This is a genomic window from Rhodococcus phenolicus, from assembly GCF_001646785.1.
GTDB lineage: Bacteria > Actinomycetota > Actinomycetes > Mycobacteriales > Mycobacteriaceae > Rhodococcus > Rhodococcus phenolicus.
Genome location: NZ_LRRH01000052.1, coordinates 57,672 through 110,441, shown reverse-complemented (window position 1 = coordinate 110,441; position 52,770 = coordinate 57,672). Strand labels below are relative to the sequence as shown.

Sequence of the window (52,770 nt, the reverse complement as noted above, 5' to 3'; positions counted from 1 at the left end):
AACACGGGCGACGGCCTGCGGATGGCCATGCGGGTCGGTGCCCGCCTCGGCAACATGCGCGAAGCGTGGTGGTCGCCGATGGTGCCGTGTCCGGGTACCCGGCGCGACGGGGTGCCGGCGGCGCTGCTGTCCTCTCGTGAACGTGCGCTCCCCGGGTCGATCATGGTCAACCGCTACGGCCGGCGCTTCGCCAACGAGGCGGCGAACTACAACGCGTTCGGAGGCGCCTTCCACCATCTCGACGAGTCGAAACTCGACTACCCGAATCTCCCGGCGTACATGATCTTCGACCAGTCCACGGTCGATCGGTTCGGCGTGTTCGGCGGCAGTCCCGGGGCTCCGGTCCCCGACTGGGTCGAAAGCGCACCCACGCCGGCAGCGCTCGCCGCTGCTCTGGGTCTGCCGGTCGACGCGGTGACGGATACGGTCGAACGCTTCAACGAGTACGCGGCGCGAGGTGTGGACCCGGACTTCTCTCGGGGAAGCAGTGCGTTCGATCGTTTCCCCGGTGGGCGGATGAGCGATCCCGATTCCCCCCACGCGACACTCGGTCCGATCCGTACGGGACCGTTCTACGCGGTCGAGGTCGTGAGCTCTGCGCTGGGCACGAAGGGTGGGCCCCGCACGGACGTCGAGGGACGGGTTCTCGACGTCGACGGGTCCGTCATCGCGGGGTTGTACGCCGCAGGCAATGTCATGGCCAACCCCAGCGGGATGGTCTACGGCGGTGCCGGTGCCACTCTCGCGGTCGCAGGGATATGGGGGATGAGAGCGGGGCGGGCGGCGGTCGCCGATCACCGCCCGATGCCCGAAACCGCGGTGGTGGCGCAGGCGAAGAACGAATAGTCGATCGAATCGGCCTGCAATCGGTCTGGATCGGATCATATGATCTAGCAAGGACTTTCGTGTCCACTTCCATCGGAAGGACGGCCCATGGCGAACCGGCGGTACCTCCATTTCAACCTCGTCGGCAACGACATCAACCTCCATTTCGGAGCCCCCGCGTACGAACAGCGGCACCACGCCGACACGGCGCTCACCGACCCGTTCGAACGGCTCATGGCCTACGGCCGACTCGGCGACGAGGGTCTCTTCACCGCCGTCTTCCTCGGCGACGTGCCCGGCATGCCGAACTCCCCGGCCTTCGACGGGGGGCCTGCCGAGCCGATCACCGCGCTGAGCGCGATGGCCCGTGAGACCACGAACGTCGGACTCATAGCAACAGCGTCGACGACGTTCTACGACCCGTACACCCTCGCTCGCCTGATCGCGTCGCTCGACCAGGCGTCCGACGGCCGTGCCGGGCTGAACGCGGTCACCACCGTCGGCGACGCACTTGCGTTGAACTACAGCCGCGACAGTCACCCCGACCGGGAGACCAGATACCGCCGAGCCATGGAGTTTCTCGACGTGACCGCGGCGCTGTGGGCGAACCGTGAGGTGCGGCGCGATCCGGACGGTGTCGTGCGCTACTACGCCACGCCGATCGACCACCGGGGCGAATCCTTCGGTGTCCTCGGACCGTTGAATGTCGCGCCGAGCCGGCAGGGGCGACCGTTGGTCGCCCAGGCAGGCGGGTCGGGACCGGGGATCAAGGTCGCCGCCCGGCATGCGGACATGGTGTTCACGGCCGCAACCTCCCGGGAGCGTGCCGCGGCGTACCGGGAGGACCTGGACAAGGCGCTCGCGGACGCCGGACGTGCGGCCGGAAGTGTTCCGGCAGTCCCCGGCCTCATACCGTACATCGGGCGTACCGCCCGGGAGGCAGAGGAGAAGATGCGCGCCCTGGACGACTACGTCCCGTGGGAGAGTGTCGCGCCGAAAGCGCTGGCACAGTTCGGGTTGGAGGTTCCGTACGACAGCGTCGACGACCGATTCCCGTTCGGGTTGCTGCCGAAACCGGCCGACGTCGAGTCGACCGTCAAAAGCACCTTCGGGAACTACGTCGGACTCTACGACTGGATCGAGGCGCATCCCGGCGCAACCGTCCGCGATGTCGCAGCACAGTCGCTCGGCCGGGGCGGAGCCCAGCACCGCAAGTTCGTCGGCTCCTACGACGACATCGTCGACGACTTCGATCAGTGGTTCACCGACGGCAACGTCGGCGGGTTCAACCTCATGTTCCCCGTCGGCCCGGCGTCGGTCCGCGAGTTCATCGACGAGGTGGTTCCGCGACTGATCGACCGCGGGCTCCACCGGGGAACTCCCGACGACCGGCCGTTGCGCGAACGCTTCTCCAGCGGGCTGTGAGGGGCCTCCGAATTCCATCCGTGACGACCACTTCCAGTAGCGCGGAAACATGCCGAAACTCCGAAAGGAACCGACCATGCCGGACCCGTTGACGCCACCGGGACCTCAACCTGAGGGCTTCGACCCGGACTGGGTGCGCGCCAAGCACGCCTACGAGCGAGCCAAGCGACTCAGGCGCGACGGAGTCGAGCAGTACGTCGAGGTCACCGCGGAGTTCTCGCATTACGAGGACGACCCCTACGTCGACCGGATCGAGCGCGAGCCGGTGCAGGACGAGGTCGAGATCCTGATGATCGGCGCGGGCCTCGGCAGCCTGATCGCCGCGGCACGGATGCGTGAAGCCGGCCTCGACGGCATCCGGCTGATCGACCGGGCCGGCGGCGTCGGCGGAACCTGGTACTGGAACCGCTATCCGGGTGTGCAGTGCGACATCGAGTCCTACATCTACATGCCGCTGCTGGAGGAGATGAACTACGTCCCCACGCAGAAGTACGCCTACGGATCCGAGATCCGGGAGCACCTGTCGGCGATCGCGCACAAGTACGATCTGGTGCGCGACGCGCTCTTCCACACCACCGTCGAGGAGACGGTCTGGGACGAGGAGGCCGAGCGCTGGATCGTGAAGACCGATCGTGGTGACCGCATCCGAGCCCGGATCGTGGTCGTTTCACCGGGCTCGCTCACACGGCCCAAGCTGCCGGGCATCGTCGGCATCAACGAGTTCGAAGGTCACACATTCCACACCAGCCGATGGGACTACGGCTACACCGGGGGAGACGAGACCGGGAACCTGACCGGGCTGCAGGACAAATCCGTGGGCGTCATCGGTACGGGCGCCACCGGTCTGCAGGTGGTGCCCCATCTCGGCCGGTGGGCCGGGAAACTCTATGTGTTCCAACGGACTCCGAACGCCGTCGACGAGCGCGGCAACAAGCCGACGGACCCGCAATGGGCAGCCGGCCTCGAACCCGGATGGCAGCGTGAGCGGATGGAGAACTTCACCCGCTACACAGCCGGGGTGGAGCATCACACCGACCTCGTCGACGACGGCTGGACCCGCGTGTCGGCCGAGGTCACCAGGACGGCGGTCCGGCAGGAGATCGAGCGTCGGGGTGCACCGATGACCGCGGAGGAGATCGCCGAGTTCCTGTTCGAGGCCGACTTCAACTCCATGGAACGGGTGCGCGCCCGGATCGACTCCATCGTGACCGACAGAGCCACCGCAGAAGCCCTCAAACCGTGGTACAAGCGTCTCTGCAAGCGCGTCGGGTTCCACGATGAGTTCCTCCCCACCTTCAACCGTGACAACGTCGAACTGGTCGACACGAACGGTCGCGGGATCCAGCGCCTGACGCGTGACGGGGTCGTCGTCGGAGACCGCGAGTACAAGGTCGACACGCTGATCTTCGCGACAGGTTACGACGTCAGCAGCAGCTACACCCGTCGCACGGGTTTCGACATCATCGGCCGGGACGGTGTTCACCTCAGCGACAAGTGGAAGAGCGGACCGCGCACCTTCCACGGCCTGCAGTCCCACGGTTTCCCCAACTGCTTCTTCCTCGGGTACACGCAGACCGGTATCGCGAACAACTACACCCACACCGCCGAGGAACGGGCCCGTCACCTGGTCTATCTGCTCGAGCAACGGGTGGTGCGCGGAGCCACCACGATCGAGGCCGACCTCCGGGCGGAAGACGGCTGGGTCGCCACCATGAACGAGCTCTCCGGCCCCGGTCGCGCCTTCTACGCGGACTGCACCCCCAGCTATCTCGACAACGAGGGTGACATCGGCAATCCGGACGGACTCGCGGCAGCCAACTACGGCGGCGGTCCGGTGCAGTTCTTCGAGCTGCTGGCCCGGTGGCGGGAAAGCGGAGATATGGACGGCGTCACGCTTCGGTGACGCCGCGTTGCCGAAGCGGGTACCCGTCGGCACCCGGAGCGGTGGGGGATCAGTCGCCGGGAGCCCGGTAGCTGGTGTCCCGGTGGACGGCCTCGTCGATCTGTTCGGGCGTGAGCAACAGAATCGGCTTCGACCGGGCCGCACCCGAACCGATGGTGCGTAGTTCCAGGGTGGCGGCGGCGATGTCGTCGGGTACCTCGCCGATCACGTACAGATCGTGCCCACCGAGAGCGAAATGCACGGATTCGACGCTGCCGCCGACACTCTCGACCATACTGACGATCGCGTCGCGTCGCGCGGTACCGCCCTCGTCGAGCAACCCTCTCGCGCCTTCGCTGGTGTAGGTGACCTGCCACAGAAATTTCGGCATGGGACGGTTCTCCTCGGGTCGGGGACCTCTCCATGGTCGGCCCGGAGACGGTGCCGCGGGGTGGTTTCGACGCGATCGGCTCACGCGTTCCGCCTAGGCTCGTGGAGACACCGGAAGATCTCACCGAAAGGGAGGGTTGCAGTGCCGAAGCCGCCGCTGCCCGACGCCGTGGCCGAATTCCTCGCCCGGCCCAACTACGCGACCATCAGCACCCTGCGGTCCGACGGCCAACCCGTGTCCGTGCCGACCTGGTACGGCTACGAGAACGGCCGCATCCTCGTGAACATGGACGAGGGCCGCACACGGCTCGGTCACCTGCGCAACGATCCGCGGGTGAGCCTGAGCGCGATCGACCCCGACGACTGGATCACCCACGTGAGCCTGCAGGGTCGGGTCGTCGAGATCGTCGACGACGAGGGCCTCGCCGACATCGATCGCATCGCGCGGCACTACACCGGCAGGCAGTACTACGTGCGCGACCGCAAGCGGGTCAGCGCGTGGATCGAGATCGACCGCTGGCACGCTTGGGGCCGCCTCAAGGACGCGTAATCCCCTGGGTGATGGGAACCGTCACCCGGTCAGACCGAATATTGGTTCCCATCACCCGGAGCGCGGGGGCGTCCGGGGCGGTGCGTCAGAGGACGCCGGCCTCTTTCGCGACCTTCCTGGCCTGGAATGCGACGGCGATGAGCAGGATGCCGAACAGGATCGCGTAGATACCCAGGAGCCAGATCAGACCGGTGATGCCGCCACCGGGGAAGATCAGCAGGACGATGCCGAACAGGATCGCGAGGATTCCCGCGACGAGCGACCACACCCACCCGGACTCGGGGACCTTCCGGAACCGCAATGCGCCGACGGCACCGGCGATTCCGAAGAAGATCGCATAGAACGCGATGATGTAGAGCAGCACGAGCGCGGTCGCGCCGGGCCACACCAGAGCCACGATGCCGGCGAGGACCGAGATGACGGCCGTCGCGAGCCACCAGCCCCAGCCGTCCAGGGTCCTGCGGTCGCGGACCGCGTGGTAACCGAGCACGATGCCGTCGATGATCGCGTAGATGCCGAAGACGACGACGAGGGCCCACACGGTGATGCCAGGCCAGACGAGGGCGACGATGCCGAACAGTACGGCGAGGATGCCGCGGATCAGCACGATCCACCAGATCTGTTTGAAGAGGGAACGGAACGGATCATTCGGGGTGGCAGCGGTCTCGGACATGAGCACTCCTGATATTTGATCTTGGCTTCCGGCTCAGCGTAGGCCCGGTCACGGGTGCGTGCGCGGCGAATGAGCGCTCTCGGAAGTGCGATCCGCGGGGGTATCGTCGTGCGATGGTCCGCGCACGGGTCGGAATCTCGGGTTGGCGCTATCCCGGATGGCGCGGCGACTTCTATCCGGCGGGGTTGCCGCAGCGCCGCGAACTCGAGTACGCCGCCGAGCGGATGGGCACGATCGAGATCAACGGCACGTTCTACAGCCTGCAGCGGAAATCGAGCTTCGAGGCCTGGCGGGACAGCACTCCCGACGATTTCGTGTTCGCGGTCAAGGGCGGCCGGTTCGTCACCCACCTCAAACGTCTTCTCGACGTCGATGAGGCGCTCGCCAACTTCTTCGCGTCGGGTGTTCCCGTGCTCGGTCCCAAGCTCGGTCCGCTCCTGTGGCAACTCCCGCCCACCATGGCGTTCGAACCGGAGCGGATAGCCGGGTTCTGCGTGCAACTGCCGCGCACGACGGGCGAGGCTGCGGCGCTCGCCTCGCGCCGGACCGACAAGGTCCCGGACGATCGGGCATGGACCGAGCCGGACGCCGACCGCCCGATCCGCCACGCGATGGAAGTGCGGCATCCGACCTTCGCGACCGGGGAGGCCGCCGCACTGCTCCGCGAACACGACGTCGCACTCGTCGTCGCCGATACCGCGGGCCGGTATCCCTTCCTCACGGACGTCACCTCGGATTTCGTCTATGTGCGCATGCACGGCGACGCCGAGCTGTACGTCAGCGGCTACACGGACGCGGCGCTGGATCGGTGGGCCGAACGGATCGGCGCGTGGCTGGGCGACGGCCTCGACGTCTACGTGTACTTCGACAACGACGCGAAGGGATTCGCCCCGCACGACGCGCTCGAGCTGCAGCGACGACTGTGAGCGTGTCGGGGCCGGACGGCACACTGGGTGCGTGCCGCCGCCGAGGCGGACGAAGCAGCACCGACGAGGAGAACACTGTGTGGCCCACGCATTGGCCGACGATCGCGCGGGAGATCGCGCATGCCACCGAGACTGCGCTGGGCGCGGCCAGGGCGGGCGACGAACCGGCGTTCGCCGCCGCGGCCGCGGACCTCGTCGAGTTGCCGTACGAGCAGGTCACGGCCGTGCACGCGGGAATGATGCGCGAGCTGTTCGAGGAGTTGCATCCGGACGGCCTGGCCGGCGAGGACGTTCAGGCCGTGTTCGAGCGCTGTGCCCGCGGTCCGGTGCAGGCCTCGCCGGATGCACTGGTGGCGGTGCTCACCGGGGCGCTGGGGGTGACGGATCCGGAGGCGCCGAAGGCCCGGCCCGAGCAGTACCTCACCGCGGGGCTCGTGGTGCTCGCCGATCTGCTGGCAACCCGCGCGATCGAGCCGGGGCCGTATGTGCGCCGTGCGGTCGGGGAGATCGAACGAGCGGAGACCGTCGAGATGCCCTGACGTGCGTCGTCAGGGGCGGGTCTGCTGTTCGACGTTGAACACGACCCGCCGCAACAGGGATGTGAGGGTGTCGAGTTCGTCGTCGGACAGTCCGTCGAGCATGTGCAGCTCACGGGTGACGCGGCGCGGGTACTCGGCTTCGACGACGCGGCGTCCGGCGTCGGTGAGGTCGAGCAGTACGACGCGACCGTCGCGTTCGAGCCGTTTGCGTTCGAGCAATCCGAGTCCGACGAGGCGGTCGGCGTGCTTGGTGGTGGAGGCGCCCGACATCCCGGTGACGGAGGTGACCTCGCTGGCCCGCAGCGGATGGGGACTGCGGGCCAGCGCGCACAGCACCTCGAATTCCGTTCGGGTGACCCCGCTCCCGGTGAGTTCGTGGTCGAGCTGGTTCAGTGCGAGCGAGCTGACCCGGATGATGCGCCCGATGACGTCGATGGGGCGGGTGTCCAGCTCCGGGTAGGACTCGGCCCACGCGGTGCGCACACGATCGACGAAGTCGTCGGCGGGGATGGAGGCGTCGGGCATGGACTCAGTCTAGCGATCCGTTTCACAGACATTTCATAACTATTTTACTTGTGAAGCATTAGACTGGACCGGTGCTTGCCTCGCCCACCGACCCGACCTACCGCCGCCTGCGACACACCGGCGGCGCCCTCGCGCATTCGCTGTCCGCCGCCGCCTGGCGGGACTCGCTCGACGTGCGCCGCGCAGACGCGGTCGTCGCACCCTCGCTGCGGGTCGGGCTGGCGGTGCTCCTCGTCCTCGTCGGCGGTGGCCTGTTCGATCAGGTCCAGCTCGCCGGGTTCGCGGCGCTCGGCGCGCTGTCCTCGGCGTTCGGACGGCACGAACCGTATCGGCGGCTCGCCGGTAAGGCCGCGTGCGCCGGGGCCGGGGTCGTCGCGTACGTCGCGCTCGGGGCCGCCACCGGTGCGACAGGAATACCGATGTGGATCCAGACGGCGATGCTCGCCGCCGCGGCCGGGATCGCATTCTGGCTGCTTGCCGCGTTCCGCATCATCGGGCCGGGAGCCCTGATCCTCATCTTCGCCGCGGCCGGAGCCGCCGGATTCGCCGACACCGCTGCGGACATCGGCGCGGCCGTGACCGCTGCCGCGATCGGCGCGACCGTCGGCTGGGCGGTGGCGATGGCACCGGCGCTGTACCACCCGCACGGTCCCGCCCGCGTCGCGGTCGCCCGCGCGCTGGCAGCGGTGTCCGCGCTGGAAACGGATGGTGAGGAAGCGGTCGCACCGGCGCGCGCGGCGATCGCGCGGGGGCGGGAGGTCGTCGCACTCGGAGCCCGTCACCCGCACACCCACGAGCTGCTCGCCCTGCTGGACGCCGCCGAGGCGGTCGTCGACACCGGTTCGCACGACACGGTCCGCGCACGCCGGGACGACTTCGCGCGCCTGGAATCGGAACTGCGAAAGATTCGACGCGACATCGCGATTCCCCGCGTCGATGCCGCCGACTCGCGGTTGCCCGAACGACCCGAGAGCTTCCTGCGGACCGGTGTCCGGGACCTGCGCGACCGCGCGATCGTGGTCGGCGCCGGACGAGTGGTGGCCGGGGCGCTGCTCGCGGGCTGGATCGCACTCGCTGCCGGCCTGCAACACCCGCTGTGGGCGACGATGGGCGCGATGGCCGCGCTGCAGGGTGCCAACTACGGGCACACCGTGCAGCGTGCCATCCAGCGGTTGATCGGGAACGTCGCCGGTGCCTTGCTCGCCGCGGCCCTGCTCGCGGCGGCGCTCGGTTACTGGCCGCTCGTGGTCGTGATCGTCGTCCTGCAGACGACGGCGGAACTGTACGTCACCCGGAACTACGCGCTCGCGTCGATCGCGGTGACGGCGATGTCCCTGTTGCTCACCGGCCTCGGCGAACCGATCGGTCCGGACATCGCGATCAGCCGCGTCGGCGACACGCTCATCGGTGTCGTCGTCGGCGTGATCGTCGCCGCGCTCACCATCGCGCGCGGCGACCGCCACCACCTGCTCGCCCGGCCCTGACTACCGCTCCGACGATCTGCTCTTCGGGATGTCGCGGAACGCGATGTTCGGGTCGTGGCTGCGTTCGCGGGGCATCCCGAGCACCCGTTCGCTGATGGTGTTGCGGGCCATCTCGGTGGTGCCGCCGGCAATGCACCAGACCTGCTGCATCAGGTAGTCGTGTCCGACCTCCGCGACCGCGCCGTCGTCGTCGTCCCACGCGGCTCCGGTGGCGCCGGTGAACTCGTACATGATCGTGGTGAGCCGGGTCGCGACGGTCCCGGCCATCAATCGGACGATCCCGGCCGCCTGATCGGAGATCCTGCCGGTCGCGATACCCCGGCCGATACGACGCTGCAATGCCTCCTTCGCCAGTTCCAGGGTGCGGGCCTCGCCGACCAGGTCGCGGGCGATCGGGTCGTCGAGCCGGCCGGCGTCGCGCGCAACCGAGACGAGTTCCGCCATCCGCGACCCGCCGCGGGAACTGCCCGGTGGGCGGGTGGCGAACTGGGAACTCGACTGCATCCGTTCGTGGAACATCCAGCGGGTGCCGACGCTCCAGCCGTCGTCGACCTCACCGATACGGTCGCTGTCCGGAACCCGCACGTCGGTCAGGTACTCCTGACAGAACTCCTTGGAGCCACTGAGCATTTCGATGCGGTGGACCTCGACGCCCTCGCGCTTCAGCGGCAGCATGAAGACGGTGAGGCCGCGATGCTTGGGTACGTCCCAGTTGGTGCGCGCCAGGCACAGGGCCCAGTCCGACCACCATGCGCCCGTGGTCCAGATCTTCGATCCGTTGAGCACCCAGTCCTCACCGTCGCGCACGGCGGTGGTCACGGCGCTCGCGACATCGGAACCACCGCTCGGTTCGGAGAGGAACTGCATCCAGATCTCCTCGCCCTTGAGGATGGCGGGGATGTGACGCTGCTTCTGTTCTTCGGTACCGCATTCGAGAAGCACTGCGGCGCACGGCACGAACGTCGGTGACTGCAGTCGCGCCGGATATTCGAATCCGGCCAGTTCCTCGTCGAGCACCCGCTGGTGCGCGCGGGTCAGGCCCTGGCCGCCGTACTCCCGAGGGAAGCAGATCCCGGCGAGCCCGGCGTCGAAGAGCTTGCGCTGCAGTTCGCGTTCGTGCGCGACCGCGGCGAGTTCCTCCTCGTCGGAGCCTTCGGCGCGCAACACGCCGATGTGCGCGGTGGGATCGGCGGGCTCCAGGTTCGCGCGGATCCAGGTGCGCGCACGATCGCGGAAATCGTCGACGGTCTCGGTGTTCTCGGGTGCGGGGGTCACTGTGCGGCCTCCTGCTGCAGGGCGATGTCGGCGATGAGCTGTCGGTGTTCGGCGGGACTGCCGTGGCTCGCCCGGTTGGCGGTGGCCCGGCGCATGAACAGGTGCAGGTCGTGTTCGTAAGTGACACCGATACCGCCGTGGAGCTGCACACAGTCCTGGATCAGCAGGCCGCCGTAGTCGCCGATGTATGCCTTTGCGGCACTGGTGGATTCCGCCGCGCCGGGAACGCCCGCGGCGACGTCGGCGGCAGCGTCGTCGGCGAGGGCGTGGAACGCCTCGAGCCACGTCTTCATGTCTGCGAACCGGTGTTTGAGCGCTTGATACGAGGCGAGCGAGCGGCCGAACGAGTAACGGTCGAAGGCCCATTCGACGGTCAGGTCGAACACCGACTGGAGGGCGCCGACGGACTCGGCGCAACCGATCACGACGGCGAGCCGCCGGGTGTGCTCGACGTCGGCACGCGCACCGCCCGCGGTTCCGACCAGTGCCGTCGCGGGCAGACGCACCTCCTCGAACTCGACGGTCGCGTAGCGGCGGGTCACGTCGATCGATCGCAGCGGGGTGACGCGGACACCGGCGGTGTCGGCCGGAACGAGCACCTGGGACACGCCGTCGCCCGTGCGCCCGGTCACCAGCAGCAGGTCCGCGGTCGGGGCGGCTTCGACGGGCCGTTTGGTCCCGTGCACGACGACCTCGTCGCCCTCGACCCGGATCTCGACCGGAGATCCGGCGGGGCGGCTGCCGGGCAGCGGTTCGTCGACGCACCACGCGGCGGTCGACGTTCCGGCGATCAGCGCCGCGAGCGGTTTGTCGTGGGCATCCGTGTAGTGGGTGCTCAGCGCGGCCGCCACCAGGTTGCTCGGTGTCAGCGGGCCGGGTGCGGCGTGCCGGCCGAACTCGTGGGCGACGAGCGTGAGGTCGACGAGTCCGGCGCCGCTGAGGGAACCACCGCCGTGTTCTTCGGCGACGAGCAGGCTCGTCCAGCCCAGTTCCGCACCGCGCCGCCAGTAGCCGGCGTCGAACCCGGCCGGATCGTCGCGCATGCGGCGCAGTTCCCCTGGAGGCGCCTGGTCCTCGAGGAACCGCGCGGTCGTGTCTCGGAAGAACTCCTGGTCGGGAGTCGGTTCCCACAGCATGTGTCTTCGTCCCCTGCCGTCGCAGCCGGTGTGAACATATCGCTCTCGGTGTAGAGAACAATACTTGCAAGGATTGAAAATGCCACTCTTGAAGGTGTTGTGGCGAGCTGATAGGGGGACGGTCGCGCGGATACGATCGGCGGGTGCGCGTACGCCGGATCGTCGACCTGAGCCGTCTTGTGTCCGCGGAGACCCAGGTGTACCCGGGCGACCCCGCGACCGCATTGACCCCGCACGCGACCCTGCGCGCCGACGGCTACAACCTGCTGCGAATCGACATGGGGTCCCAGACCGGCACGCACGTCGACGCCCCGCGGCACATGCGGGAGACCGGCGAACCGGTCGACGGGCTGGACCCGCGGCTCTTCGTGGGGCGCGGCGTCGTCGTGGACGTGCGAGGGCTGACCGCGCGTACCCCGATCACCGCGGCAACCATCGGTGACGTGGCATGTGGACCCGGCGACATCGTCCTGCTGCACACCGGCTGGGACGCGCACTACGGAACCGACGCGTACTTCGATCACCCTTTCCTGGACGCGGACGCGTGCCGCCGGCTCCTCGACCGGGGTGTGCGCACGATCGGCATCGACGCTCCGAGCCTCGATACGACCGGTGCGAGCGAGTTCCCCGCGCACTGGCTCGTCGCCGATGCCGGCGGCGTCATCTGCGAGAACCTGTGCGGACTCGAGCGGATCGACTTCCCGGACCCGCTGATCAGTGTCCTGCCGATCCGGCTCGCGGGCGGCGACGGTGCCCCGGTGCGGGCCGTCGCGATGGACGTGGAGTGACGGCACCGGTGCCTTTTCCGGTGTGTCCACGCGCCGGAAAGGCGCACGGTCACAGCAGTTGCGTGACCACGATCCGGGCGGTCCCGTACACCGCCGTCCCGGCGGTCACCAGCCCGAACACCAGAATCCACAGGGCGGCCGGAATCCGGGTGAGCCACCGCAGCTGATCGGCATCCGAACCCCCGCCGCCCCCACGCCGATGGGTGCGGGCCAGCTCGACGACCGGCCGGGTCGCACCGAACAGCAGCACCCACGTCAGCAGATACGCCGCGGTGTAGCGGATCACCGGATCCCCGTAATAGGCAGCCGCCCCGACGGCGGCGCCGACCGCGAGGACGGACAGGAAACCGAACAGATTGCGGATCAGCAGGATCAGCAGCGCCAGCGCCGCGAGCACCGACCACAGCACCGCGGCCGGGCGGTCGAGCGTCAGCAACGTCGCCGCGAGGAACCCGAGCACCGCCGGACCCACGTACCCCGCGAACGCGGTCGCCATCATGCCCGGACCGCGCGGATTGCCGGACGAGACGGTCACCCCGGAGGTGTCGCTGTGCAACCGGATCCCGGACAGCCGCCGCCCGACCAGACGCGCGACGAGCGCATGCGACCCCTCGTGTGCCTGCGTGATCAGGTGCCGCGTCGCAAGCCACAACGGCCGCACGGTGACCAGCACGAGCGCGATCACAGCGGTGACGACGATCAGTGCGGGAGGGGCCGGCTCGCTCACAGCGGACACCGCGTCCCAGGCGGATCCCCGTGTGTCCGGGATCGAGGCGAGGGTCGAGGGCACAGGTCACCTTTCGTCGAAACGGAACGTGTCATCGTACGGCGGGACCCGTGCGGCATCGAGGTCCGGGGACGCCGCCGTCCGGGGGCACCGATAGATTGGGCCGTGTGTCCGACCGTCGCTCCACCGAGATCCGCGTCGGCATCGCCGACTCCTGGGCCGTCGGTCTCGGCCTGATCCCGCTGGGGCTGGCGTTCGGGGTGGTGCTGACCCAGGGCGGTTTCGACTGGTGGTGGGCACCGATCTTCTCCACCGTCATCTACGCCGGATCGATGGAGTTCCTCGCGGTCGGACTGATCGGGGCCGTCACCCCGTTCGCATCGCTCGCGGCGGCGACGCTGCTGATCAACTTCCGGCACGTGTTCTACGGCCTGAGCTTCCCGCTGCGGGTGATCCGCAGCCGTATCGGACGGGTTTACAGCGTGTACGCCCTCACCGACGAGTCGTACGCCATCGTCGCCCCGAAACCCCACGCCGAGCTGACCGGCACCCGGATCCTCACCGTGCAGGTGCTGTGCCAGGCGGTGTGGGTGGTCTCGGGAACCGTGGGGGCACTGATCGGCGCCGCGCTCCCCGCGGGCCTGTCGGGACTCGAGTTCGCGCTCACCGCGCTGTGCACGGTGCTCGCGATCGACGCCTTCCGCATCAACCGCGACCTTCCGGCACCCGCGATCGCGTTCGTGTGCGGATCGGTCGCCCTGGTGCTCGCGAAGGACGTCATGCTCCCGGTCGCACTCGGGTTGTTCGTGCTGGCGCTGATCGTCCGGTACATCTACCGCAACCGGGTGTCCCGTGCCTGAGTCGGTACCGGGCGCCGGCTACGTGCTGGCATCGCTGTTCGTGATGTTCGCGGTCACGGTCGGCCTGCGGGCGGCGCCGTTCGCGGCACTGGCGTTCCTCCGCGATTCGGCGCTGGTGAAGTTCCTCGGCACGACGATGCCGGCCGGAGTGATGCTGATCCTGGTGATGTACACGCTGCGGGACACCGGCGCGACGACGTGGCTGCCCGCACTGATCGGTCTCGGCGCGACCGTCGCGGTCCATCTGTGGCGACGCAACCCGGCGCTGAGCACCGTCGCCGGCACCGCCTCCTATGTGGTGGCCGCCGCGCTCTGGGGCTGACCCGCCTCTTCGGCGATGCGGGTGTCGAGAGCGGGCTTCCCGGCTTCACCGGGCTTCACGGCCTCGCGACGCGACCGCGCGGCGACGACCGCGGCGACCAGCAACACGATGCCGGTCAGGCACTGGGCGTTGCCCAGCAGTTCGAGGACGGCCTGCTCCACCCAGCCGTGCGAGGACGCGTCGACGAGCAGATAGTTCGGCCCGACGAGGAACACGAGCGCAGCGGGCAACAGTACGGGCCACCAGCGGCGGTACTGCGGCGCGATCGGAATCGCGATGAGCAGGACGCTGTACGCCCAGTGATGGGTGACGGCGATGGGGGCGGCGAGCAGCGTCGCGAGCGCGATCACGCCGAGGGCGATCACCGGCTCGTCCGAACGCAGGAAGCGATTCGCGGCCCACGCGGCCGCTGCGACGATGACGGCGGCGCCGACCACCCACAGGCCCTTGGTCACGGACTCGGAGAGGTCGAATCGGGCGATCAGGCCGGTCAGGGCCTGGTTCCGGAAGAACTCCTGATCCCCGGCGCGGTCGGTGGCCCACGCCTCGTGGGTCCAGAAGTAGACGGACGACTCGGGCCGCAGCCAGTAGCCGAAGGCGGCGATGCCGAGGAATCCACCGGCGGCGCGCGCCACCGACGGCAGGTCGCGTCGCAACAACAGCAGCAGTCCGAACGCAGCGGGGGTGATCTTGATGGCGGCTGCGAGGGCGATACCGACACCGCGGAACCGCTTCGGGATCACCCCGAGGCAGTCGGCGACGACCAGAGCCATGAGCACGATGTTGATCTGGCCGAACGCGAAGTTCGACCGCATCGGCTCGATGCACAGGGTCAGCCCGAGCGCCGCGGTGGCCAGCAGGCTCGCGCGCTCGACGTTCATGCGTTGCAGCGCGACCTTCAGCACCCACCAGACCAGCACGATCAGGCCGAGCGTCCACAGGAACTGCATGGTGGTGCTGCTGACCACCGTCAGCGCCGAGAACAGGAACGCCGCGACGGGCGGGTAGATGAACCGGAACCCGGAGCTGGTGTGGAAACCGTCGGTGTACAGCGGGGTGTGGCGGACGAACGCCTCGCCGGCGTCCCGGAACACGTCCAGATCCATCAGGTATTTCGTCAGCGAGTCGTGCAGATGCATCGTCACGACGATCGCCGAGAGGACCAGACCCAGAGCGACGAGCAAGGACTGCACCGGCCGGGTTCGGATTTCGGACGACAGCACGAGCGTGCACCCCCTGGGGTTCGTGACGGCGCGGACACCGACATGGCATTGAACGTCGGCCACGTTACACAATCGTTGTCATCGCGGCGTGGCGACGAGATTGCCGTCGACGGTTCCGTTGTGCTGCCGTCACGTCCCGCGGACGGCGAGTTCCCCGCTCGGCAACCGAGCCGGATCGACCTCGTCCATCGAGGTCACCACCAGGTCCGCATGTGCCGCTGCCAGGGCGGAGGCATCCCCGGCCCGGGCGACACCGAGCGCGGCCATACCTCCGGCTTTCGCCGCGAGAATTCCGCTGACCGCGTCCTCGACGACGAAACACGATCGGGGCGACACGCCGAGTTCCGCAGCGGCGGTCAGGAAGATCTCCGGGTCCGGCTTGCCGCGGGCGAAATCCCGCCCGGACAGGTTCGCGTCGAAGACATCGAGAAGGGTGGTACCGGCCGCCGAGCCGTCGATCTCGCCGAAGTCGCCGAGCGAGATCCCGCGCAGGAACCCGTCGGCGTTCTTCGACGACGACGCCGCGGCGATCGGGATGCCCTCGGCCCGCACGGCCAGCACGAACCGCACCGCGTCGGGGTACGCGACGAACGCCCGCGCATCGATCAGGTGCACCAGCAGTTGCTGCTTGCGCGCGGCATAGGTCGCCGTGCGCGACGCGGCCGCGGGGACGTGGAAGTACTCGAGCGCCGCCCGGGCGCCGCTCAGGCGCGGCTTCCCGGACAACACCTGCTGATAGACCTGCGGGGTGAAGGCATCCGGCGTCCACGTCGTCGAATCCCGGATGCCGGACCATTCGCCGTCCATCAGCTCGTGCAGGGCCCGCCGCCACGCCGATTCGTGAGGGGAGTCGACGAGGACACCGTCCACGTCGAAGATCGCGCCGCGAAAGCCCGCCGGGGTCACAGCGTCGTCCCGCGGGATTGCCGGGCGGTCGACGAGCGCTGCGCGGGAAGCGTGAAGACGCAACTGTCGCCGGGGCCGAGTTCGTGTTCCCGGCCGTCGAGCGCCACCCGGATCGGCACGTGGAATCCTTCGGCCTGCGCGAGCACGGTCAGTTCTCCTCCGGAGATGCGTACCCGAAGCGGTGTGCCGCGGAAGCGGATCGAGAAGGACACGCCGTCGAGCCGGTCGACGAGGCGCGGCCGGAACACCAGCACGCCGTCGTCGACGCGGGTCCCGACGTAGGTGCGTTGCAGCACGTCGAGAGTTCCGGCCATGACCCCCATGTGGATGCCCTCCTTCGTGGTGCCGCCCTGGAGGTCGCTGACGTCACTCTCGAGCGCCAGCATGAAACGGCTCCACGAGCCGGGCGGATCCAGGTCGGCGAGGACGGCCGCGAACGTCACGTGGCTCAACGTCGAACCGTGGGAGGTCCGCTCGTCGTAGTACTCGACGGTGCGATGCACGAGATCGCGATCGAAGGGGTAGCCGAGCCGCGCGAAGACCGGTTCGAGTTCCTCGTAGTCGAACAGGAAGAACAGCATCACCGTGTCGGCCTGTTTGGCCAGCTTGAACCGATCGGGATCCTCACCCTCGGCGCGCAGGATCCGATCCAGGCGGCCGATGTCGGGATAGCCGGCCCGGTAGCGCTCCCAGTCGAGTTCCTCGAGTTCGTCGTAACCCTCGAACTGGCTGATCACACCGAGATGGAACGGCACGAAGATCCGCCGGCTCATGTCGTCCCACAGATCCAGTTCCTCGTCGGTCACCGCGAGCCGGGACAGCAGCGCGGTGCGCCGGATGGCGGACAGTGATTCCAGGACCGACGGCACGGTCGCCATCACCCATGCCACCATGACGTTCGTGTACGCGTTGTTGCGCACTCCCGGTTCGTTCGAGCCGGGAGACCGTTCGTGGAACTCGTCCGGTCCCATCACCCCGTGGATCTCGTACCGTTCCCGTTCCGGGTTCCAGTGCGCGATCGATGCCCAGAACCGGGCGATCTCGAGCATGAGCTCGGCGCCGTAATCGGCGAGGAACTCCGAGTCGTCTGTGGTCTGGTGGTACCGCCACACGTTGTAGAAGATGGCCGCGTTGATGTGCCTCTGATTGCGGCTCAGATCCGGATCCCACTGGCCGGACAGGGGATTGAGATGCACCTCCTGCGTCTCCTCGGTTCCGTCGCTTCCGCTCTGCCACGGGAACATCGCCCCTCGGAACCCGGCTTGCGTTGCCGCCCAACGGGCTTCGGGCAACCGACGGTAACGGTAGAGGATCAGGCTTCGGGTCACCTCGGGCATCCGCAGGTTGAGGAACGGGTAGACGTACATCTCGTCCCAGAACACATGACCGCGGTATGCCTCACCGTTGAGTCCCCGCGCCGGGACGCCGGCGTCGTGCTGGCCGGTGTGGCGTGAACAGACCTGCAGCAGGTGCGCGACGTGCAGCCCGAGCAGCAGATGGGCGCGGGGCTCGCCGGGCAGCTGGACATCGCAGATGTCCCACAGTTCGTCCCACGCCGCCCAGTGCGCGGCATAGGCTGCGGCGAAATCGGGATAGCGCAGCACGTGCGCGCCCGCCGCGGCCAGCGGCTCGGTGATCGCGTCGTCGCGGGAGGTGAACAGCGACACCATCTTCTCCACGCGCACCGGAGCGTGACGTTCGAGATCGAAACCGAGCACCTGCTGGATGTAGTCCTCCATCTGGTACAGGTCGCGGTCCACCTCGCAGGGGTTGTCGTCGCCACCCCGGAACACCCGGGTGCGCGCCGCCTCGGCCACGTAGATGTCGGACTGGCGGGTCTGCACGCGCAACGCGATGGTCTCGTCGCCGAACGTGCGGGGTGAGACCGGGTCCAGGTGCCTGCCTTCGAGCAGCCGGTACCGCGCGACCACCCGGTTCGTGACGCGGCCGTCGAGTGCCGTGATCACTTCCACACGCCCCGACCAGTTCTCGGCGGTGAGCGTCCATTCGAGCGCGGCCTGATGACTGTCGGCCATGCTCACGAACCGGCGGCTGCGCAGCGTGGTTTCCCGCCCGTGACGGTCCCGGAACGTCAATTCGCGCAGTACCGTCGCCGATCGGATGTCGTAGGTGTGCCGATACGACAGAAGGTCGACGTTGTCGAGCCGGATCGCGTCCTCGCCCTCGATGCGCAGTTTGAGAACCAGCCAGTTCGACACGTTGACGAGGTCCTCGTTCAGCACCGGCCGCCCGCCCATGATCGTGGTCTCGCGGTTGTAGATGCCGTGGACGTAGGTGCCCGGGTAGTGGACCGGACCCATGTCCTCCCACTCGGCGGTGCCGCGCGTGCAGAAGTATCCGTTCCCCGTGGACGTCAGTGCTTCGCGCAAACCCTCTGCAGCACTGTCGAAACCATCATAGTCGAGTCCGAAATCCGGAGCCTGCACGGTGTTTCACCTCCGAGTCACATGACGTACCGGTGGATCAGGTCAGGGTGGCCAGGAAATCCTCCACGTCGTCGACGGATGCCAGGGCGAAATCGGCCGCCGTGGTCCGGCCGGCCATCTCGGGGTCGTCGGCGTCGCCGACGAGGATGCCGATCCCGCGGTCGTGCAACGCCCGGAATGCGTACTCGTCGGTGATGTCGTCGCCGAAGTAGAGCGGAACCACGTCGTCGCCGTCGAGTCCGAGCGCCTCGATGAGGTACAGGACGGCCTTGCCCTTGTTCCAGTCGACGTTCGGGCCGATCTCGTAGACCATCTTGCCGGGTGTGAGCTTCACCTTGCCGGAGTACGCATCCAGCACGGCCTGCACCGTCGCCGTGACGCGGTCGCGATCGGCGGGCTCGGCGAGGCGGTAGTGCACGGCGACCGACGCGCGTTTGGGCTCGACGTGGGTACCGGGGATTTCGCGGATTCCGTCGCGGAGCTTTTCGGTGACCTCCGCGACGAGATCGGTGTAGCGCGCGACGTGCGTGTCGGAGAGCGATCCCTGCGCCGGCGTCCAGATGTCGAAACCGTGACTGCCCGCGACCGCGAGGTTGTCCAGTCCCATCAACTGTTGCGCCACGACACGGTCGCGACCGGTGACGACGCACACCGGGACACGGGTGGCGAGGTCGCGGACCACGGTGCGCATGCTCTCCGACATCACCGCGTCCTCGGGTCGTTCCACGATCGGGCTGAGCACGCCGTCGTAGTCGAGGAACACCGCCGGCCGACGGCCGGCGAGCCTCCGGGTCAGTTCTGGATTTCCGAGCGCCGGGGGAACGTCGCGCACGGTCGTGTCCTGCATCGTCTGAGCACCTCCAGGTGTCCTGTCTCGGCGACCCGGCCCCCATCGTCGCACGGATCGGCGGATCGGCGCCGAGCCTCCCGGCGACGAGCGTTGCCGAAAACACCTCTGTATTCGGCTGTCTAGCGTAATGCCCAGACTCGGGCAGATACCCGAACGAAGGCGGAGCCGGTGATGCACCCCGTCGCCGCGGCGTGTCCTTCCCGGACCGCCCGGCTGCACGTGCCCGGGGGCTGTGACACGATCTCGTCCGTGATACGGGCGGTGCACCGGCGGTCGGGACGGAAGCGGCGGGGACTGCCGGTGGCGGTGACGCTGGCCGCTGTGGTCGTCGCCGCGCAACCGGTGAACGCGTCGGCGGACGAAGCGGCCGGAATCCCGGGGACCGGACCGTGCGCGACCGACGCGTGGCGCCACGAATCACTGGTGCCGACCGAGCTCGACATCCCGGTGCCGTACCCGGTGATCACGACGGTGCCCTATCCGGCGCCGGAGCCGGTTCCGGTGCGCGTCGAACCGGACCCGCTCCCGGCGGACCCGTGCGCCGATCCGTGCCCGGACCTGACCGACGAACCCGAGCGGACCCCGCCGTCGGTGCCGCGCATCGGCCTGAAGCCGAGTCCGTTCCATTTCGGCCTGCCCGTGCCCGGCTCCGAGCCGGAACCATCTGTCCCCGGACCCGGCGGCAGGAACGCGCCGATCGAACCCGCTCCGCTCGTTCCCGCACCCTCGGCCCCGAACGTCGTGGAGGTCACCACCGTCGCCAAGCAGACGGGCGCCGGCTCGATCAACCGGACCGACAAGCGCTGGCAGGTGTACGGAACCGATCTCGGGATCATGTGGGAGTCGGAGCCGGGCCGGATCGCCGTCGCGTTCGGCGACACGGTCGGCAAGGGCTTTCATCCACCGGGCGGGCAGGGGGAGGACTGGCGTAGCAACGTCCTCGCGTTCAGCACCGACCGGGATCTCGCGGACGGCATGACGTTCGATTCGATGGTGCAGGATTCGCGGTGTCACGCGGCCGAGATCCTGAGCAGCCGCAAGCTCGACAACGTCGAGATCACGGTGATTCCCACCTCGGGCTTCGCGGTCGGGCCGCGCCAGTACCTGACCTACATGTCGATCCGCACGTGGAACAGCATCCCCGCCACCTGGTGGACGAACCACGGTGGCATCGCCTACTCGGACGACGGCGGGTCGACGTGGACCAAGGATCCGAACACACGGTGGGACAACATCTTCGGGGTGACGAACTTCCAGGTGGCGGCGGCCGTGCCCGCCGAGGGCTACGTGTACCTCTTCGGGACCCCGAACACGCGGCTCGGCTCGGTCGCTCTGGCGCGGGTGCCCGAGGGCCGGGTGCTCGAACCGGATGCGTATCAGTACTGGCGCGACGGGAACTGGACGCACGAGGGTGGTTTCACCGCGGCGACAGCCGTCGTGCACGGACCTGCCGCGGAGCTGTCCGTGCGGTACGACGCCGCAGCGCGCCGGTGGCAGATGGCGTATCTGGACACCGCGAAGGCCGCGATCGTGCTGCGCGAGTCACACACCCCGCAGGGCGCGTGGTCCGAGAGCGCCCGTCTGGTCGGGGTGGAGGAACACGCCGAGCTGTACGGCGGGTTCCTCCACCCGTGGTCGACCGACGAGGACGTGTACTTCATGCTCTCGACGTGGTCCGACTACAACACCTTCCTGTTGCGCACCCGCATCGAACGGTGATCAGGTTCTGCTGATCTCGTTCGGGGTCTGCGGCAGGGTGCCGGTGGTGACGGCACCGGTGGCCAGGTCGACGGCGTGCAGCTCGTCGTCGGCGGGGTCGGTGACGAATGCGGTGCCGCCCCGCACGGCCAGTGCGGGCCGCGGCTGCTGCCACTCGTCCGGTTCGGTCCACGGATCGACGACGGCGATCTTCCGGATCACCTCTCCGCTGTGCTCGTCGACGACGTGCAGGTTACCGTCCGTGCCGAGCACCAGTGCCTCGCCGTCCGGTCCGCGACCGAGCGACCGGAAGGTGTAGCTGGTGCCGAGGTCGACCAGCCGCAGCTCCGCGGTGGCCGTGTTCACCAGCGCAATGCGTTCGGGCCGTTCGAGTTCGGCGTTCGGGTCCGTCTTGTAGTCGCCCAGCACGACCTCGGAGGTCGCCGAACCGGCCTGGTTGCCGAGACGCGCGTACGGGTCGGGAGCGGTGATCTTGGTGATGGTGCCGTTTCGATAGACGAGCATGCCGTCCTCGCAGCCGACGACGACGGTGTCGTCGCGTGCGGTCGCTTCCCCGTGGACACCCGGGCACTGCTCGTTGCGGGTGATCTCCGTACCCGAGGCGTCGAGTACCGCGATTCCGTTGCGGGAGTCGCTGTTTCCGAGGGTTACGAGCAGGCCGCCGTCGGCCAGGGGTACTGCGACGCCGTGATGCGCGTCGGGCAGCGCGACCGCCTCGATCTCCGGTGCGCCGTCCGCGAGGCCGGCGGGATCGAGCAGTTCGATGCGGCCGGTGCCGTCGTCGAACAGCGCCGTCCGTCCCGCATGAGCGACGACGTGTCCGGGTTTGTCGGCCGCGAACTCCGCGTCGGTCCAGGCAGGGTCGCCGGCGTAGTGGTGGGCGTGATCGCCGTGCGTTTCGGACCAGCTGCCGGTGTCCAGGGCCCGGAATCCGCCGGACGTCGTGACGAATACGTGGCGACCGTCGCCTGCGGGGTTGAGACGGTTGAAACCGTTCAGCGGCAGGTCCGCGACCACGGCGAGGTCGGTCGCGTCGACGACGAGGATTCCGCCGTCGTACGTGAGGGCCAATCGTGGCTGCGCGGCGGAGGTCTCGGCAGGTTCGGCCGGCACGGGGGTGTCGGAGGTGGTCGTCGACGAGCTCTCGGGGTCTGCCGATGAGCAGGCCGCGAGCAGGGTGACGGCGAGGCCCGCCGACAGCACGACACCGCCGGGGCGGAGAAGGGATTTCATGGGCGTAGATCTACCGTTAGTGGAAATGAATGTCAAAGTCGAGTATGCGTACGTCTGCATCGCTCCGGGCCCACCGATGCGTCCTCCGCCTCGGTGCCGAGCTCCGCGAATCACCGCCCGGATGAACACGGAATCGCGGGTCCCGGTCGCTACCATCGACCGATGGACCCGGTCCGCAACCCGTATGCCCCGGGCGCGGGACAGCGCCCGCCCGAACTCGCCGGCCGCGACAAGCAGCTCACGGCGTTCGAAGTGGTGCTCGAACGTATCGCGCGGGGCCGGCCGGAGCGGAGCGTCGTGCTCACCGGTCTGCGCGGCGTCGGCAAGACCGTCCTGCTCAACCACCTGCGCTCGGCCGCCATCGCCCGCAGCTGGGGGACCGGCAAGATCGAAGCGCGCCCCGACCAGGATCTGCGGCGGCCCCTGTCGTCTGCACTGCACATGGCGGTGCGAGAGATCGCGGCGGCGCATCCGGACCGAGAATCGGTCGACTACTTCCTCGGCGTACTCAAGTCGTTCGCACTCCGCGCGACCGCGGACAAGGGCATGCGCGAGCGCTGGCAGCCGGGGATCGACGCGCCGGCCGTCAAAGGCCGCGCCGACTCCGGCGATATCGAGATCGACCTGGTGGAACTGCTCGTCGACGCGTCGGGTCTGGCCCGCGACGTCGGGGTGGGCATCGCGCTGTTCATCGACGAGATGCAGGATCTCGGCGCCGCCGACGTGTCGGCGATCTGCGGCGCCTGTCACGAACTGAGCCAGGACACGGCTCCGCTCATCGTCGTCGGCGCGGGTCTGCCGCACCTGCCGGCCGTGCTGTCCGCGTCGAAGAGCTACTCGGAGCGGCTGTTCACCTACCACCGCATCGACCGGCTCGAACGTGCCGCCGCCGACCTGGCACTCATCGCCCCCGCCGAACGCGAGGACGTCGAATTCACGCAGGACGCGCTCGACGCGCTCTACGAGACGGCCGACGGATACCCGTACTTCGTGCAGGCCTACGGCAAAGCGACCTGGGACGTGGCGGCGGCGAGCCCGATCACCGCGGAGGACGTGCGGGTCGGGGCTCCGGCGGCCGAGGAGGAACTCGCCGTCGGGTTCTTCGGATCCCGGTACGAACGCGCGACGCCCGCCGAACGCGAGTACATGCGTGCGATGGCCGACCTGTCCGGTGACGACGGGCCAGTCGCCACGTCGAAGATCGCGGCGGAACTCGGCCGCAAACCGGCGTCACTGTCGCCGGCGCGCGACGGCCTCATCAAGAAGGGGCTGATCTACTCCGCCGAGCGCGGTTTCATCGGGTTCACCGTGCCACACTTCGGACGGTATCTTCGCGCTCAATCCGATTGAGTTGCAATCGGATACGACTCAACGCCCGGTGCTGGGCGATGCGGACCGCACCCGGTGTGGTGCCGAGCAGTGCGGCGGTCCGTTCGGTGCTGTAGCCCTGCATGACGCGCAGTTTCAGGACGAGCAGTTGCTGTTCGGGCAGGCCGGTCATGAGCTGCCGGGCAGCGGCGATCAGCTCGTCGTCCAGGACGGCCTCCTCGGGGCCGGGAACCGCCACCTCGTGTACGGTCGGCGCGGACCGGGCCGCCCCGCGGCGGGCGTCGGCTATCTTGCGGGTGGCGATACCGAAAGCGAAGCGCAGCACCGAGGTTCCCCGGTCCCGGTAGCGGGGGAGCGCGCGGGTCAGTGCGAGGCACACCTCCTGGGTGAGGTCCTCGACCGGCGTGTGGGCCCGGGTGTGCGCGTCCATCCGGGCGTCGCAGAAGCGCATCACGTGCGGATGGACCGAGCGCACCACCACACCCACGGCGTGCGGTTCACCGGCGATCGCGCGCGGTACCCAATTGCGGAGCAGTGCTTCGGTTTCGGTGTCGGTCACGGTGGTTCCTCTCGGCGCGGGAATTCGACACCTCGAGCCTGCGCCACCGGAACGTCACGAAACAGGACCCCTGGGGGTGGTCAGTCCTCCACCCACCGCACGACGTCCCCGACCTCGGCGCGGTCGGTGCGGCACGTGTTGGCGGGATGAGACTCGTCGGCATAGCCGAACGAGATCGCGCACACGATGTCGCGTTCGTCGGAGATGCCGAGTTCCCGGCGCAGGGCCGTTGCCGTCATCGCGACTGCGGCCTGCGGCACCGCGGCGATACCCAAGGACTGCGCGGCGAGCAGCAAGGTGGCGACGTAGCCGCCGCAGTCGACGGCGCCGTACGTGCCGAGCTGCTTGTCGCTGGTGACGATCGCGACGTGCGGGGCACCGAAGAACCGGTAGTTCTCCAGCATCTGCCGGGTGCGCGAGGCGTAGTCGTCACGGGCGATGCCCAGCGCGTTGTACAGAGCGAATCCTGCGCTGCGCCGACGCTCGGCGTATTCGCCCCGGTACTCGGCGGGGCCGGCGATGTCCGGGTCGAGGGCGCCGGAGGCGGCCTGTTCGTACGTCGCCTCCCGGAGCCGGTCGGTGGCACGTCCGCTGGTCACGTGAACCTGCCACGGTTGCGAGTTGCACCAGGGCGGGGTGCGCTGGGCCATCCGGAGCATGCGTTCGATGTCCTCGCGCGGCACCTGCTTGGACAGGAACGCGCGGCAGCTGTACCGGGTGTCGAGCAGCGTCGACAGCACGGTCGCGTCGGGTGCGGTCATGCGCCCACGATCCCACATCGGGAGAGTTAGCGCTCGTTCAGGCCAGCTATCCGGGTCTGCCCCGAGCCCGCCCCTCCCCGGGTGATGGGAACCAGTATTCGGTCTGTCCGGGTGACGGGAACCATCACCCGGGGGCGGGGCGGTAGTTCTCGAGGTGGAATCGGCGCATGCTGGAGGGAGCGAATCGACAGCGCCGCCCCGGCCGGCCCGCCGGAGCGCGGCGCGGGCTGGAGCCACCATGTCGGAGAACGTTGCGCGCAAGCTCATCGGTGCACATCTGGTGTCCGGGGAGATGGTCCCCGGCGAGGAGATCGCGATCCGGATCGATCAGACCCTCACCCAGGACGCGACCGGAACTCTGGTGATGCAGGAGCTCGAAGCGCTGCATCTCGATCGCGCGCGGACGGAGGTCAGCGTCCAGTACGTCGACCACAACCTGCTGCAGGCCGATGAGAAGAACGCCGAAGACCACGAGTACCTGCGCACCGCCTGTCTGCGGTACGGGCTCTGGTTCTCCAAACCGGGCAACGGAGTGTCGCACCCGACGCACATGCAGCGGTTCGGGATTCCGGGAAAGACGCTCGCCGGATCCGATTCGCACACACCCGCGGCCGGTTCGCTCGGCATGCTCGCGATCGGCGTCGGCGGCCTCGAGGTGGCACTGGCCATCGCCGGCGAGCCGCTCAACCTCCGGATGCCCGAGATCTGGGGTGTGGAACTGACCGGTGCGCTGCCACCGTGGTGCTCGGCGAAGGACGTGATCCTCGAGATGCTCCGTCGGCACGGGGTGAAAGGCGGGGTCGGCCGGATCCTCGAATATCACGGTCCGGGCCTGGACACGTTGACCGCGATGGACCGGCACGTGATCGCGAACATGGGCGCCGAACTGGGTGCCACGACCACGGTGTTCCCCGCGGACGACGCGGTACGCGAGTTCCTGGGGTCGGAGGACAGGGAGGGGGACTTCGTCGGCGTCGTCGCCGGCCCCGACGCGGATTACGACCTCGTCGAGCGCATCGACCTGTCCGCCGTCGAGCCCCTGATCGCGAAGCCGTCGTCACCGGGCAACGTGGTGCCCGTGCGGGAGGTCGCCGGAGAACCGGTCGCGCAGGTGGTCATCGGATCGTCGGCGAACCCGGGACTGCGCGATTTCGCGATCGCGGCGGCGATGGTCGCCGGACGGCAGACCCTCCCGGAGGTCAGTTTCGACATCAACCCGTCCTCACGGGAGATCTACTCCGACCTCACCCGCATGGGTGCCACGCTGGATCTGGTGACCGCGGGCGCCCGCATCCACCAGTCCGGGTGCATGGGCTGTATCGGTATGGGGCAGGCACCGGCAACGGGACGGAACTCGTTGCGCACCATGCCGAGAAACTTTCCCGGCCGCTCCGGGACCCGGGAGGACTCGGTGTGGTTGTGCTCGCCGGAAACCGCGGCGGCATCCGCACTGACCGGGCGCATCACCGATCCCCGCGACTGGGCCGCGCAGGCCGGGGTCGACTACCCGGCGCTGGAGTTGCCCGCGTCCGCGTCGGTGAACACCGCGATGCTCGTCGCACCGCTGCCCGAGGAGGAGGCACGCGCCGTCGAACCGGTGAAGGGGCCGAACATCTCGTCGCTGCCCGATTTCCCGCCCCTGCCGGACCGGATCGAGGCACCCGTTCTGTTGAAAGTCGCGGACAACATCTCCACCGACGAGATCTCGCCGGCGGGAGCCCAGGCGCTGCCGTTCCGGTCCAACATCCCCAAGCTCGCGCAGTTCACCTTCACCCGGATCGACGAGAGCTACCCCGAGCGGGCCGCGGAGACCGGGAAAGCCTCGGGGCACATCGTCGTCGGCGGGGAGAACTACGGCCAGGGTTCGTCACGCGAGCACGCCGCCATCACTCCCCGGTATCTCGGTCTCCGTGTCGTGCTCGCCAAGTCGTTCGCGCGGATCCATTGGCAGAACCTGGCGAACTTCGGAGTCCTCGCCCTCGAATTCGTGAACCCGGACGACTACGACACGATCCGGGAAGGCGACGTGCTCGTCCTCGACGGGCTGCGTGACGCGCTCACGACCGGATCGGAGCTGTCGGTGCACGTTCCGTCCCGCGACGCGGAAATTCCGGTCCGGCACCGGCTCTCGCCGCGCCAGCTTGAGGATGTCCTCGCAGGCGGGATCATCCCGAAACTGGCCCTACGCGGCCGGTGACACGGTGACGACCTCCGGCACGCGGTAGTTCTCGCGGTCGAACCGGCGGGTGCGCAGCCGGTAGCGCCACGCGGAATCCGGCCACAGTGAGCGGTTCACGCCCGTACGGTCGAGATACCAGCTGTCGCAACCGGATGTCCACGCGGTACCCGCCGATCTCCGGGCCATCTCGGCCCCGAACCGGGACGGCGCCCGCTCGGCGACCTCGAGTGCCTCCACGCCGTCCCGATCCGTGGCATCCATTGCTGCTGCGGCATACCGGAACTGGGATTCGAGCATCGTGAGGAGCGAAGTGTGGGCCACGCCCGTGTTGGGGCCACCCAGAACGAACGCGTTGGGGAAGCCCGACACGGTGATGCCCAGGTGCGCCTGCGCACCCTCACGTGCCCACCGTTCGAGGAGTACCGTCCCGCCCCGACCCGTCACCGGTACCGATGCGAGTGCACCCGAGATGTGAAAACCTGTGGCGTACACCAGAACATCGGCCGCATGTTCGCGACCGTCCGCGGTGACGACGGAATCGCCGGCGAGCCGTGCCACCGGCGACGGGACGAGTTCGACGTTCTCGCGGCCGAGGGCGGGGTAGTAGTCGTCGGAGAACAGCACCCGCTTGCATCCGATTCGGTATCGCGGTGTCAGGACTTCCCGCTGGGCAGGGTCGGTGATGTGCGCGTGCAGGTGCCGCAATGCACGGTTCTCGAGCCGTCCCGATGTGCCGGTGAGCGCGGGCAGTCGTGCCTCCGCACGCCAGTACTCGAGCGCGCGGCGGACCGGCCGCGGAAGCGGCAGCCGCGGGGTCGGGCGCGGCAGGATCCACGGCGCAGTCCGTTGGACGACGGTGACGCGCGCCGCGATCTCGGCGAGGTGGGGTACGAGTTGTATTGCGCTGGCGCCGGTTCCGACGACGGCGATGTTCCGGCCGGTGAGGTCGAGGGAGTGGTCCCAGCGGGCGGTGTGGACGGCGGGACCGTCGAACGTGCCGTCGAAGCGGGGGATGCGGGGGACGTTGAGCGCGCCCACCGCGAGGACGAGGAATCGTGACTCGTAGGTGGTTCCCCGGGCGGTGGTGGTGTGCCAGCGCCGGTTCTGCTCGTCCCAGCGGCATCCGGTTGCCGCGGTTCCGCACGCGATGCGCTCGCGCAGGCCGGGTTCGTCGGCGAGTCCGTTCAGGTGCGCGAGGATCTCCGGCTGCCCGGCCCGGCCTCGGGACCACCCGGCCTGCGGTGCGAAGGAGTACGCGTACAGCGCCGGTGGGATGTCGCATTCGCATCCCGGGTAGGTGTTGTCGCGCCATGTCCCGCCGAGGGTGTCGGCGCGTTCGAGAACCTGCACGTCCCGGCCGAGGCGGTGCAGGTGCACCGCGGCGCCGAGGCCCGCGAAACCGGCGCCGATGATGAGCACTTCTGTGGACGACAACACTTGAACAGTGTTCAAGTTGGGGTGTGAACAGTCAAATCGTCATATCTACCGATATCTAGCGATCGACCGAGAAAGTCGGATACTCCGCTGATCAGACGAGGTCCTCCTCATCCCCGGGCGCGCGCCGCCGCAGTCCGCGGTAGGCCTCGGTGGGGGTGTGCCGTCCCGCGACCACCGCCTCGACCTCCGCGGCGATCGGCATCTCGACCCCGTGCTCGCGGGCCAGTTCCATCACGGTCGGTGCGGTCTTCACGCCCTCGGCCACCTGTCCCAGCTCCGCGACCGCCTCCTCGACGGTCAGGCCCCGGGCGATGGCCTCACCGACCCGGCGGTTGCGCGAGGCCGGGCTCATGCACGTGGCGATCAGATCACCCATCCCGGTCAGGCCGGAGAAGGTACGCGGCTGCGCCCCCATCGCCACGCCGAGCCGGATCATCTCGGCGAGCCCCCGCGAGAGCACCATCGCGCGGGTGTTGTCGCCGACGCCGAGTCCTTCCGCCATGCCGGCCGCGATCGCGACGATGTTCTTGAGGACACCGCCGAGTTCGCAGCCGAGTACATCGGTGTTGCGGTAGACACGGAACACCTTCGACGCGAACAGCGGTTGCAGGGCGCTGGCGATCGATTCGTCCTGCATCGCCACCACCGACGCAGCGGCCAGCCCGTCGGCGATCTCGCTGGCGATGTTCGGTCCGGCGAGCAACCCCACCGGATGCCCCGGCAGACACTGGGAGATCACCTCGGTCGGCCGCAGTCGGGTGCCCGGCTCGAGGCCCTTCGCGAGCGAGACGATCGGCACCCACGCGCGTACCTCGTCGGCGATCTGCTCGAGAGTTCCCCGGACCGCGTGTGAGGGAACACCCACGACGAGCACGTCCGCCTCGCGCGCGGCCGCGATCAGGTCGTCCGTGGCTCGCAGGTCTGCGGGCAGTTCCCGGTCGCCGAGGTAGCGGCTGTTCCGGTGCTCGTCGTTGATCTCCGCCGCGGTCTCGGCGGTGCGGGACCACACCAGTGTCGGGGTGTTCTGTGCCGCGAGTCCCGCGACCGTGGTTCCCCACGATCCGGACCCGAGGACGACGACGCGAACCGGACGTGCCATCGGTGACCACCTCTGCCTGTCTGCGGACGAGTGCTACGGGTCCCCAGCGTGTCAGGTCACGGGGTGCGGCGGGGACGTTTCGGCCCGGTCAGGACCCGAGCAGCTCCGACACCGTGACGAACCGGTAACCCTGCGCGCGGAGCCCGGCGACGATCTCCGGGATCGCGTCGAGAGACGACTGACGCGCCGGATACATCGCGTGCAGCAGGATGATCGACCCCGGACGGGTCTGCGCGAGCGTCGTGTCGACCATCGTGGCCGGATCGGTCGCGGCCGAGTCCGGCTCCACGTCCCACATCACCGTGGTCCGGTCGTATGCGTCGAGATACCGGGGGAGAGCGACGAGTTTCTTGCCGTAGGGCGGACGGAACGTGATCTCGCCGTCGAACCCTGCCGCGCGGATCTGTGCGTCCGTGCTCTCGATCTCCTCGCGCACGGTGTCGCTGCCGACGAGGATCATCCGCCGGTGCGTGGAGGTGTGGTTGCCGAGTTCGTGCCCGGCGTCGACGATCGCGCGCCCCATCTCGGGGTGCGCGGCCATCTCGGTGCCGGTGACGTAGAACGTCGCGGGCACACCCGCTTCGGCGAGCACGCGCAGCACCTCGGGGGTGCGGTCGGACGGGCCGTCGTCGAGCGTCAACGCGACCACCTTCTCCTCGGTGTCGACGCGGTGCACGAGATCGCCGAACAGCTGGAAGGTGCGTGAATTGGAGAGCGTGTGGAGACCGAGCACGGCGGCGACGACGAGCAACACCGTCGCGGCGGCGGCGATCATGATGCGGGGGCGTCTCGGCATGGCTCCAGGATGCCCCACCCGGAAATTCGATTGCGCTGCGAGGCCGGGGGGTTCACCATCGGAAGCTGCCGAAGCGGGACACGCCCCCGCGCGTCACCATGAATTCAGGAGTCACCCGTGAACGCCGATGTCCTACCCGGAATCGAACCGCTGGCCGAGTACGGCTGGACCGCTCAGGTCGCAGAGCGATTCGCGGACAGCGATATTCACGGTACGCCGGGCCGGATCGTGCGTGTGGGCCGCGGTCACGGCGAGGCCGTCACATCCGCGGGACCGCTTCGGGTGCGGGTGTCCGGGCATCGGATCTGCACCGGCGACTGGGTGATCGTGCGCGAACCCGCCACCGACGGAGACACGGTCGGCGCGATCTGCGCGGTGCTGCCGCGTACCGGAGTGATCCGGCGGGCCGATGCGTCGGGACGCTCCGAGGAGCAGGTTCTCGCAGCCAACGTGGACACGGTCGTGGTGACAGTGGCAGCGGACACTCTCGATCCCGGCCGGGTGGAACGGCTGCTGGCCCTGGCCTGGGACAGCGGAGCCCAGCCGGTCGTCGCGCTGACGAAAGCCGACCTCGCGACCGCGCCGGTGTTCGACCGGGTCGCGGCGATCGCACCCGGAGCGGGCGTGGTCGAGGTGTGCGCCCCGGACGGATCCGGCCTCGGTGAGCTGCGCGACCGGATCCGCGGCACCGTGGTGCTGGTCGGGGCGTCGGGCGCCGGGAAGTCGACCCTGGTCAACGCCCTGTGCGGGCGCGACATCCAGGCGACCTCGCCGGTGCGGCAGGGCGACGGAAAAGGCCGCCACACCACCACCGACCGGGAGATGTTTCCGCTGGGTGACGGCCTGACCCTGGTCGACACTCCGGGGCTGCGCGGCGTCGGGATGTGGGAAGCCGGTGCGGGTATCGCTGCGGCGTTCCCCGAGATCGACGATCTCGCGCAGCAGTGCCGTTTCGCCGACTGCGTGCACGAGAGCGAGCCGGGATGCGCGGTCCGCGCCGCCGTCGAAGCCGGCGATCTCGACACACGACGGGTGAACAGCCACCGCAAGCTGCAACGCGAGAACGCATGGGTCGCGTCCCGGTCGGATGCGCGGTTGCGCCACGAGCGGACGCGGGAGGCCAAGGTGCTGAGCCGCTCGATCCGGGCGTTCTACCGCGACCGCTGAGGCAGCGGCGAGCTTCTCCAGTTCTCCCGTTCGAGCAACCACGAGACGACCACGCCCGCGACCAGACCCCAGAACGCGGCGCCGATGTTCCAGAACGTGACGTTCGATGTGGTGACCACGAACGCGACCAGCGCACCCATCGTGTGGGTGTGGCCGAACCCGGCGACGAACGCGCCCTGCAGCGCCCGCAGCATGGCCAGCCCGCCGAGCGTGGCGACGAATGCGACGGGCGCAGCGGTCATCCACCGCACGAACAGCGGCGCGAACGAACCGAAGACGACCGCCAGTGTGCCGCACGTGACCGCGGCGGTGTACTGGCGGTCGCGTTCGCCGGAGGACACCAGCAACGCGTTCGTCGGGCCGGTCAGACAGGTGGACACGGCTCCGACCGCGGCGGCCAGGAAGGACCACACCCCGCACGCGACCGTCGCCACGGTGATCGGCGGGTGGTGGCCGGCGCCGCGCAGCACCGCGACCCCCTGCCCGTTCTGCACGACGAGCACCGTGACGGCCAGTGGAACAACGAGTTCCAGGAGTGCCGGCCAACTGAACACCGGTGCGGTGAGCACCGGGGATGCGAGCACACCGGCGTCGTCGCTTACCGGATGGAACCGCCCGGACACCGCGACCGCGACCATCCCGGCCAGCAGTGCACCCAGGATCGGCGGCAGCCGGCGGCCGAGAGCCGGGACGGCGCCGAGGACGAGGAACACCACCACCATCGGCGCCGCGATCACCACGTCGGTGCCCAGCGCATGCACGAGATCGACTCCGAATTTCAGGAACACCCCGGCCACCATCGCCATCACGATCGGCATGGGCAGCGCCGACATCGCGCGCCGCACGAGACCCGAGAGTCCCAGCAGCAGAATCAGAGCGGATGTGACGACGTAGGCGCCGATCACCTCGGGCCAGCTCAGGTGCGTGAGCGATTCACCGACGACGACCGTGCCCGGGATGGTCCAGAAGAAGCCGAGCGGCTGACGGTACGCAAGGCTCATCGCGATCGTGAGGATTCCGTTGAGCACGAACACCCCGAAGATCCACGACGCGAGCTGCGATGGTGTCAGCCCTCCGGCAGCGCCGGCGGCGAGGATCACCGCGACGGGCCCGGTGCACGAGAAGATCAGCCCGAGCAGACCGTTGGCCGCATACGCGGGACCGATGTCGCGCCGGAACCGACGCAAGGTGGTGCGGGGTCGTGCGGCGCGTTCGAACAGATTGGTGCCGGTGCGGGTGTCCTCGTCGACTGCGGTCATCGCGAAACTGCTACTCCTGCTCTCGGAATCGGGCTGCGAGTTCACTCCGGGACCGGATGCCGAACTTCGCATACACCCGGGTCAGGTGGTACTGCACGGTCTTGACCGACAGGAACAGCTCGCCGGCCACTTCCTTGTTGGTGTGGCCGGCCGCCACGAGTGCCGCGACGGACTGTTCCTGCGGGGTGAGCGCGACGGCGTCGGGTGCGCGTTCCGCGCTCTTCTCGCCGGCCTTCAGTCCACCGGCCTTGAGTTCACGATCGCAGCGCTGCACGTAACTCGCCGCACCGAGCGTCGAATACAGCTCGCGCGCCGAACGCATCACCGCGTCGGCTTCACGCCGCCGTCCGGCGCGACGCAGCGTCTGGCCGTAGGCGTAGCTCACCCGGGCGCGGTCGTACGGCAACGGAAGTGGCGCGAGGTCCGCGAGCGCCGACTCGAAAGTGTCCCGTGCCGAGTCGATGTCGCCGCGTGAACCCTGGATGCGGCCGCGCACGTATCCGAGCCGGGCCGTCGCGGACCGGTGCCCGCGTGCGGTGGCGCGCTCCTCGAAGGGGTGGAGGAAGGTGTCGGCCTCGTCCACACGCCCGGTCATGACGAGCGCGTTGGCGTACAGGTCCGGCCACGGCCAGAACCCCGGTTCGTCGAGTCCGTCCCGGTGGTGCACGGCCACGAGCGGTTCGAGATGCCGCAGCACGTCGTCGTATTCGGCAGCGACCTCGGCGCACTGCGCTGCCGAGATCGCCGACGGTGCCAGCATCATCGGGTAGTCGTTGCTGCTCGCGCGACCCCGGAGCAGATGTTCGCGCGCGGTGACGCGGTTCCCGCGCAGCGCATGGATCTGCGCTCCCGTCCAATGAACCAGGGGCCGAAGCAGTTCCAGTCCGGTCCGGTCGAGTTGTGCCGAGGCACGATCGACGGTGCGGATCGCATCGTCCCACTCGCCGAGCGCGAACTGGGTGCGGGCCAGCCATGCCTGCGCCCACAACGAGATGCGCAGCGAACCCCCGCGGAACACGGTCGGTTCGGCGGATTCGAGCTCAGATCGGGCCCGGTAGGGGTCGTCGAGGGCCAGGGCAAGCCATCCTTCCGCCATGCGGACACGCTGGCTCTGCGCGCCGAGCCGCACGTGATCGGACAGTGTCGCGTACGACGAGACCGCCTCGTCGACGTGCCCGGTCATGGCGAGACCGAGGCCGCGGACCGCCGCGGATTCGACCGCTGCCGGGGTGTCGCCGGGCACGAGTGCGCCGGCGCGATCGGCCCATTCGACGAGTTCGTCGCCGCGCAGGAGGGCCAGCGAGTGCAGCACCATGCGCTGGCAGATCCGCGCGGCGAGCTGCGGGTTCGTCTCCGGCTCACCCATCGACGTCCAGGCGCGGGCGAGCAGCTGATGTGCCTCGGCGGCACGACCGCGCTGGACGGCGATGTACCCGAGCAGAACATCGCGCATCGGACCGCCCGGGGCACTTTCGATCTCGGGCAGGAACGTCTGCGCCTGCGGAAGGTCGGCGGCACCGGCGAGTGCGTCCACGCCCCGGATCAGGCGTTCGGTGCGCAACGCCCGGTCCGGGGTGATCCGGCTCGAGGTGATGAACGCTTCTGCGCTGTCGGACCACGCCCCGTCCGCAGCCCGGTCCTGTGCGTGCCGGTCGAGGCGGTCGGCGAGGTCGGCGTCGGCGCGGGGGGTCGCGGACACGAGATGGAACAGGGATGCTCCCTCGTCGTCGACGATCTCCGCGGCCCGGGCGTGCAGTTCCTGCCAGCGCGCCGGGCCGAGCTGGTCCGTGACGGCAGCGCGGGTCATCGGTTCCGGAAACGACAGCGTGACGACGCCCCGTTGCTCGCGCATCGTGAGCAGGCCGGCGGTATGGGCCTCGTCGAGGGCGGTCGTCGGGTCGTCCAGTCCGGCGAGCGCCGCGGCATGCGCGAGCGAGCAGTCGGTGCCCAGGATCGCGGCCGATTCCACGAGGGTGCGTGCTGGTGCCGGGCACCCGGCGAGCCTGCGCCGCACCGCTGCGGCGTGCTGCTTCGGTGCGGGGAAGCGGGCCTGCCAGCGATGCCACTGCGACCGCGGGATCTCGTCGATGATCTGCAGTGTCGGCAGCGGACTGCCGAGGGTGTGTTCGTGCAGGCGCCGCACAGTCCACGCGGACAGGTCGACGCCGATGCGCGCGAGCGCCAGTTGTGCGATGTCGGCCGGTTCGAGCGGACCGACGTGGACCGTGACGGTGCGGTGTGCGTCGAGGATGCGGGCGACTTCGTCGGTGACGGTCTCGGGGAGGACGTCGGGGATCAGCCACAGCATCAGCAGCGGAAGGCCGTGGGCGCGGCGGGTCAGCGAGGACAACGTCCGGAGCGATTCGGGATCAGACCGATGTGCGTCGTCGACGACGATCACCGTGGGGCCGGTCAGTTCCCCGAGCATTGCGTGGGCGACGTCGACCGGATCCGACGCCGTCACCGTCGCGTGCATCACTTGCTCGACAACGGCCCACCCGCGCTGCGACTCCCACTCGGCGCAGATGGCGCCGAGCACCGACCAGTCGGTCAACGAATCGACGAAAGTTCTTACCAGGGTGGTCTTTCCGATGCCCGGCGGACCCTCGACGAGGACGAGCCCGGGGGTGCCGGCTCGCGCCTCGTCGAGGATCCGTTCGAGCTCTGCGAGCTCGCGGGTACGTCCGACCGGCATGGATGATCCCGTCACGCATCCACCGTAGTCGCGACCGAGTGCTCCGGTTCGGACTTCGGGACGGCCGGCCGGGGCGGAACGAAGAAGGTGACAACCGCGCCGGCGAGCGCGATACCCGCGAAGATGTAGAAGTTCACGTTGTTGCTCAGACCCGCACCGATGAGCAGACCACCGATGATGGGTCCGACGATGCCGCCGAGGCGGCCGAACCCGGCGCACCACGCGACGCCCGCCGCCCGGGCCCGCGTCTCGTAGTAGTTGGAGACGAACCCGTAGACGAGCACCTGGGTGCCGATCGTGCCGACCCCGGCGACCGCGACCGCCGCGAGGAGCACCGGCAGCGGGAATCCGAAGGTGAGCAGGACCAGGGCGAGTGCGGCGAGACCGAACGTCGTGGCCACGACGGGCTGCGGTCCACGACCGTCGGCGATCCGGGAGGCGAACAGGCCGCCGATGATCGCACCGCCGTTGAGGACGAGCAGGAACGCCAGGGAGCCCTTCGCGTCGTACCCGGCGTCCGCCATGATCTTCGGAAGCCAGGTGTTCAATCCGTAGGTGAGCAACAGACCGGCGAAGCTCATCATGCCGAGAAGTGTTGTTCCCCAGGCGTAACGGCGGGTGGCGAGCGCGGCGAAACCGGCCTTCTCGAGGACGGGCGCCGACGGCGCGGGCATCGGGATCCCGAACCTCGAGCAGACCGCGGCGGCATCGTCGGTGCGGCCGCGGGAGACCAGCCACTGCGGCGACTCGGGGAGTTTCACGGCGGCGAGCGGAAGCAGGATCACGAGCGGCAGCGCCCCGATCAGGAACAGCCCACGCCAGCCGATCGCGTCGCGCAGCACGATCGCGAGCAGGGACGCCAGGACGCCGCCGGCGGGGACGCCGCTGTAGACGATCGCGTTGTAGAGATTGCGCTTGCCCGCCGGCGCGAACTCGGCGACGACGGCACCGGCGGTGGCGACGAGACCGCCGACGCCGATGCCGGTGAAGAATCGCAGGGCGCCGAACATCGCGAGGTTCGTCGACAGCGCCGCGGCGGCCATCCCGACGGAGAACCAGACGATATGGAGCAGCATCATCTTCCGGCGGCCGACCCGGTCGCCGAATGCGCCGGTGACCAGCGCGCCGACCATGACACCGATCAGCGCGTACGAACCGAGCGCCCCGCCCTGTTCGGCCGAGATGTGCCCGAGCTGCCCGGGGTCGGCCATCAGCGTGGGCAGGATGGTGCCGTATACGACCAGGTCGTAGCCGTCGAAGATGATCGCGAGCGTCGCGAGGGCGACGATCCATAGGACTGAACGGCGGTGCTGAGCACTCGCCCATTCGGTGGGCTGGGTCATGGTCTCTCCAGTCGGTGAGGTGGGTCACAGTACGATCGAGGGAGAAAAATGGGCCTCACCGTCGGGGCCGGATGCGGCCCTTACGGTGAGGCCCGGGCGGTGGGTCAGCCCAGATCGCCGCCGGCGACGGGGAGAACCGTGCCGGTTATGTACGAGGCTTCCTCGGATGCCAGGAACGTGATCGCGGCGGCCTGCTCGTCGAGCGAGCCGTACCGCTTGAGCAGCGACGAGTCGACGGTCTGGTCGACGATCTGCCGATACCAGGTCTTCTCCTGCTCGGTCTGCGCCGACGGCCCGCGGGCGACCCGGCGTGGGGGCGCGTCGGTGCCGCCGGGCGCGGTCGCGACCACCCGGATCCCGTACTGCGCGACCTCCAGCGCCAGCGCCGCGGTGATCGCGTTCACCCCACCCTTCGCAGCGGCGTAGGGAACCCTGTTGACGCCACGGGTCGCAACCGACGAGACGTTGACGATCGTGCCGGAGTTCCGGGCGATCAGATGGGGCAGGACCGCACGGCACGTCCACAACGTCGGGAACAGCGAGCGCTGCACCTCGGCCTGGATCTGTTCGGGGGTGTAGTGCTCGTACGGCTTGGCCCAGATGGTGCCACCGACATTGTTGACCAGAACGTCGATGCGCCCGTTCTGCTGTCGCGCCTCGTCGATCGCGTCCTGTGCACCGTCGAACGTCTCCAGGTCGGCGGTGACGGACCACGCGTGGGCACCGTTCTCCCGCAGCTCCTTCGCGACGTCGTGGACCAGCTCGGCGCGGTCGATCAGGACCACGTCGCCGCCTTCGGCCGCGATCCGTGTCGCGACCGCGCATCCGATGCCCTGCGCGGCACCTGTCACGACCACCGCGCGGCCGTCGAACCGGCCCGGAAACACACGGGGACTCATGCGATGTCCGCCTTCTCCCGGTCCTCGATGGCGCGCCGCATGGTCGCCTTCGCGTGCTGGGCGTGCGAGACGATGAGATCTCGTGCTGCAGCGCGATTTCCGCGCTCGAATGCTTCCACGATCTTCAGGTGGTCGTGCGGGATCTGTTCGTCCACCCACTGCGCGGTCCGGAGCACGCGCCGCATCAACTGCGTGACCTCGAGCCGGTTGTAGGCCTCGAGAAGAACCGGGTTGCCGCAGCAGCGGAACAAGAACTCGTGGAAGGCCGCGTTGGTGTCGGTGAACGCGGCAGCATCCGTGAAGTAGTCCCGGTCGATCGACGCGGTCGATGCCTCGGCCAGGATGCGGAACTCGACGAGCTGAGCTTCGGTGAGCCGGCCGACCGTCAGTTCGAGCGCGCCGAGTTCGAGTGCCATGCGGGCATCGAACTGGGCATCGGAATCCGCAACCGGTGGGTGCTCCTCGCCGATCTCGTAATTGTCGGCGGTGGGGAACGCTGCCCCGAGAGTGACGGGCAGACCGGTTTCGGCCGAAGCCTTCTCGGCCGCTGCACGTTCGGCCTCGGTGGGCGCGGCGACCTGCTCGGAACCGCCCACGGCGCTGTTGAACTTCTCGAAGTAGAAGTTGGCGGGGGTGATGCCCTCGTTCCCGAAGTGGGCGCGCACCGCCTCGACCATCGGCGGCGGACCACACAGGTAGACGTCCACGTCCCCCTCGTAGAGGTGCCTGGGCTCGAACAGTGACGTGACGTAGCCCTTGTTCGGCGCGGCCGAGTCCGGATCCGAGACGCAGTATTCGAACGTGAAGTTCAACAACGACTTCGTGTAACCCTCGAGGGTGTCGAGTTCGACGATGTCGTGGTCGAAGGTGGCACCGTAGATCAGGTGCACCGGCAGCCCGACGTCCTGCTTCCTCATCGCCGCGAGGATCGAGAGGATGGGGGCCAGCCCGGTACCACCGGCGAGCAGCAGCGCGGGCCGCTTGTGTTCGCGCAGGAAGAAGCTGCCGAACGGGCCGGCGAATTCGAGGGTGTCCCCGACCTGCGCGCGATCGCGCAGGTACTCCGACATCGCGCCGCCTTCGGTGATCTTGACCAGGAACGACAGGCGCGTATCGCACGGGCCCGTGCTGAACGAGTACGAGCGGCTCTGATCGGTTCCGGGAACGGTGATGTTCACGTACTGGCCGGGCAGGAACACGAGATCGTCGCGGTTCGGGATCTCGACGGTGAAACCGACGGTGCTGGTGGAGAACCGGCGAATGTCGGTGATCGTCGCCGAGTACGTCGTGGCGGCGGTCTTCGCGACATCGGAGGTGGTCGCGATCTGCAGCACCAGATCGGATTCCGGGGTCATCTGGCAGGGCAGGCAGTAACCCTGCTCGGCCTCGTCGTCGGTCAGGGCATCCTCGATGTAGTCGCCGCCGTCGTACGAACCGGACTCGCACAGCGCCTTGCAGGTTCCGCACGCGCCGTCACGGCAGTCGAGCGGAATGTTGATGCGTGCCTTGTACGACGCGTCCGCGACCGTTTCGTTCGGTCCGCACTTGACGAAGCGGGTCACCCCGTCCTCGAAGCTCAAAGCCACCTGGAAACTCATGGCATGTGCCTTCTTTCGTGAATCGGGGTGGATCAGACGACGTAGACGTCCACGATGTGGTGGATGTAGTCGTTCTTCAGGACGATCTTCTTCTTCCGGATCACCGGTTCCGGTCCGGAGACGTCGAGGGTGACGAAGTTCGTGCCGAAGTACGTGTCGGTCGTGTTGTAGCGGTAGTACAACGAGAACCAGTTGTGGCGCAGGTCGATCTCGGTTCCGCGGCGTTCGAGGATCTCGACGTTCGTGATGTTGTGCCCGGTGCGGGGCTCCGGCAGCGATGTCGCCGACGAACGATCGGTGCGGATGCGGAACACCCGGTCCTCCAGCCCGCCACGATTCGGGTAGTACACGAGCGAGATCTCGCGCTGCGGATCCTCGGTGAGTTCACCGTTGTCGTCCCACGCCGGCATCCAGTACTCGGCCTGCGGGTGGTAGCAGTCGAGCCACTGCTCGAACTCGCGGTCGTCGAGCAACCGTGCTTCCCGGTAGAGGAACTGCTCGATCTCGGTCTGCGTCAACTCTGTTGCGGTGGTCATCGTTTCGGTTCCTCAGCGCTCGTTCGTGGCGGTGGGCTCGGCTTCGGCCTCCGCGGCCCTGCGCATCGTCTCGAGCCAGTAGCGGTGCTGGATCGGGTAGAGTCCCTCGTCCTCCGTCTTCACACCACTCGACAGGACGTTGGTCATGCCCAGGTCCCTCGCGACCTGGTCGGGACCGTTCAGCACGTGGGCGGCGCCTCGGCTCATGTCGTTCCACGGGGCGGCGGTCGCGAGGTACGTCTTCTGGCAGGAACGGAACTCTTCGAGATCGTCCGGGGTGGCCATGCCCGTCGCGTTGAAGAAGTCCTCGTACTGCCGGATCCGGTTCGCGCGGGACTCGGCCGATTCGCCCTTGGGGGCGATGCAATAGATCGTCACCTCGGTCTTGTCCACCGAGATCGGCCGGAAGTGGCGGATCTGCGACGAGAACTGATCCATCAGATACACATTCGGGTACAGGCACAGGTTGCGCGATGCGCCGACCATGAATTCGGCCTTCTTCTCCCCGAATTCGGCGGCCAGTTCGTCCTTGCGGGGATAGAGCGGACGGTCCTGCGGATTGCCCCACCACATCCACAGCAGCAGGTGCCCGTTCTCGAAGGAGTGGTAGCCACCGCCCTGCTTGCCCCACGTACCCGCGTCCATCGCCTTGGTCTCGTTGGCCGATTCTCCGGCGGTGCGGCGGGCGGTCGTGGCCGCATAGTTCCAGTGCGTCGCCGACACGTGGTAGCCGTCGGCGCCGTTCTCGGCCTGCAGCTTCCAGTTGCCGTCGTAGGTGTAGGTGGACGAGCCCCGCAGCACTTCCAGGCCCTCGGGGGACTGGTCGACGACCATGTCGATGATCTTGGTGGTGTCACCGAGGTGCTCCTCGAGCGACACGACGTCGGGGTTGAGGCTGCCGAACAGGAATCCGCGGTAGTTGCCGAAACGGGCGACGCGGGTCAGGTCGTGGCTGCCGTCGGTGTTGAACTGTTCCGGGTAGCCCGCGTCGCGCGGGTCCTTGACCTTGAGCAGCTTGCCGTTGTTGCGGAACGTCCAGCCGTGGAACGGGCACGTGAACGTCGCACGGTTGTCGGTTTTGCGCCGGCACAACATCGCGCCGCGATGGCTGCACGCGTTGATCAGACAGTGCAACTCGCCGTCCTTGTCCCGGGTGACGACGACGGGCTGGCGCCCGATGTGGGTGGTGAAGTAGTCCCCGTTGTCGGGCAGCTGGCTCTCGTGCGCGAGGTAGACCCAGTTGCCCTCGAAGATGTGCTTCATCTCCAGTTCGAAGATGTCCTCATCGGTGAAGACATCGCGTCGCACCTGGTAGCGGCCGCTCGCTGCATCCTCGACGAGGGCGCCGTCGAGATGGGAACGCACGTGGTCGACGGTTTCGGTCATGGGTTCTCCAAGGGGATCGTGCGGGATGTGCCAGGCGCCGGCCGGATCGGGGTTCGGTACCAGTGCGGGTCGGACGGGCTGCGTCCGTGTTGCACTCCACGATGCCAGCCTGTGTTGGTGGTCACACCAGGTATATGCCTAGTGCTACCTAGGACTCCACGGCCCGGAGTGCGGCGGGCCGGTGGACCGGTCCCGTTCACTACACGTTCGGGTCGAGGCACCCGCTCATTCATGTGGCGCCGGTGGACTGTGGGAACGGATGTTCGTCCGTTCACTTCGGATCGTCGGGCACGTTCCTGCCCGTGAAAGGAATCCACCTTGGCTACCGTCACATTCGAAAAGGCCACCCGCCGCTATCCCGGCACCGATCGCCCGGCGGTCGACGGACTCGACCTCGACATCGCGGACGGCGAGTTCCTCGTCCTCGTGGGTCCGTCCGGGTGCGGTAAGACGACCTCGCTGCGGATGCTGGCAGGTCTCGAGGACATCGACAGCGGCCGGTTGCTCATCGGCCGCAACGATGTCACCGACGTGGATTCGAAAGACCGCGACATCGCCATGGTCTTTCAGAACTATGCCCTCTACCCACACATGACGGTTGCCGAGAACATGGGTTTCGCGTTGAAGATCGCCGGGGCGTCCAAGAACGACCGGCAACACCGGATAGCCGAGGCGGCGAAGATGCTCGATCTCGAGCAGTACCTCGATCGCAAGCCCAAGGCGCTGTCCGGTGGGCAACGGCAACGCGTCGCGATGGGGCGTGCGATCGTTCGGAACCCGCAGGTGTTCCTGATGGACGAGCCGCTGTCCAACCTCGACGCGAAGCTCCGGGTCCACACACGCACCCGCATCGCCCGTCTGACACGCACGCTCGGCGTCACCACCGTTTACGTCACCCACGACCAGACCGAGGCCATGACGATGGGTGATCGGGTGGCGGTGCTCGATGGCGGCCGGTTGCAGCAGGTCGATACACCGCGGAATCTCTATGCGCGGCCCGCGAACCGATTCGTCGCCGGTTTCATCGGATCACCTGCCATGAGCTTTCTCGATCTGCCGGTGTCCGACGGCGGTGTCGATGTCGGCGGGTTCACCGTCCCGGTGGAGCGGTCCGTGCTCGACCGGGCACAGACCGGATCGGTGACCGTGGGTGTGCGACCCGAGTCGTTCGTCCTCAGTACCGACGGCAGCGGGATCGACATGCGGGTCGAGGTCGTGGAGGAACTCGGCGCCGACGCCTTCCTCTACGGCCATGTCGAGAGCGGGGGCGTGCGTCACGACCTCACCGTCCGCACCGACGGCCACAATCCGCCACCGATCGACTCGGTGGTCCGGATCCGCCCGGTGACATCGGCGGTGCACGTGTTCGACTCGGAAACGGGCGCACGCCTGAGCGCCTGACTCCACCGGTGGTGGCCGGGTCCACCCGGCCACCACCGAGATCACCTCGGCGGCAATAGTTCACGCAGATGCATCACTGTCCGCCCTTCGAGGGTCGGCCACAGCGTGTGTCCGGGATCCTCGGGGAGATCCACGACATTGGGCACGCCGACGGTGACGAGCCCCGCAGCCTTCGCCGATGCGAGACCCGGAAGCGAATCCTCGATGGCGACGATGCGGCCGTGTTCGACGGCGCCCCATGCCTCCCGAAGGCGTTCGACGGCATGCAGATACGGTTCCGGATGCGGCTTTCCGTGAGTGACCGACTCGCCCGTGACCAGAAACTCGAACGTTCCGGCCGGGAGCAGGCGGTCGATCTCCGCGGCGAGCGGCCGCTCGCTCATCGTGACCATTGCGCACGGGATGCCGGCGTCGCGGACACCGGCGAGCAATTCGCGTGCCCCCGGTCGCCAGGGCACTCGGGTGCGTACCTGAGCGATCACGGATTCGAGAAGAAGATCGATGATCTCACGAACGTCGAGCTGCACACCCGCATCACGCAGGACCGCGGCGGAGGCGGGCAGCGAGTTTCCCACGAGGGCAGCCGCCTGTGCAGAGCTCCACGGAATGCCGTATGCCGACAGGAGTTCTGTTTCCGCGCGGAACCAGTACGGCTCGGTGTCCACCAGTGTTCCGTCCATGTCCCAGAGTACGGCCTGCACTCCGGTGTCCACCTGGGTCACACATCCTCCTCGTTGTCGTCCGTTCGTGACTGTTCCTGCTGCACAACGGGAAACGCTTCCGATCCCGGCTCGGTACCGTCGCTGTCCGGGGCGACCACCGCGACACGGACCCCGCGGGAACGAACCGTGTCGAGCAGTTCGGCCGGGGCACCGGTATCGGTGATCAGATCGTCGATCGATTCCCACCCGCACACCAGATGCAGTGATGTCGCACCGAGTTTGGTCGAGTCGGCGAGCAGGACCCGCCGGCGCGCCGAACGGAGCATCTCGGCCTTGACGCCGACGATCGATTCCTCCTGATGGTACGTGCCCTCTGCGTCTGCCGTCGTCGTGGACAGGAATGCGGTGTCCACTCGGATCGCGCGGATCGCAGCGGCGGCCCCCACGCCGAGGAAGGACTCGTGCCCGGCGTCGTACGTTCCCCCGATCGCGGTCGAGGTCGCGGTGCCCCCTTCGGCGATCCGGTTCAGGGCCGGAAGATAGTTCGTGACGATGTGCAGGTCCTCGACGTCGAGTACATGGTCGAGCATCGATGCGGCGGTTGTGGAGTCGTCGAGCAGGACGGCCTGTCCCGGAGAGACGAGAGCGGCAGCGGCCGCGGCGATCGCGCGTTTCTGGGGGACGGCCACGAGGCGTCGTAGTGGAGCGGTGATCTCGTAGGTGCTGGTGCGCTGGACGCTGACGCCGCCGCGGAACTTCCGGACGATTCCGCGGCGCTGGAGTTCGTCGAGGTCGCGGTGCATCGTCATGAGCGAGACGTCGAACCGTGCGGCGAGTGATTGCGCAGAGGCGGTCTCGTCCGCGATCAGGCATCCGAGGATGGAGTCGAGCCGATCCTGGCGGGAACTTCTGATCGATCGCTGAACCACGCGAATTCCTGTCTCTCGGATTTGGTCGGCTCTGCAAGTTATATCATCCGAACCGCTATTAACGCCCGGTGAAATCGTCGGAAAGGCTTGCCGCCCGGAGGGCGAATCGCAGCCGACACCGCGTGTCGGGCAGTTCGGCACAATTCCCGAAAAATGCTGGTGTGCAACCAAATTACTGCGACGCCATGCTCGGGCGCGCGATCGAATCGAGTGTCGATCCAGCGTTTGACCCTTGTCGATCGAGGGTGCCACCATGATCCGCGTTCGAGGACGGTTCTAACAGTTGTGTGATATCTCAGAAAGGACGGTGGACGTGTCACTGACAGCCCAGCGCCCCGTGTCGGCGCCGAGCGCACCGGTACCGCGGCGGCCCGTGTCGAAGCGCCCTGTGCCGTCGCCGTCCCCGCGAGGCCGGAACCGGCGTCGGCGGCGGGAGTATCTGCTGTTCGCGTTGTTCGCGCTGCCGAACCTCGCTCTGATCGCAGTGTTCGCGTACTGGCCCGTCATCGGAAACGCATACCTGAGCCTGACGCGCTGGGACATGATCGAACCCAGCCCGACCTTCGTCGGCCTGGACAACTACCTCACGCTGTTCTCCGACCCCTCGTTCCTGCGGGTCCTGTCTATCACCGCAGTGTGGGTGGTCGCGGTGGTCGGCGTCAGCCTCCTCGGCGGCCTCGCCCTCGCCTTGCTGTTCGCGTCGAAAGCGCCGGGGAGGAAAGCGGTATCGGCGCTGGCCTTCTCGCCGCACATCCTGTCGGGAGCGGCGGTCGCTGCGGTGTGGTTGTTCCTGTTCGACCCGAACTACGGCTTGTCCCGTGCCGTGTTCTCGCTGTTCGGGTTCGAATCCCCCCACTGGACGACGTCGAGCCGGTGGGCGCTGCCGGCACTGATCGTCGTCGCGGTCTGGAAGGGTGTGGGTTTCGTTGCAATCGTCTATCTTTCGGCACTGCAGTCGATGCCCGACGATGTCTTCGAGGCAGCCCGTCTCGACGGAGCGAACCGCTGGCAGATCCTTCGCCACGTCAAGTTCCCGTTGCTGTCGCCGACGACGTTCTTCCTCACGGTCACACAGGTGATCGGTGCGTTCCAGTCCTTCGACCTCATCGCCATGATGACGGCGGGCGGGCCGGCCGAGGCCACGACGACGCTCAGCTGGTTCATCTACTCGGAGGGCTTCCGCCAGTTCAAGGCGGGGACGGCCGCGGCCGGCGCGATGATCATGTTCGTTCTGCTCATGGTGGTGACCGTGGTGCAGATGCGCTATGTCGAGAAGAAAGTGCACTACTGATGATCACCGCAGTTCGCAAGCACCCGTGGTCGTTGCTGGGGCTGGTTCTCGTCGGCCTGCTGTTCCTGGTGCCCTTCTACTGGATGTTCAGTTCGGCCTTCAAGCCCGAGGACGAGATCTATCGGTGGCCACTGCAATGGATTCCGTCGACCCTCGTGTTCGATCACTTCGAGCGTGCCTGGGAGGCGGTGCCGTTCGGCCGGTTCTTCGTGAACTCGGTCGTGGTCACCGCGGTCGGATCGTCCCTCAAGGTGCTGCTGGCGGTCTTCGGCGCCTACGCGTTCGCCTTCCTTCGGTTTCCGGGCAAGAAGTGGTTCTTCCTCGCGGTGCTGGGTGCTCTCATGGTCCCGGGCCACGTCACCCTTCTCGTCAACTATGTGACGATCGGCAACCTCGGTTTGATCAACACCTATGCGGGCATCTTCCTGCCGGGCCTGGCCAGCGCTTTCGGGACGTTCCTGCTCCGTCAGCACTTCCTGTCGCTGCCGAAGGAGGTGCTCGAGGCCGCCGAACTCGACGGCTGTGGTCATCTCCGGCGGCTCGTGCACTTCGTGTTGCCGATGTCGAAACCCGCGATCGTGACGGTGGCGCTGATCGCCGTCATCGACGAATGGAACGATTTCATCTGGCCCTTGCTCGTCACGAATTCACTTCAGGCACGCACGCTTCCGATCGGACTGATGTTCCTCAAGGAAACCGAGGGCGTCGACCAGTGGGGTCCGATCATGGCCGGCACCGTGATCGTGATGCTTCCGATGCTCCTGCTGTTCCTCTTCGCCCAGCGCTGCATCATCGCCGGCCTCGCCGGTGCCGCGGTCAAGCACTGACGCACAGACCTTTCCGCTCCCGTAACCCGCCACTCTCCGAGGAGAAGTCATGTCCCTGTTCCATCGTCCACGCGCGACGCCGTCCCAGGCGCTCACCCGGCGGCGCTTTCTGGCCGTGGCGGGTATGGCGGCGACCGCGGTTCCGATCCTGACCGCCTGCGGATCACCGGGTTCGGGCTCCTCGTCCGGGTCCTTCGCGCAGCCGGACGTTCAGGTCCCCGGTCCGTTCACCGGCCGCACCAACGTGGTCGTGTGGAGCCCGTGGTCCGGCACCAACGGCGAGGCGTTCGCGGCGTTGGTCGGCCGGTTCAACGAGTCCCAGAGCGACGTGTACGTCGAAGTCCAGCAGTTCCAGGGTTACGACGGGGTCACCGAGAAGCTGTCCGCGGGACTGCAGGCTCGACAGATCCCCGAGATCGCGGTCTTCTCCGATGTGTCGTGGAACAAGTTCTTCCTGTCGAATCAGGTCGAACCGCTCGACGACTACTTCACCGACAGCTGGAACGGTGGCACCTACCACGACCGCTTGTTCGAGGAGGGGATCGTGCGGGGGGCGTCGTACTGGGTGCCGTTCGGCCGTTCGACCCCGCTGTTCTATTACAACAAGGAGATCTTCGCCGACGCCGGTCTGCCCGATCGGGCGCCGGAGACATGGGACGAGTTCCGGGACTGGGGCAAAAGGATCACCGGGCGCAGCTATCGGGGCAACGCAGTGAGGATGCGCGCCTACACGGGCTCCGACGACTGGTATTTCCAGGGTCTGCTCTGGAACCACGGTGCGGCCATCTCCGACGGACTCGACGTGGTCGTCGACGCCGGGCCTGCCATCGCTGCCGCCGAGTTCGACCGTGCCTGCATCAACGACGACAAGATCGGGTATCTCGCACAGGAGATCAACACCGACTTCACGAACGGTCTCGTCGCGACGATCACGAATTCGACCGGTTCACTCACCGGTCTCACCAAAGGCGCGGACTTCGAGATCGGCGCTGGATTCCTACCTGTCGCAGTGGATTCCGGCGTACCCACCGGTGGTGCAGGGTTGTCGATTCTCAAGAACGCCGATCCCGAACGCAAGGCGGCAGCCGCGAAGCTCATCGAGTTCCTCGCCCAGGACCAGCAGGCCGCGGACTGGGCGGTCGACACGGGTTATCTTCCCGCCACGAAGGGCGCGACCGCATCGCCGACCGTCACCCGCCGCATCGCCGAGAACCCGAACTACGGGCTGGCCGTAGCGCAGCTCGACCGTGCTCGCCAGCCCGACGCCGCACGGCGCTACGTGTCCTCGACGATCCTCGAGATGCGCGGCGTCATCCAGAAGCTCTACACGGAGAACGCGGATCCGGCGGCGGTTCTCTCCGCCGCCGCGAAGGTCATCCGCAAGGACGCCGAGGACATCCGAGGCCGATACCAGGAGTTGGTCGCAGAATGAACACACCCAGCACCCCGTACGCCGTGGTCGGTCATCGTGGCGCGATGGCGCTCGCACCGGAGAACACGCTGCCGTCGTTCCGGTTGGCGGAGGAGATCGGGGTCCACGAGATCGAATTCGATGTGCGGTCGACGGCGGACGGTGTCGCGATCGTCCTGCACGACGCCACGCTCGATCGGACCGCGGCCGACGACTCCGGCCGGGGACTGGGGCCCGTCGCGGATCTGACGTACGCGCAGGTTCGCGCCGTCGACGTCGGAGACGGCAATCATGTGCCGACGTTCGAAGAGGTCCTGGACGCGACAACCGTGGCCCTCCAGGTCGAGATCAAGGCCGTCGAGGTCGCGGAGGAACTCGCGCGTGTCGTCGCCGATCGCCCCGATGACGCCGCCCGGATCCGGTTCACGAGCTTTCAACCGGAAGCACTGCGACGCATGCGTGCTCTCGCACCCGGGATATCGCGCGGCCTGATCACGACGGGTTACCCCGATCGGGAACGGCATCCCGGAGGGATCGAGGGTGTGCTCACCGAGACCGGTGCGTCCGCGTTCTACTGCGGGTGGGACGGACTGACCGCCGAGCTGGTGCTGCGGATGCAGGACGCGGGATACGAGATGGGGGCCTGGCCGGTGCGAAGCATCGACGATGTCCGTCTGGGGCTCGAACTCGGCTTCAACGGAGGAACGGTCGACGATCCCCGTGCGGGCTGCCGGTGGCTCGCCCAGGCGCTCGCCGAGTCCGGTCGCTGAGATCGTAGGAACCTCTCTGCCGGAGGTGGACTCGGTCGACCGGGCGGTCGAACGTCATGGAGTCGACGCTGTCGGTGGCGGCGTCGCCGCTGCGAGCCTCGACGTAGTCGAGGACGTTCGACCGCATGTGTTCGACGAGGCGGCATACCGATCCCACGGGGTCGACGCTGCCGGAATTGCCGAGCCGCAGCAGGTTCGGGAATCCGCGCACCACGAACCCGGTGTCGGTGTGGTCGAGGGGGAGCCCGCGACGACCCTCGATCCGTATGCGCTCGGTGGTCTCGAGGACGAACTTCGCGCGGGCCGCGACGCCGTCGGCCGTGTCGATCTCCCAGCGGTGGTTCACGTCGTCATACCGGACGGTCGTCGCATCGTGGGCCTCGACGACCTGCAGCCGGAGTTCGCGGCGGAGTCGTTCGGCGGTGCGAAGGGACGCGAAGGAGCGCCCGACGACGGCGACGTCGAACTCCGGGATGCAGGGGGGACCGGAATTCGGCTGTGCCAGGAACATCGGGCGCTCCTTCGCTGGGGGAGTGGTTCGGGGCCGCGCGCGGGCAGGCGGGACGTCGCTGCCCGCACGCGGCAGTCGGGGTTACTTCTTGTGGAAGGCGCTGACGTCGGCGTTGCCGATCAGGTCCGGCACCGTCCAGCCGTCGAGGTCGTACTCGCCCATGAACTGCTCGGCGAGGCCCTTCATGGAGGCGACGTCGCCGCGACCTTCGGCGGCGAACAGCAGTTCGGCCTTGACGTTCTCGTGGTTTCCGGCGTAGTTCCGCTCGTACAGCTCGTGGCGGCCACCGAACTCGGATCCGATCGAATCCCACAGCGCCTTCATGACTTTCACGCGATCGACGGCCTGGATGCCGTCGGAGCCGCGGACATACTTGTCCAGGTAGGGTCGCGTTTCCGGGTTCTGGAAATCTGCGGCCGAGGACGGCAGGTAGATCAGGCCGGACGCGACGTCCTGTTCGATGATCTCCTTGATCCGTGGGTAGCCCTGCATGGCGAACATCCGGTAGGTCAGGCCGTATTCGAGCTTCGGGATGACGGTGTCGCCGATCCACGGTTCGGGGTTGTTGACCATCGCATCGCTGAGCGACCAGAACAGGTTTCGCCATCCGATGACTTCACCGACACGGGTCTGCACACCGCGGAATCCGCCGGCGCCTGTCGCGTCGAGGGCCTTCATGAGCAGGCCGGCGATGAAGTCGAGTTTGACCGCGAGGCGCGTGCAGCCCTGCAGCGTGAAGCGCTGGAGGAATCCGGATCCGCCGAGGAAGTTGTTGATCTTCTCGACGTCCCCGTACATGAAGACGTTCTCCCAGGGCACGAGCACCTTGTCGAAGATGAAGATGGCGTCGTTCTCGTCCATGCGCGAGGACAGCGGGTAGTCGAAGGGCGAACCGACGACGTTGGCGTTCTGCGAGTACGACGCCCGGGAGATGAGCTTGATGCCGGGTGCGTCCATCGGCACCGTGCAGATCAGGGCGAATTCCTTCTTCTTGATCGGCAGGCCGTAGTGGGCGATGAAGTTGTAGTTCGTGATCGCCGAGCCGGTCGCGACGACCTTGGCGCCGGAGACGATGAGGCCGGCGTCGGTCTCCTTCTCGACCTTCATGAACACGTCGCCGACCTCGTCCGGCGGGAGCGACCGGTCCACGGGCGGGTTGATGATGGCGTGGTTCCAGTACAGGACCTTTTCCTGCGATTCCCGGTACCAGCGCTTCGCGTTGTCCTGGAACGGCGAGTAGAACTCGTCGTTGGCGCCGAGGGTGCCCAGGAACGATGCCTTGTAGTCGGGGCTGCGGCCCATCCAGCCGTACGTCAGGCGTGCCCAGGTGGCGATGGCGTCGCGGTCGGCGCGCAGGTCGTCCGCGGACTTGGGGGTGCGGAAGAACGGCATGGTGACGCCGCCGTTACCGGTGTCGGTGGGCGTGGTGAGCGTGTCGACGTGCTCACCGGTGTGCATCGCGTCGTACAGCCGGGCGGTCATGCGGATCGAGTTCCGGAAGGCGGGGTGTTCGGTGTAGTTCTTCACCCGCTCGCCGTGCAGGTAGATCTCGCGACCGTCCTTGATGGACTCGATGTACTCGTCCCCGGTCATCGGCCGGCTCGCGAAGTTCTGCTGCTGGTTCGCCGCGCATTCGGCGGCGACGTTGACCTTGGAACGGTCGACCGTGTCGGTGGGGCGGGGCTCGGTCGTGGTCATGTCATCTCTCCTGGGGACGGGGAAGGTGAGGAAGAAGGGATCGGGGCGGATCACGCGGTGGGGACGGTCACTCGCATCGGGGTGAACCGGGTGGATGCGTCGAACCAGCCGCTGTGCGGGTCGTCGAGCGATCCGTTCCACGCGGCGGATGCGCTGGGCGTCCCGAGATCGTGGAAGGTGCTGCGGTAGAACAAGAGCGGGTTCACGTCGGCGCGTGCTGTGGCGTCGACGATCTCGCCGATGTAGATGATGTGGTCGCCGCCGTCGTATTCGCGCCACGGCACGCAGGACAGGGTTGCGGCGGTGCCGGCGAGGATCGGCGCGGTCGGGCCCTGCTCCCACACCGGTTCGGGGGACTGCGGGCGCCCCGCGAAGTGCAGGGCCGTGTCGACCTGGTCGTCCGCGAGGATGTTCACCGCGAACGGTGCACCGGACAGGAAACTGCACGCCTTCGACGTGCGCGTCAGGGTCACCTGGCACAGCCGGGGTTCGAGTGAGACCGCCGTGAACGCGGTGACGGTGGCCCCGTGCGGGGTGCCCTCGTGGTTGGTGCAGGTGATGACGGTGACGCCACTTGCGAACTGCCCGAATATGTTTCGAAGCTCACGCTGGTCCATTTCGGAGTCCCTTCCGGTCGATCCGTCGCGGTGTGACCCAGACCATATGTCGCGTCGAGTGGGATCTGCGATCCGCTGAGCGCGGTCGTTATCCACCTTGCGCGGCGGAGTGACCGTCGGACTTGTTTGCGGCAGGTAGTGTTGCCGGTCACACTGGGACCAAAGGCCCTGAACGTGCGCTCGAGGAGGGTGAATGGGCACCGATGACGTGCAGATTCCCGACAACTGGGATGAAGCGGAGGTAGTGGTGTCCGATGCCTACTTCCCGCATTCGCTGCGTCCGATCGATGCGGTCGCCGTTCCGCAGGTGACGCTGCGCAGGGTCGATCTCGGTCCGTTGCGGCTCGCGCGGGTCGGCTGGGGCGCAGAGGTGCAGATCGAGTCCGACCATCCCGGCGCGTATGCCGTGAACATCCCGCTGGCCGGGCAGATCGAGTCGGTGAGCGAGGGCCGGGAGGTCGTTTCCCCGCACGGTTACGCCACCGTTTTCCGTCCCGACACCGCCGCGGCGATCACGCGGTGGACGGCGAACTGCGAGATCGTCGGCGTCAAGCTCGACCGCGACTACCTGCACCGGGAGATGGCCCGGGTGTTGGGCCGGCCGGGGCTGCAACTGCCCGCGCAGGCGGACCTGACGACCGAGGGCGGGAAGAACTGGCTGACGATGCTGGGAGCGATGGTCGCCAACCTCGAATCGGGCGCCTCGCCCTGGAACAACCCCTTGGTCGCCGACCAGCTTTCCGGGGCCATCACCTCGGCTTTCGTCCTCGCCGTCATGCAGGACGCCGACCCCGGGGTGGTCGCTCGGCCGCGCATCATCAAGCGGGTGCTCGACCGGCTGCACGCGGATCCGTCGCTGGCCTGGACCAGTGCCGACATGGCCGACGTGGCGGGGGTCAGTGTGC

At 68.0% G+C, this 52,770-nt stretch carries 48 protein-coding genes (1 of these 48 cut by a window edge); 20 read left to right on the top strand and 28 right to left on the bottom strand.

Features of this window, described 5'->3' with window-relative positions:
* The 3 genes from A8G15_RS15300 to A8G15_RS15290 all read left to right on the top strand — a co-directional run.
* The coding region (locus A8G15_RS15300) for an FAD-binding protein (protein WP_156665414.1) at nucleotides 1–846 on the top strand (846 nt) is incomplete at its 5' end.
* Nucleotides 847–933: 87 nt separating this feature from the next.
* Nucleotides 934–2,250, top strand: coding sequence for an NtaA/DmoA family FMN-dependent monooxygenase (locus tag A8G15_RS15295; protein ID WP_068160994.1), 1,317 nt, complete (start codon nucleotides 934–936; stop codon nucleotides 2,248–2,250).
* 76 nt (nucleotides 2,251–2,326) lie between these two features.
* A complete protein-coding gene (locus tag A8G15_RS15290; protein WP_068160988.1) occupies nucleotides 2,327–4,153 on the top strand; it encodes a flavin-containing monooxygenase in 1,827 nt (608 codons plus the stop codon).
* A gap of 49 nt (nucleotides 4,154–4,202) precedes the next feature.
* Here the strand turns inward: A8G15_RS15290 and A8G15_RS15285 are convergent, their stop codons facing one another.
* Complete coding sequence (locus tag A8G15_RS15285) at nucleotides 4,203–4,523, bottom strand: GYD domain-containing protein (protein ID WP_068160986.1); 321 nt, start codon at nucleotides 4,521–4,523, stop codon at nucleotides 4,203–4,205.
* 141 nt (nucleotides 4,524–4,664) lie between these two features.
* On the opposite strand from A8G15_RS15285, the gene A8G15_RS15280 reads away from it, so the two are divergent.
* Nucleotides 4,665–5,072 (top strand): PPOX class F420-dependent oxidoreductase, encoded by a 408-nt coding sequence (locus A8G15_RS15280; RefSeq protein ID WP_068160983.1) that lies wholly within the window; start codon nucleotides 4,665–4,667, stop codon nucleotides 5,070–5,072.
* Nucleotides 5,073–5,157: 85 nt separating this feature from the next.
* Here A8G15_RS15280 and A8G15_RS15275 read toward each other — a convergent pair whose 3' ends face one another.
* Nucleotides 5,158–5,745, bottom strand: a complete 588-nt coding sequence (locus A8G15_RS15275) for an HdeD family acid-resistance protein (protein WP_156665413.1) — start codon at nucleotides 5,743–5,745, stop codon at nucleotides 5,158–5,160.
* A gap of 113 nt (nucleotides 5,746–5,858) precedes the next feature.
* Here A8G15_RS15275 and A8G15_RS15270 point away from each other — a divergent pair, with 113 nt between their 5' ends.
* Together A8G15_RS15270 and A8G15_RS15265 are read left to right on the top strand one after the other, a co-directional pair.
* Nucleotides 5,859–6,671 (top strand): DUF72 domain-containing protein, encoded by an 813-nt coding sequence (locus A8G15_RS15270; RefSeq protein ID WP_068160978.1) that lies wholly within the window; start codon nucleotides 5,859–5,861, stop codon nucleotides 6,669–6,671.
* Between the two features lie 77 nt (nucleotides 6,672–6,748).
* Nucleotides 6,749–7,210, top strand: coding sequence for a hypothetical protein (locus tag A8G15_RS15265; protein ID WP_068161030.1), 462 nt, complete (start codon nucleotides 6,749–6,751; stop codon nucleotides 7,208–7,210).
* A 9-nt stretch (nucleotides 7,211–7,219) separates the two neighbouring features.
* Here A8G15_RS15265 and A8G15_RS15260 read toward each other — a convergent pair whose 3' ends face one another.
* Nucleotides 7,220–7,735 (bottom strand): MarR family winged helix-turn-helix transcriptional regulator, encoded by a 516-nt coding sequence (locus A8G15_RS15260; protein WP_068160975.1) that lies wholly within the window; start codon nucleotides 7,733–7,735, stop codon nucleotides 7,220–7,222.
* 71 nt (nucleotides 7,736–7,806) lie between these two features.
* Between A8G15_RS15260 and A8G15_RS15255 the strand changes: the two genes are divergently transcribed.
* Nucleotides 7,807–9,219, top strand: a complete 1,413-nt coding sequence (locus A8G15_RS15255; protein WP_068160972.1) for an FUSC family protein — start codon at nucleotides 7,807–7,809, stop codon at nucleotides 9,217–9,219.
* Here the strand turns inward: A8G15_RS15255 and A8G15_RS15250 are convergent, their stop codons facing one another.
* Nucleotides 9,220–10,494 (bottom strand): acyl-CoA dehydrogenase family protein, encoded by a 1,275-nt coding sequence (locus A8G15_RS15250; RefSeq protein WP_068160969.1) that lies wholly within the window; start codon nucleotides 10,492–10,494, stop codon nucleotides 9,220–9,222.
* The gene (locus A8G15_RS15245; RefSeq protein ID WP_068160966.1) at nucleotides 10,491–11,630 is read right to left on the bottom strand and encodes an acyl-CoA dehydrogenase family protein; all 1,140 of its coding nucleotides are present in this window, start codon (nucleotides 11,628–11,630) and stop codon (nucleotides 10,491–10,493) included. The genes A8G15_RS15250 and A8G15_RS15245 overlap by 4 nt, the downstream gene beginning before the upstream one ends.
* A gap of 143 nt (nucleotides 11,631–11,773) precedes the next feature.
* Between A8G15_RS15245 and A8G15_RS15240 the strand changes: the two genes are divergently transcribed.
* Entirely contained in the window at nucleotides 11,774–12,418 is a 645-nt protein-coding gene (locus A8G15_RS15240; protein ID WP_068160963.1) for a cyclase family protein, read from the top strand.
* Between the two features lie 49 nt (nucleotides 12,419–12,467).
* Here the strand turns inward: A8G15_RS15240 and A8G15_RS15235 are convergent, their stop codons facing one another.
* Nucleotides 12,468–13,145: a M50 family metallopeptidase gene (locus A8G15_RS15235; protein WP_245687857.1), complete on the bottom strand. Its 678-nt coding sequence runs from the start codon at nucleotides 13,143–13,145 to the stop codon at nucleotides 12,468–12,470.
* Nucleotides 13,146–13,312: 167 nt separating this feature from the next.
* On the opposite strand from A8G15_RS15235, the gene A8G15_RS15230 reads away from it, so the two are divergent.
* Nucleotides 13,313–14,005 (top strand): AzlC family ABC transporter permease, encoded by a 693-nt coding sequence (locus tag A8G15_RS15230; RefSeq protein WP_068160960.1) that lies wholly within the window; start codon nucleotides 13,313–13,315, stop codon nucleotides 14,003–14,005.
* A complete protein-coding gene (locus tag A8G15_RS15225) occupies nucleotides 13,998–14,327 on the top strand; it encodes a branched-chain amino acid transporter permease (RefSeq protein WP_068160957.1) in 330 nt (109 codons plus the stop codon). Before A8G15_RS15230 ends, A8G15_RS15225 begins: the two co-directional genes overlap by 8 nt.
* On the opposite strand, the gene A8G15_RS15220 is transcribed toward A8G15_RS15225, so the two are convergent.
* The 4 genes from A8G15_RS15220 to otsB form a co-directional block, all read right to left on the bottom strand.
* Nucleotides 14,297–15,550: a glycosyltransferase family 87 protein gene (locus tag A8G15_RS15220; RefSeq protein ID WP_068160954.1), complete on the bottom strand. Its 1,254-nt coding sequence runs from the start codon at nucleotides 15,548–15,550 to the stop codon at nucleotides 14,297–14,299. The two genes, A8G15_RS15225 and A8G15_RS15220, sit on opposite strands and share 31 nt — an antisense overlap.
* A 129-nt stretch (nucleotides 15,551–15,679) precedes the next feature.
* Entirely contained in the window at nucleotides 15,680–16,456 is a 777-nt protein-coding gene (locus A8G15_RS15215; protein ID WP_068160951.1) for an HAD family hydrolase, read from the bottom strand.
* Nucleotides 16,453–18,903: a glycoside hydrolase family 65 protein gene (locus A8G15_RS15210; protein ID WP_068160949.1), complete on the bottom strand. Its 2,451-nt coding sequence runs from the start codon at nucleotides 18,901–18,903 to the stop codon at nucleotides 16,453–16,455. Before A8G15_RS15210 ends, A8G15_RS15215 begins: the two co-directional genes overlap by 4 nt.
* Nucleotides 18,904–18,940: 37 nt before the next feature.
* Complete coding sequence (otsB, locus tag A8G15_RS15205; RefSeq protein ID WP_068160947.1) at nucleotides 18,941–19,750, bottom strand: trehalose-phosphatase; 810 nt, start codon at nucleotides 19,748–19,750, stop codon at nucleotides 18,941–18,943.
* A 297-nt stretch (nucleotides 19,751–20,047) separates the two neighbouring features.
* On the opposite strand from otsB, the gene A8G15_RS15200 reads away from it, so the two are divergent.
* Nucleotides 20,048–21,472 carry a glycoside hydrolase family 183 protein gene (locus tag A8G15_RS15200; protein WP_068161021.1) on the top strand — a complete coding sequence of 475 codons (1,425 nt, stop codon included), beginning with the start codon at nucleotides 20,048–20,050 and terminating at the stop codon, nucleotides 21,470–21,472.
* Here the strand turns inward: A8G15_RS15200 and aztD are convergent, their stop codons facing one another.
* Nucleotides 21,473–22,705, bottom strand: a complete 1,233-nt coding sequence (gene aztD / locus A8G15_RS15195; protein ID WP_068160944.1) for a zinc metallochaperone AztD — start codon at nucleotides 22,703–22,705, stop codon at nucleotides 21,473–21,475.
* Between the two features lie 162 nt (nucleotides 22,706–22,867).
* Between aztD and A8G15_RS15190 the strand changes: the two genes are divergently transcribed.
* Nucleotides 22,868–24,055, top strand: a complete 1,188-nt coding sequence (locus tag A8G15_RS15190; protein ID WP_068160942.1) for an AAA family ATPase — start codon at nucleotides 22,868–22,870, stop codon at nucleotides 24,053–24,055.
* Here A8G15_RS15190 and A8G15_RS15185 read toward each other — a convergent pair.
* Nucleotides 24,009–24,593, bottom strand: a complete 585-nt coding sequence (locus A8G15_RS15185) for a sigma-70 family RNA polymerase sigma factor (protein ID WP_068160940.1) — start codon at nucleotides 24,591–24,593, stop codon at nucleotides 24,009–24,011. The genes A8G15_RS15190 and A8G15_RS15185 overlap by 47 nt on opposite strands.
* Nucleotides 24,594–24,673: 80 nt before the next feature.
* On the bottom strand, nucleotides 24,674–25,354 hold the full coding sequence (locus A8G15_RS15180; protein WP_068160936.1) for a nitroreductase: 681 nt from the start codon (nucleotides 25,352–25,354) through the stop codon (nucleotides 24,674–24,676).
* A 238-nt stretch (nucleotides 25,355–25,592) separates the two neighbouring features.
* Between A8G15_RS15180 and A8G15_RS15175 the strand changes: the two genes are divergently transcribed.
* The gene (locus A8G15_RS15175; RefSeq protein ID WP_068160933.1) at nucleotides 25,593–27,551 is read left to right on the top strand and encodes an aconitate hydratase; all 1,959 of its coding nucleotides are present in this window, start codon (nucleotides 25,593–25,595) and stop codon (nucleotides 27,549–27,551) included.
* On the opposite strand, the gene A8G15_RS15170 is transcribed toward A8G15_RS15175, so the two are convergent.
* The 3 genes from A8G15_RS15170 to A8G15_RS15160 all read right to left on the bottom strand — a co-directional run bounded on the left by A8G15_RS15170 (nucleotide 27,537) and on the right by A8G15_RS15160 (nucleotide 30,865).
* Nucleotides 27,537–28,970, bottom strand: coding sequence for a flavin-containing monooxygenase (locus tag A8G15_RS15170; protein WP_245687856.1), 1,434 nt, complete (start codon nucleotides 28,968–28,970; stop codon nucleotides 27,537–27,539). The genes A8G15_RS15175 and A8G15_RS15170 overlap by 15 nt on opposite strands.
* 91 nt (nucleotides 28,971–29,061) lie before the next feature.
* Entirely contained in the window at nucleotides 29,062–30,069 is a 1,008-nt protein-coding gene (locus tag A8G15_RS15165; RefSeq protein WP_068160932.1) for an NAD(P)H-dependent glycerol-3-phosphate dehydrogenase, read from the bottom strand.
* Between the two features lie 88 nt (nucleotides 30,070–30,157).
* On the bottom strand, nucleotides 30,158–30,865 hold the full coding sequence (locus A8G15_RS15160; protein ID WP_068160926.1) for a polysaccharide deacetylase family protein: 708 nt from the start codon (nucleotides 30,863–30,865) through the stop codon (nucleotides 30,158–30,160).
* Nucleotides 30,866–30,982: 117 nt separating this feature from the next.
* On the opposite strand from A8G15_RS15160, the gene rsgA reads away from it, so the two are divergent.
* A complete protein-coding gene (rsgA, locus tag A8G15_RS15155) occupies nucleotides 30,983–32,032 on the top strand; it encodes a ribosome small subunit-dependent GTPase A (RefSeq protein WP_245687855.1) in 1,050 nt (349 codons plus the stop codon).
* Here the strand turns inward: rsgA and A8G15_RS15150 are convergent.
* The 7 genes from A8G15_RS15150 to benA form a co-directional block, all read right to left on the bottom strand.
* Nucleotides 32,017–33,291 carry a benzoate/H(+) symporter BenE family transporter gene (locus A8G15_RS15150; RefSeq protein WP_068160924.1) on the bottom strand — a complete coding sequence of 425 codons (1,275 nt, stop codon included), beginning with the start codon at nucleotides 33,289–33,291 and terminating at the stop codon, nucleotides 32,017–32,019. The two genes, rsgA and A8G15_RS15150, sit on opposite strands and share 16 nt — an antisense overlap.
* Before the next feature lie 10 nt (nucleotides 33,292–33,301).
* Entirely contained in the window at nucleotides 33,302–35,986 is a 2,685-nt protein-coding gene (locus tag A8G15_RS15145; protein WP_068161016.1) for a helix-turn-helix transcriptional regulator, read from the bottom strand.
* Between the two features lie 11 nt (nucleotides 35,987–35,997).
* Nucleotides 35,998–37,329, bottom strand: coding sequence for an MFS transporter (locus A8G15_RS15140; protein WP_068160920.1), 1,332 nt, complete (start codon nucleotides 37,327–37,329; stop codon nucleotides 35,998–36,000).
* 104 nt (nucleotides 37,330–37,433) lie between these two features.
* Nucleotides 37,434–38,228 (bottom strand): 1,6-dihydroxycyclohexa-2,4-diene-1-carboxylate dehydrogenase, encoded by a 795-nt coding sequence (locus tag A8G15_RS15135; protein WP_068160918.1) that lies wholly within the window; start codon nucleotides 38,226–38,228, stop codon nucleotides 37,434–37,436.
* Nucleotides 38,225–39,826: a benzoate 1,2-dioxygenase electron transfer component BenC gene (gene benC / locus A8G15_RS15130; RefSeq protein WP_068160913.1), complete on the bottom strand. Its 1,602-nt coding sequence runs from the start codon at nucleotides 39,824–39,826 to the stop codon at nucleotides 38,225–38,227. The genes A8G15_RS15135 and benC overlap by 4 nt, the downstream gene beginning before the upstream one ends.
* Nucleotides 39,827–39,858: 32 nt before the next feature.
* The gene (benB, locus tag A8G15_RS15125; RefSeq protein ID WP_068160910.1) at nucleotides 39,859–40,362 is read right to left on the bottom strand and encodes a benzoate 1,2-dioxygenase small subunit; all 504 of its coding nucleotides are present in this window, start codon (nucleotides 40,360–40,362) and stop codon (nucleotides 39,859–39,861) included.
* 12 nt (nucleotides 40,363–40,374) lie between these two features.
* The gene (gene benA / locus A8G15_RS15120; protein ID WP_068160907.1) at nucleotides 40,375–41,748 is read right to left on the bottom strand and encodes a benzoate 1,2-dioxygenase large subunit; all 1,374 of its coding nucleotides are present in this window, start codon (nucleotides 41,746–41,748) and stop codon (nucleotides 40,375–40,377) included.
* 318 nt (nucleotides 41,749–42,066) lie between these two features.
* Between benA and A8G15_RS15115 the strand changes: the two genes are divergently transcribed.
* Entirely contained in the window at nucleotides 42,067–43,149 is a 1,083-nt protein-coding gene (locus tag A8G15_RS15115) for an ABC transporter ATP-binding protein (RefSeq protein ID WP_068160904.1), read from the top strand.
* A gap of 41 nt (nucleotides 43,150–43,190) precedes the next feature.
* Here the strand turns inward: A8G15_RS15115 and A8G15_RS30680 are convergent, their stop codons facing one another.
* Both A8G15_RS30680 and A8G15_RS30675 read right to left on the bottom strand, forming a co-directional pair.
* Nucleotides 43,191–43,871: an HAD family hydrolase gene (locus A8G15_RS30680; RefSeq protein ID WP_156665412.1), complete on the bottom strand. Its 681-nt coding sequence runs from the start codon at nucleotides 43,869–43,871 to the stop codon at nucleotides 43,191–43,193.
* Complete coding sequence (locus A8G15_RS30675) at nucleotides 43,868–44,740, bottom strand: DeoR/GlpR family DNA-binding transcription regulator (RefSeq protein WP_068160901.1); 873 nt, start codon at nucleotides 44,738–44,740, stop codon at nucleotides 43,868–43,870. Before A8G15_RS30675 ends, A8G15_RS30680 begins: the two co-directional genes overlap by 4 nt.
* A gap of 313 nt (nucleotides 44,741–45,053) precedes the next feature.
* Between A8G15_RS30675 and A8G15_RS15100 the strand changes: the two genes are divergently transcribed.
* The 4 genes from A8G15_RS15100 to A8G15_RS15085 are packed head-to-tail and all read left to right on the top strand — an operon-like array spanning nucleotide 45,054 to nucleotide 49,039.
* Complete coding sequence (locus A8G15_RS15100) at nucleotides 45,054–46,031, top strand: carbohydrate ABC transporter permease (protein WP_068161009.1); 978 nt, start codon at nucleotides 45,054–45,056, stop codon at nucleotides 46,029–46,031.
* Entirely contained in the window at nucleotides 46,031–46,858 is an 828-nt protein-coding gene (locus A8G15_RS15095; protein WP_068160898.1) for a carbohydrate ABC transporter permease, read from the top strand. Before A8G15_RS15100 ends, A8G15_RS15095 begins: the two co-directional genes overlap by 1 nt.
* A gap of 49 nt (nucleotides 46,859–46,907) precedes the next feature.
* Nucleotides 46,908–48,290 carry an ABC transporter substrate-binding protein gene (locus A8G15_RS15090; protein WP_068160895.1) on the top strand — a complete coding sequence of 461 codons (1,383 nt, stop codon included), beginning with the start codon at nucleotides 46,908–46,910 and terminating at the stop codon, nucleotides 48,288–48,290.
* Nucleotides 48,287–49,039 carry a glycerophosphodiester phosphodiesterase gene (locus tag A8G15_RS15085; RefSeq protein WP_068160893.1) on the top strand — a complete coding sequence of 251 codons (753 nt, stop codon included), beginning with the start codon at nucleotides 48,287–48,289 and terminating at the stop codon, nucleotides 49,037–49,039. The genes A8G15_RS15090 and A8G15_RS15085 overlap by 4 nt, the downstream gene beginning before the upstream one ends.
* Here A8G15_RS15085 and A8G15_RS15080 read toward each other — a convergent pair.
* The 3 genes from A8G15_RS15080 to A8G15_RS15070 form a co-directional block, all read right to left on the bottom strand.
* On the bottom strand, nucleotides 48,963–49,550 hold the full coding sequence (locus A8G15_RS15080; RefSeq protein WP_068160889.1) for a hypothetical protein: 588 nt from the start codon (nucleotides 49,548–49,550) through the stop codon (nucleotides 48,963–48,965). The genes A8G15_RS15085 and A8G15_RS15080 overlap by 77 nt on opposite strands.
* Nucleotides 49,551–49,631: 81 nt before the next feature.
* Nucleotides 49,632–51,248, bottom strand: a complete 1,617-nt coding sequence (locus A8G15_RS15075; RefSeq protein WP_068160886.1) for a 4-hydroxyphenylacetate 3-hydroxylase family protein — start codon at nucleotides 51,246–51,248, stop codon at nucleotides 49,632–49,634.
* Nucleotides 51,249–51,298: 50 nt separating this feature from the next.
* Complete coding sequence (locus A8G15_RS15070; RefSeq protein WP_068160882.1) at nucleotides 51,299–51,865, bottom strand: flavin reductase family protein; 567 nt, start codon at nucleotides 51,863–51,865, stop codon at nucleotides 51,299–51,301.
* A gap of 193 nt (nucleotides 51,866–52,058) precedes the next feature.
* Between A8G15_RS15070 and A8G15_RS15065 the strand changes: the two genes are divergently transcribed.
* Nucleotides 52,059–52,770 carry the 5' portion of an AraC family transcriptional regulator gene (locus tag A8G15_RS15065; protein ID WP_068160879.1) on the top strand. It continues 224 nt past the right edge of the window, so the window shows 712 of its 936 coding nt (coding positions 1–712); it begins with the start codon at nucleotides 52,059–52,061; the stop codon falls past the right edge of the window.

Coding starts and splice junctions, on each gene's coding strand:
- A8G15_RS15295 (WP_068160994.1), top strand. CDS start 934: ATGGCGAACCGGCGGTACCTCCATTTCAACCTCGTCGGCAACGACATC.
- A8G15_RS15290 (WP_068160988.1), top strand. CDS start 2,327: ATGCCGGACCCGTTGACGCCACCGGGACCTCAACCTGAGGGCTTCGAC.
- A8G15_RS15285 (WP_068160986.1), bottom strand. CDS start 4,523: ATGCCGAAATTTCTGTGGCAGGTCACCTACACCAGCGAAGGCGCGAGA.
- A8G15_RS15275 (WP_156665413.1), bottom strand. CDS start 5,745: ATGTCCGAGACCGCTGCCACCCCGAATGATCCGTTCCGTTCCCTCTTC.
- A8G15_RS15270 (WP_068160978.1), top strand. CDS start 5,859: ATGGTCCGCGCACGGGTCGGAATCTCGGGTTGGCGCTATCCCGGATGG.
- A8G15_RS15260 (WP_068160975.1), bottom strand. CDS start 7,735: ATGCCCGACGCCTCCATCCCCGCCGACGACTTCGTCGATCGTGTGCGC.
- A8G15_RS15245 (WP_068160966.1), bottom strand. CDS start 11,630: ATGCTGTGGGAACCGACTCCCGACCAGGAGTTCTTCCGAGACACGACC.
- otsB (WP_068160947.1), bottom strand. CDS start 19,750: ATGCAGGACACGACCGTGCGCGACGTTCCCCCGGCGCTCGGAAATCCA.
- aztD (WP_068160944.1), bottom strand. CDS start 22,705: ATGAAATCCCTTCTCCGCCCCGGCGGTGTCGTGCTGTCGGCGGGCCTC.
- A8G15_RS15190 (WP_068160942.1), top strand. CDS start 22,868: ATGGACCCGGTCCGCAACCCGTATGCCCCGGGCGCGGGACAGCGCCCG.
- A8G15_RS15180 (WP_068160936.1), bottom strand. CDS start 25,354: ATGACCGCACCCGACGCGACCGTGCTGTCGACGCTGCTCGACACCCGG.
- A8G15_RS15175 (WP_068160933.1), top strand. CDS start 25,593: ATGTCGGAGAACGTTGCGCGCAAGCTCATCGGTGCACATCTGGTGTCC.
- A8G15_RS15165 (WP_068160932.1), bottom strand. CDS start 30,069: ATGGCACGTCCGGTTCGCGTCGTCGTCCTCGGGTCCGGATCGTGGGGA.
- A8G15_RS15160 (WP_068160926.1), bottom strand. CDS start 30,865: ATGCCGAGACGCCCCCGCATCATGATCGCCGCCGCCGCGACGGTGTTG.
- A8G15_RS15150 (WP_068160924.1), bottom strand. CDS start 33,291: ATGACCGCAGTCGACGAGGACACCCGCACCGGCACCAATCTGTTCGAA.
- A8G15_RS15145 (WP_068161016.1), bottom strand. CDS start 35,986: ATGCCGGTCGGACGTACCCGCGAGCTCGCAGAGCTCGAACGGATCCTC.
- A8G15_RS15140 (WP_068160920.1), bottom strand. CDS start 37,329: ATGACCCAGCCCACCGAATGGGCGAGTGCTCAGCACCGCCGTTCAGTC.
- A8G15_RS15135 (WP_068160918.1), bottom strand. CDS start 38,228: ATGAGTCCCCGTGTGTTTCCGGGCCGGTTCGACGGCCGCGCGGTGGTC.
- benC (WP_068160913.1), bottom strand. CDS start 39,826: ATGAGTTTCCAGGTGGCTTTGAGCTTCGAGGACGGGGTGACCCGCTTC.
- benB (WP_068160910.1), bottom strand. CDS start 40,362: ATGACCACCGCAACAGAGTTGACGCAGACCGAGATCGAGCAGTTCCTC.
- benA (WP_068160907.1), bottom strand. CDS start 41,748: ATGACCGAAACCGTCGACCACGTGCGTTCCCATCTCGACGGCGCCCTC.
- A8G15_RS15095 (WP_068160898.1), top strand. CDS start 46,031: ATGATCACCGCAGTTCGCAAGCACCCGTGGTCGTTGCTGGGGCTGGTT.
- A8G15_RS15090 (WP_068160895.1), top strand. CDS start 46,908: ATGTCCCTGTTCCATCGTCCACGCGCGACGCCGTCCCAGGCGCTCACC.
- A8G15_RS15085 (WP_068160893.1), top strand. CDS start 48,287: ATGAACACACCCAGCACCCCGTACGCCGTGGTCGGTCATCGTGGCGCG.
- A8G15_RS15080 (WP_068160889.1), bottom strand. CDS start 49,550: ATGTTCCTGGCACAGCCGAATTCCGGTCCCCCCTGCATCCCGGAGTTC.
- A8G15_RS15075 (WP_068160886.1), bottom strand. CDS start 51,248: ATGACCACGACCGAGCCCCGCCCCACCGACACGGTCGACCGTTCCAAG.
- A8G15_RS15070 (WP_068160882.1), bottom strand. CDS start 51,865: ATGGACCAGCGTGAGCTTCGAAACATATTCGGGCAGTTCGCAAGTGGC.